At 40.9% G+C, this 57,671-nt stretch carries 50 protein-coding genes, 1 tRNA gene and 2 riboswitches (1 of these 53 running past the window's edge); of the genes, 35 read left to right on the top strand and 16 right to left on the bottom strand.

The features are described from left to right. A riboswitch (adenosylcobalamin-variant (AdoCbl-variant) riboswitch) is annotated at positions 1-65 on the bottom strand; it reaches 26 nt to the left of the window's first position. 367 nt (positions 66-432) lie between these two features. Further along, positions 433-1,521, bottom strand: a complete 1,089-nt coding sequence (locus tag FNW02_RS26560) for an SGNH/GDSL hydrolase family protein (protein ID WP_191760477.1) — start codon at positions 1,519-1,521, stop codon at positions 433-435. Between the two features lie 145 nt (positions 1,522-1,666). Between FNW02_RS26560 and cbiE the strand changes: the two genes are divergently transcribed. Then, positions 1,667-2,875: a precorrin-6y C5,15-methyltransferase (decarboxylating) subunit CbiE gene (gene cbiE / locus FNW02_RS26555; protein WP_191760476.1), complete on the top strand. Its 1,209-nt coding sequence runs from the start codon at positions 1,667-1,669 to the stop codon at positions 2,873-2,875. Between the two features lie 349 nt (positions 2,876-3,224). Here cbiE and FNW02_RS26545 read toward each other — a convergent pair whose 3' ends face one another. Continuing rightward, positions 3,225-3,968, bottom strand: a complete 744-nt coding sequence (locus tag FNW02_RS26545) for a cobalt-precorrin-6A reductase (RefSeq protein ID WP_191760493.1) — start codon at positions 3,966-3,968, stop codon at positions 3,225-3,227. Between the two features lie 203 nt (positions 3,969-4,171). Beyond that, positions 4,172-4,615, bottom strand: a complete 444-nt coding sequence (locus FNW02_RS26540; RefSeq protein ID WP_191760474.1) for a DUF1636 domain-containing protein — start codon at positions 4,613-4,615, stop codon at positions 4,172-4,174. A gap of 22 nt (positions 4,616-4,637) precedes the next feature. Continuing rightward, positions 4,638-4,803, bottom strand: a riboswitch (cobalamin riboswitch). Between the two features lie 356 nt (positions 4,804-5,159). Between FNW02_RS26540 and FNW02_RS26535 the strand changes: the two genes are divergently transcribed. Then, a complete protein-coding gene (locus FNW02_RS26535) occupies positions 5,160-5,360 on the top strand; it encodes a hypothetical protein (RefSeq protein WP_191760492.1) in 201 nt (66 codons plus the stop codon). Between the two features lie 28 nt (positions 5,361-5,388). Here the strand turns inward: FNW02_RS26535 and FNW02_RS26530 are convergent, their stop codons facing one another. Continuing rightward, positions 5,389-6,144 carry an amino acid ABC transporter ATP-binding protein gene (locus tag FNW02_RS26530; protein WP_191760473.1) on the bottom strand — a complete coding sequence of 252 codons (756 nt, stop codon included), beginning with the start codon at positions 6,142-6,144 and terminating at the stop codon, positions 5,389-5,391. 86 nt (positions 6,145-6,230) lie between these two features. On the opposite strand from FNW02_RS26530, the gene FNW02_RS26525 reads away from it, so the two are divergent. Further along, the gene (locus tag FNW02_RS26525) at positions 6,231-7,736 is read left to right on the top strand and encodes an ABC transporter permease subunit (protein WP_191760472.1); all 1,506 of its coding nucleotides are present in this window, start codon (positions 6,231-6,233) and stop codon (positions 7,734-7,736) included. Here FNW02_RS26525 and FNW02_RS26520 read toward each other — a convergent pair whose 3' ends face one another. Both FNW02_RS26520 and FNW02_RS26515 read right to left on the bottom strand, forming a co-directional pair. Then, positions 7,737-7,937: a type II toxin-antitoxin system ParD family antitoxin gene (locus tag FNW02_RS26520; protein ID WP_191760491.1), complete on the bottom strand. Its 201-nt coding sequence runs from the start codon at positions 7,935-7,937 to the stop codon at positions 7,737-7,739. A gap of 314 nt (positions 7,938-8,251) precedes the next feature. After that, positions 8,252-8,638, bottom strand: coding sequence for a hypothetical protein (locus tag FNW02_RS26515; RefSeq protein ID WP_225225908.1), 387 nt, complete (start codon positions 8,636-8,638; stop codon positions 8,252-8,254). A gap of 123 nt (positions 8,639-8,761) precedes the next feature. On the opposite strand from FNW02_RS26515, the gene FNW02_RS26510 reads away from it, so the two are divergent. The 3 genes from FNW02_RS26510 to FNW02_RS26500 are packed head-to-tail and all read left to right on the top strand — an operon-like array spanning position 8,762 to position 12,937. After that, positions 8,762-10,912 (top strand): tetratricopeptide repeat protein, encoded by a 2,151-nt coding sequence (locus tag FNW02_RS26510; protein ID WP_191760470.1) that lies wholly within the window; start codon positions 8,762-8,764, stop codon positions 10,910-10,912. 42 nt (positions 10,913-10,954) lie between these two features. Next, a complete protein-coding gene (locus tag FNW02_RS26505; RefSeq protein WP_191760469.1) occupies positions 10,955-11,683 on the top strand; it encodes a hypothetical protein in 729 nt (242 codons plus the stop codon). A 3-nt stretch (positions 11,684-11,686) separates the two neighbouring features. After that, a complete protein-coding gene (locus tag FNW02_RS26500; RefSeq protein ID WP_191760468.1) occupies positions 11,687-12,937 on the top strand; it encodes a hypothetical protein in 1,251 nt (416 codons plus the stop codon). A gap of 87 nt (positions 12,938-13,024) precedes the next feature. Here FNW02_RS26500 and FNW02_RS26495 read toward each other — a convergent pair whose 3' ends face one another. Next, on the bottom strand, positions 13,025-13,597 hold the full coding sequence (locus tag FNW02_RS26495) for a thermonuclease family protein (RefSeq protein ID WP_191760467.1): 573 nt from the start codon (positions 13,595-13,597) through the stop codon (positions 13,025-13,027). 250 nt (positions 13,598-13,847) lie between these two features. Here FNW02_RS26495 and FNW02_RS26490 point away from each other — a divergent pair, with 250 nt between their 5' ends. Next, the gene (locus FNW02_RS26490) at positions 13,848-14,600 is read left to right on the top strand and encodes a ferritin-like domain-containing protein (RefSeq protein WP_191760466.1); all 753 of its coding nucleotides are present in this window, start codon (positions 13,848-13,850) and stop codon (positions 14,598-14,600) included. A 206-nt stretch (positions 14,601-14,806) separates the two neighbouring features. Here the strand turns inward: FNW02_RS26490 and FNW02_RS26485 are convergent, their stop codons facing one another. Next, complete coding sequence (locus tag FNW02_RS26485; protein ID WP_191760465.1) at positions 14,807-15,118, bottom strand: S-layer protein; 312 nt, start codon at positions 15,116-15,118, stop codon at positions 14,807-14,809. Between the two features lie 759 nt (positions 15,119-15,877). Here FNW02_RS26485 and FNW02_RS26475 point away from each other — a divergent pair. The 3 genes from FNW02_RS26475 to FNW02_RS26465 all read left to right on the top strand — a co-directional run bounded on the left by FNW02_RS26475 (position 15,878) and on the right by FNW02_RS26465 (position 16,975). After that, a complete protein-coding gene (locus tag FNW02_RS26475; protein ID WP_225225907.1) occupies positions 15,878-16,294 on the top strand; it encodes an acyl-CoA thioesterase in 417 nt (138 codons plus the stop codon). A 38-nt stretch (positions 16,295-16,332) separates the two neighbouring features. Then, positions 16,333-16,518, top strand: coding sequence for a hypothetical protein (locus FNW02_RS26470; protein WP_191760463.1), 186 nt, complete (start codon positions 16,333-16,335; stop codon positions 16,516-16,518). Positions 16,519-16,732: 214 nt separating this feature from the next. After that, positions 16,733-16,975 (top strand): hypothetical protein, encoded by a 243-nt coding sequence (locus FNW02_RS26465; protein WP_191760462.1) that lies wholly within the window; start codon positions 16,733-16,735, stop codon positions 16,973-16,975. 17 nt (positions 16,976-16,992) lie between these two features. Here the strand turns inward: FNW02_RS26465 and FNW02_RS26460 are convergent, their stop codons facing one another. Together FNW02_RS26460 and FNW02_RS26455 are read right to left on the bottom strand one after the other, a co-directional pair. Continuing rightward, positions 16,993-17,778 (bottom strand): TrmH family RNA methyltransferase, encoded by a 786-nt coding sequence (locus tag FNW02_RS26460; RefSeq protein WP_191760461.1) that lies wholly within the window; start codon positions 17,776-17,778, stop codon positions 16,993-16,995. 68 nt (positions 17,779-17,846) lie between these two features. Continuing rightward, positions 17,847-17,928, bottom strand: a tRNA-Leu gene (locus tag FNW02_RS26455). 285 nt (positions 17,929-18,213) lie between these two features. On the opposite strand from FNW02_RS26455, the gene FNW02_RS26450 reads away from it, so the two are divergent. Both FNW02_RS26450 and FNW02_RS26445 read left to right on the top strand, forming a co-directional pair. Next, positions 18,214-18,405, top strand: a complete 192-nt coding sequence (locus FNW02_RS26450; RefSeq protein WP_191760460.1) for a hypothetical protein — start codon at positions 18,214-18,216, stop codon at positions 18,403-18,405. A gap of 106 nt (positions 18,406-18,511) precedes the next feature. Continuing rightward, positions 18,512-18,802: a hypothetical protein gene (locus tag FNW02_RS26445; RefSeq protein ID WP_191760459.1), complete on the top strand. Its 291-nt coding sequence runs from the start codon at positions 18,512-18,514 to the stop codon at positions 18,800-18,802. Between the two features lie 39 nt (positions 18,803-18,841). Here FNW02_RS26445 and FNW02_RS26440 read toward each other — a convergent pair whose 3' ends face one another. The 5 genes from FNW02_RS26440 to FNW02_RS26420 form a co-directional block, all read right to left on the bottom strand. Then, the gene (locus FNW02_RS26440) at positions 18,842-19,234 is read right to left on the bottom strand and encodes a hypothetical protein (RefSeq protein WP_162397685.1); all 393 of its coding nucleotides are present in this window, start codon (positions 19,232-19,234) and stop codon (positions 18,842-18,844) included. 222 nt (positions 19,235-19,456) lie between these two features. Further along, entirely contained in the window at positions 19,457-19,726 is a 270-nt protein-coding gene (locus tag FNW02_RS26435) for a YciI family protein (protein ID WP_191760458.1), read from the bottom strand. A 171-nt stretch (positions 19,727-19,897) separates the two neighbouring features. Continuing rightward, on the bottom strand, positions 19,898-22,327 hold the full coding sequence (gene pheT, locus FNW02_RS26430; protein WP_191760457.1) for a phenylalanine--tRNA ligase subunit beta: 2,430 nt from the start codon (positions 22,325-22,327) through the stop codon (positions 19,898-19,900). Positions 22,328-22,718: 391 nt separating this feature from the next. Continuing rightward, positions 22,719-22,817 carry a type II toxin-antitoxin system VapB family antitoxin gene (locus FNW02_RS39965; protein ID WP_348535450.1) on the bottom strand — a complete coding sequence of 33 codons (99 nt, stop codon included), beginning with the start codon at positions 22,815-22,817 and terminating at the stop codon, positions 22,719-22,721. A gap of 43 nt (positions 22,818-22,860) precedes the next feature. Further along, on the bottom strand, positions 22,861-24,258 hold the full coding sequence (locus tag FNW02_RS26420; RefSeq protein WP_191760456.1) for a response regulator: 1,398 nt from the start codon (positions 24,256-24,258) through the stop codon (positions 22,861-22,863). A gap of 745 nt (positions 24,259-25,003) precedes the next feature. Between FNW02_RS26420 and FNW02_RS26415 the strand changes: the two genes are divergently transcribed. From FNW02_RS26415 to FNW02_RS26300, 23 genes are all read left to right on the top strand, one after another. Beyond that, a complete protein-coding gene (locus tag FNW02_RS26415) occupies positions 25,004-25,678 on the top strand; it encodes a vWA domain-containing protein (protein ID WP_162397688.1) in 675 nt (224 codons plus the stop codon). Positions 25,679-25,729: 51 nt separating this feature from the next. Further along, on the top strand, positions 25,730-26,512 hold the full coding sequence (locus tag FNW02_RS26410) for a PP2C family serine/threonine-protein phosphatase (RefSeq protein ID WP_191760455.1): 783 nt from the start codon (positions 25,730-25,732) through the stop codon (positions 26,510-26,512). A gap of 53 nt (positions 26,513-26,565) precedes the next feature. Beyond that, positions 26,566-28,746 carry a tetratricopeptide repeat protein gene (locus tag FNW02_RS26405; protein ID WP_191760454.1) on the top strand — a complete coding sequence of 727 codons (2,181 nt, stop codon included), beginning with the start codon at positions 26,566-26,568 and terminating at the stop codon, positions 28,744-28,746. 317 nt (positions 28,747-29,063) lie between these two features. After that, positions 29,064-29,837 carry a glucose-1-phosphate cytidylyltransferase gene (gene rfbF / locus FNW02_RS26400; protein WP_191760453.1) on the top strand — a complete coding sequence of 258 codons (774 nt, stop codon included), beginning with the start codon at positions 29,064-29,066 and terminating at the stop codon, positions 29,835-29,837. 63 nt (positions 29,838-29,900) lie between these two features. Further along, positions 29,901-31,112, top strand: a complete 1,212-nt coding sequence (lhgO, locus tag FNW02_RS26395) for an L-2-hydroxyglutarate oxidase (protein WP_191760452.1) — start codon at positions 29,901-29,903, stop codon at positions 31,110-31,112. 584 nt (positions 31,113-31,696) lie between these two features. Beyond that, positions 31,697-32,737 (top strand): NAD-dependent epimerase/dehydratase family protein, encoded by a 1,041-nt coding sequence (locus FNW02_RS26390; protein WP_191760451.1) that lies wholly within the window; start codon positions 31,697-31,699, stop codon positions 32,735-32,737. A gap of 97 nt (positions 32,738-32,834) precedes the next feature. After that, complete coding sequence (locus tag FNW02_RS26385) at positions 32,835-34,103, top strand: class I SAM-dependent methyltransferase (RefSeq protein WP_191760450.1); 1,269 nt, start codon at positions 32,835-32,837, stop codon at positions 34,101-34,103. A 259-nt stretch (positions 34,104-34,362) separates the two neighbouring features. Next, positions 34,363-35,403, top strand: a complete 1,041-nt coding sequence (locus tag FNW02_RS26380; protein ID WP_191760449.1) for a glycosyltransferase family 2 protein — start codon at positions 34,363-34,365, stop codon at positions 35,401-35,403. 7 nt (positions 35,404-35,410) lie between these two features. Further along, a complete protein-coding gene (locus FNW02_RS26375; RefSeq protein WP_191760448.1) occupies positions 35,411-36,253 on the top strand; it encodes a phytanoyl-CoA dioxygenase family protein in 843 nt (280 codons plus the stop codon). A 44-nt stretch (positions 36,254-36,297) separates the two neighbouring features. Beyond that, complete coding sequence (gene rfbC, locus FNW02_RS26370; RefSeq protein ID WP_191760447.1) at positions 36,298-36,852, top strand: dTDP-4-dehydrorhamnose 3,5-epimerase; 555 nt, start codon at positions 36,298-36,300, stop codon at positions 36,850-36,852. Between the two features lie 164 nt (positions 36,853-37,016). Next, on the top strand, positions 37,017-38,210 hold the full coding sequence (locus FNW02_RS26365; protein WP_191760446.1) for a glycosyltransferase: 1,194 nt from the start codon (positions 37,017-37,019) through the stop codon (positions 38,208-38,210). A 92-nt stretch (positions 38,211-38,302) separates the two neighbouring features. Continuing rightward, positions 38,303-39,616: an NAD(P)H-dependent oxidoreductase gene (locus FNW02_RS26360; protein WP_191760445.1), complete on the top strand. Its 1,314-nt coding sequence runs from the start codon at positions 38,303-38,305 to the stop codon at positions 39,614-39,616. 607 nt (positions 39,617-40,223) lie between these two features. Then, positions 40,224-41,324 carry a glycosyltransferase gene (locus tag FNW02_RS26355; protein ID WP_191760444.1) on the top strand — a complete coding sequence of 367 codons (1,101 nt, stop codon included), beginning with the start codon at positions 40,224-40,226 and terminating at the stop codon, positions 41,322-41,324. 129 nt (positions 41,325-41,453) lie between these two features. Beyond that, positions 41,454-43,682 carry a polysaccharide biosynthesis tyrosine autokinase gene (locus FNW02_RS26350; RefSeq protein WP_191760443.1) on the top strand — a complete coding sequence of 743 codons (2,229 nt, stop codon included), beginning with the start codon at positions 41,454-41,456 and terminating at the stop codon, positions 43,680-43,682. A 787-nt stretch (positions 43,683-44,469) separates the two neighbouring features. Beyond that, a complete protein-coding gene (hepC, locus tag FNW02_RS26345; protein ID WP_191760442.1) occupies positions 44,470-45,231 on the top strand; it encodes a heterocyst development glycosyltransferase HepC in 762 nt (253 codons plus the stop codon). 199 nt (positions 45,232-45,430) lie between these two features. Beyond that, a complete protein-coding gene (hepA, locus tag FNW02_RS26340; RefSeq protein ID WP_191760441.1) occupies positions 45,431-47,275 on the top strand; it encodes a heterocyst formation ABC transporter subunit HepA in 1,845 nt (614 codons plus the stop codon). A 347-nt stretch (positions 47,276-47,622) separates the two neighbouring features. Further along, the gene (locus FNW02_RS26330; RefSeq protein ID WP_191760439.1) at positions 47,623-48,792 is read left to right on the top strand and encodes a glycosyltransferase family 4 protein; all 1,170 of its coding nucleotides are present in this window, start codon (positions 47,623-47,625) and stop codon (positions 48,790-48,792) included. A 135-nt stretch (positions 48,793-48,927) separates the two neighbouring features. Continuing rightward, positions 48,928-50,094, top strand: a complete 1,167-nt coding sequence (locus tag FNW02_RS26325) for a glycosyltransferase family 4 protein (RefSeq protein WP_191760438.1) — start codon at positions 48,928-48,930, stop codon at positions 50,092-50,094. A gap of 83 nt (positions 50,095-50,177) precedes the next feature. Further along, positions 50,178-51,167 carry a glycosyltransferase family 2 protein gene (locus tag FNW02_RS26320; RefSeq protein ID WP_191760437.1) on the top strand — a complete coding sequence of 330 codons (990 nt, stop codon included), beginning with the start codon at positions 50,178-50,180 and terminating at the stop codon, positions 51,165-51,167. A 39-nt stretch (positions 51,168-51,206) separates the two neighbouring features. After that, positions 51,207-52,403 carry a glycosyltransferase gene (locus tag FNW02_RS26315; protein WP_191760436.1) on the top strand — a complete coding sequence of 399 codons (1,197 nt, stop codon included), beginning with the start codon at positions 51,207-51,209 and terminating at the stop codon, positions 52,401-52,403. Then, complete coding sequence (locus tag FNW02_RS26310; RefSeq protein ID WP_191760435.1) at positions 52,321-53,244, top strand: glycosyltransferase family 2 protein; 924 nt, start codon at positions 52,321-52,323, stop codon at positions 53,242-53,244. The genes FNW02_RS26315 and FNW02_RS26310 overlap by 83 nt, the downstream gene beginning before the upstream one ends. Before the next feature lie 94 nt (positions 53,245-53,338). Continuing rightward, the gene (locus FNW02_RS26305; protein WP_191760434.1) at positions 53,339-54,775 is read left to right on the top strand and encodes an O-antigen ligase domain-containing protein; all 1,437 of its coding nucleotides are present in this window, start codon (positions 53,339-53,341) and stop codon (positions 54,773-54,775) included. Between the two features lie 56 nt (positions 54,776-54,831). Then, entirely contained in the window at positions 54,832-55,953 is a 1,122-nt protein-coding gene (locus FNW02_RS26300; protein ID WP_191760433.1) for a glycosyltransferase family 4 protein, read from the top strand. A gap of 64 nt (positions 55,954-56,017) precedes the next feature. Here the strand turns inward: FNW02_RS26300 and FNW02_RS26295 are convergent. After that, a partial coding sequence (locus FNW02_RS26295; RefSeq protein ID WP_191760432.1) for a thioesterase domain-containing protein occupies positions 56,018-57,671 on the bottom strand: 1,654 nt, incomplete at its 5' end.

The following is a 57,671-nucleotide window of genomic DNA, read 5'->3' as shown; positions in this document are numbered from 1 at the left end:
AATCCCATCACAGCTGCGGCACAGTCCCGGAATTTCACCGGAGTTTCCCAACACCAGGCTTTAGTAATCTAGCACGAGAAGGTAGTCAGAATGTTTGTAATTGCCAATAAAGTAGCAATGGCAGATTAATAGCTAAAGTCCTTTAAAACTGAGATTTGGCACTCCTCCCAATAACCACCTAGGAATGAATTCCAAGGCTAATAGCTAAAGTCGTCTAAAGACGACTAATAAAGGATCTTAGTCTACTTAGCCTAGACAGAAGCACCGAGCCGCTATTATTGATTAGACGCCGGGTGAAGATACTAATTAAGAATGGTGCAAGTTATCAGAAGATAACTTGCACTAGTTAAAACAACAGCCTGAGCATGAATTCTCTTTATTAATCAAGCTAAATTTTTATAGGTTTGTATTACAGGGACATTCACCCGTTTGCTATGACCGAACCATTACTTTTTTTTGTTTCCACTTCCGAACGACCTTAGACCCTAGGAAGACGCCAGATGCTAGCTGAGCCAAGACAAGTGAAGGTTCAGGAACAGGTTCAGACTGATTCGTTAGGGTTTCAAAAGCTAGGTTTCCAAGAGCTTTATGTGCAGCACTTGTCGGGTGAAGATCATCCCAAAACAAATATTGATCTGGATTATCACAGACTGAGATCGGGTTGTCTGCTGAGATGGGATTAAACAAAGGAGAGTTAGCTAAGCAAGGGGAAGTTACATTTGTAAAACCAAAACTTGCTGGCTTTTTGATAGCTGTATTAAACAGGGAACCTACATCCAGGGTTTTTAAGTTAATTCCAGGTAGGCTACTCAGTTGTCCAAAAGCCTGAGAAAAAACTAAATTGTGCCCCGCACTCAATTGATTAAGTTGATTAGAAATTTGTTCGCCCCGACGCAGACCAATTGGCGTAGCACCCAGAGATGGCAGATTTGCGACTAAGAAATTGCGAGCGCCTGCGTCAAAAAGTGTTGTGACTGCATTAGACAAATTTGTAACTGGCTCAGTCGGATCTGTGACACCACCACCCAAATAATCGTTTGCACCAGCCCACAAAACATAAAGTGCTTCGGGATCTACAGTAGTGTTGTCTTTTTGAAATTGAGCAACCTGCTCTTGTAATCCAGTGAAACCATCTAAGGGAAGTGGGAAAGTAGCATTATCTCCTGTTGTGGCGCTATTGGTAGCAAAGTTAACACCTGTAGGACTAGCTCCTCCTACAGTTCGAGATATTGGCGGAAGCGGAATTTCTAGTTTCTTTGCTAGAGTATCCAACCATATAGGGCCATTAGAAAACCGCCCATTAAAATATCCCAGTTCGTTGGGAGGAATATTAATTGGTAGATTGGCCTTCTCGGTGATATCAAAGGAATTACCTGTGTCAGAAAGACTATCACCGAAGGCATATATCCGGCTAAAGATTGCTGCTTGTGCTGCTGATGGGATAAAAGCTACAAGTGTCAGAGGCAGCGAAGTTAAGAACAAAGTGCGGCACACTTGAGTAAAAACTTGTCGAAGGTGCATTCTCAATTTTCTCCACAAATTTGACAGGGACGGGTTTGATGTCAAATACTACATTATTTTTTGGTTAAGCTAAATCCTGATAAGTTTTTCCGATGATATGCGTTAAATTTGCCTATTTTCAGATTTAGGGAAAGTGTGCTGAATTATGACACGAAAATGGCTCTCTATTGTAGGGATTGGCGAAGACGGGTTACAGGGTTTGAGCGCGATCGCTCACTCTCTAATTGCTCAAGCTGAAATCTTCGTGGGAGGCGATCGCCATTTAGCAATGTTGCCCACAAATGACCAACGTCAGAAAATAGTTTGGACTTCACCAATTAGCGCCTCGGTAGATGAAATCATCCGCCGTCGGGGTCAGTCAATCTGCGTACTAGCCAGCGGCGATCCTATGTGCTACGGCATCGGTGTCACCTTAACGCGGCGAATTCCTGTGTCTGAAATGACGATTATTCCTGCACCTTCAACCTTTAGCCTCGCCTGCGCCAGATTAGGATGGTCTTTAACTGAGGTGGAAACCTTAAGTTTGAATGGTCGTCCACCCTCTTTGCTCCAGTCATACATTTATCCCGGAGCACGGTTATTGATTTTGAGTGAAGGCAAGGATACACCCGCAATTGTTGCCCAACTCTTGACAAATCGTGGCTATGGTAGTAGCAAAATTATTGTCTTGGAACGCATGGGTGGTAGTCAGGAAAGGATTGTCGAAGGTACGGCTGTATCTTGGAGTGAAACAGAAATCGCTGCCTTGAATGCGATCGCAGTTAATTGTATTGCCGATGCTGGGGTTGTGCTACCCAGACTGCCAGGACTGCCAGACAGTGCTTATCACCACGATGGACAGCTAACAAAGCACGAAGTTAGGGCAATCACCTTAGCAACTCTAGCTCCTACACCCGGAGAACTACTGTGGGATGTCGGTGCGGGTTGTGGTTCTATTTCTATCGAATGGATGCGGAGTCATGCCCGATGTCGAGCGATCGCGATCGAACAAAACTCGTCCAGACTACGCTACATTGCTGACAACGCCGCAGCTTTAGGTACTCCAAATCTGCAAATCATTGAAGATAAAGCGCCCAATGCTCTCAAAGACTTGGCTGCACCCGATGCCATCTTCATTGGTGGTGGGGTGACAGCAGCGGGACTTTTCGATGTCTGCTGGCAAGCACTGCGGCCGGGTGGACGTTTAGTAGCAAATGTTGTGACAGTAGAGGGCGAGCAAACATTATTTAAATGGCATGAACAAGTTGGAGGCAATTTAACCCGTATTGCCATTCAAAGAGCGGAACCTATTGGTAAATTTCTGGGCTGGCGAGCAATGGCACCTGTTACGCAATGGATAGCTGTAAAACAGTGACCAACCCCTTTGCGGCAGGTGTAAGGGTATAGAACATGTAAAGATGTTGCATTGCAACGTCTCTACCAAAGGATTTGTTGCAATCATTAATTGAATTGGTAGAATTTGTTTGTAAATTTTAAAAGTTCTGAGTTCTGAGCACGAAGTTCCGAGTTCTGAGCACGAAGTTCCGAGTTCTGAGCACAAAGTTCCAAGTTCTGAGCACGAAGTTCCGAGTTTTGAGCACGAAGTTCCGAGTTCTGAGCACGAAGTTCCGAGTTCTGAGCACGAAGTTCCGAGTTCTGAGCACGAAGTTTCAAGTTCTGAGCACGAAGTTCCGAGTTCTGAGCACGAAGTTCCGAGTTCTGAGCTAGCCGTGCAACTTGTCAAGCAGCCATGCCAAGACATCATCAATATTTTTCACCTGCTCACCTGGCGGCGTAGCTGGACGATTCACCATAATAACTTGCAGTCCCAGTTCCCGCGCTGCGGTAATCTTGGCATAGGTTGCATTGCCACCGCTATTTTTACTGACAATGGTATCAATATTATTGTGAATCAGGATTTCTTTCTCTTTATTGAGGGCAAAGGGGCCGCGATCGCACAATACTACTCCTGGTGGTATCAAGGCATCGGGGGTAGGTGGTTCAATCATTCGCATCAGAAACCAAATTGCCTTCAGGTGAGCGAAGACAGCTAGTTCTTGCCTACCAACTGTCAAAAAAACCCGCTGTGCCTGGGGTTGCAGGGCTGTAGCGGCAGCTTCAATATTATCAACTTCGATCCAGCGATCGCCATTCACCTTCTCCCAAGGGGGGCGAATCAACATTAGACGAGGTACTCCAACTTCAGTTGCCGCCGCCGCCGCATTAAAGGAAATCTGAGTTGCAAAGGGATGGGTGGCATCAATCAGTAAGTCAATTCCCATCTGACGAAGATAGCTAGCCAGTCCAACCACACCACCAAAACCCCCAATCCGCAGATCACCTAACGGGATTGACGGTTCACTAGTGCGCCCTGCTAAAGATGTGATTGCCTCTAACCCTTGGATAGTCGCCACTCTTGCAGCTAGTTCTGCTGCATCTCCCGTTCCGCCGAGAATCAAAACACGCATCATAATGTTTTCTCTGCGTTTTACTGAGGCAATACCCAAGCCGCTGTAATGACTTCAATGTACCTCTCATCATTTTGATTGATGAAAGTTTTCTTTGCGGTTTATTAGGCATTGGAAATTAAGGGAGAGGTAACAAGTTACAGGTGATAGCAAATAATCTGTAATTTGTATCCTCAACCCTACTTCAATCCCCAGTTTCTTGATTAAATTTCTGTTGTGTTAACTTTCTCTACGGTTATAGACGGAATCTTTGCCAAAATCCCCTTTTTCAGAAGTTCGGGTCGCTCTGACCAAGGCAACAACCCATCAGGATTGGCATAGTATTGACTAGCACATTCCAGCACCGCAGATGCACTGCCATCAATTGCCAAATCACCAAACAGATATGTTAATTTGCCTTTAGCAGCAAAAGCGACGACGCATGAACGGTTACAAGCACTCATGCATTCAACTTCTTTAATTAAGAATTTATTTCGCAAGTCCCAATCTTGTGCAAGGTGCTGAAGCTGCTGTAGTAGTTTTTGACCACCACTTTCACCCAAGCGCCTCCCATCTTCCCATACACTGGCGCAAGTTTTACAAACAAATAAACTATGGTAATTATCAACAAAGCAACTGGTTGTAGAAATATTTGTAGCAGCAGTCATCTGTACCTCGCAGATGTGTAGAACTGATCAGTCTATTTCGGTGGGCATCCTGACTCACTCAATTTTGGATTACTTAGTTCGTTAATCTCAAATTGGTTCACAGTTGCGAGACAGCGGCGGATTTGCACCGAACTTTCCCCATTACCTCTGGTGGCTGACCCCCACCAGAACCGAATGACCTTGTTCGATCATACACTAGGGTCATCTCAATACTTATAGGATCAGCACTCTTCAACTTGCTTGTAATTTGGGGAAAGGGTAAAGGGTAAATTCAAATATGCACCCCTTTTCCCTTTAACCGAGAAGTATTGAGGGTCATCTAAGAAAAAGATCAGTTAATTGGCAAACAAGGTTGCATTTGGTTCCTTAATCTAAGCGTATTAGCTGACAAAGGGCGATGGCTTCATACCAATTCCTCTCTAAGCCAGTCGCATACTTACCATTATGACTCTTGCCTCCTGACTACTTCTTAGCCAAGGCTAGAATATGATGATTTACAAACCGTGAGACTAATCTTTTGCGGCAGTCAACTATAATTTCGCGCGTGAATTACCCAAATAATCTACAGGTATATGCCCTATCGTTAACGTCCCTAAAAGATCGTGATTGGAAAGCTTTGACAGATCTGTTTGATAGGGACGACGGTGATGAAATTGAAGCCGACATCAACAGTAATTTGCTCTGGCTAACACCTGAACCATGTTGGGAAGACGATCCCTTTGATTTCTTGCGCGAATATCTTTGAATCAGTTATGAGTGCTTACCCTCACTTCCTACCTAACATTAAGGCGACTGAGGAAAATACGTAGGCGATCGCTTTGCGGATTGCTCAGAACTTCACTAGCTAAACCTTGTTCTGCGACAACGCCTTTATCTAAAAATATCACCCGATTTGCTACTTCCCGCGCAAATTGCATTTCATGGGTGACAATCACCATTGTCATGCCCTCTGCTGCTAATTGTTGCATTACTTGCAAAACTTCGCCGACAAGTTCTGGATCTAGGGCGCTGGTGGGTTCGTCAAATAGCATGATTTGGGGGTTCATACACAAGCTACGGGCTATGGCTACTCGTTGCTTTTGTCCTCCAGAAAGTTGTTCGGGATAACTAGACGCTTTGTCAAATAAACCCACTTTTTCGAGATATAACCCTGCAAGTTGGGCGCTTTCTTTTGGTGTTTTTCCCAGAACTTTACGCGGAGCAAGTGTCATATTTTCCAGGACGCTGAGATGGGGAAACAGGTTGAATTGCTGGAAAACCATGCCTACTTGTGTTCGCAGTTGCCGCAGTTGGCTATAGTCTACAGTAGGTCGGGATACGTTGATACCGTTGATTACTAAACGCCCGTTGTCAATGGTTTCTAGGCGGTTGAAGCAGCGTAGTAGGGTACTTTTACCACAGCCGGAGGAACCGATAACTGCAATGACTTCTCCCCGGTTGATTTCGCCTGTGATTCCTTTGAGGACTTTCAGGGAACCAAAGTTTTTTTCGATAGTTTCAAAAAGAATGGCGGGGGTGGTATTGTTCATTGCATCTGTCAAGCTGCTCTAGAGTTGATTGTAGTGTTTTAACGAACCGCCAAGACGCCAAGGGCGCAGAGGGAAGAGAACACAATATGGCTAAATTTGGTTTTGGGTGTTGGCTGCGCTGGTGCGTGGTTGTTGGTTTTAGCTGTTTGTTAGTGGCTGGCTGTGGTGTAAATTCGAGTACGGGGAAAACTCTGCGGGTTGCTACCGAACCGGCGTTTCCACCTTTTGAGTTTCAAGGTAAAGATGGTGAGTTGCAGGGTTTTTCTTTTGATTTGATGAATGCAGTAGGAACTGCTGCTAACTTTAAAGTGAATTTTCAAAGTCTGCCTTTTGATGGCATTATCCCAGCTTTGCAAGGCAAGACGGTAGATGCGGCGATTAGTTCGATCACGATTACAGAGGAGAGGGCGAAGTCTGTTGCTTTTTCCCGTCCTTATTTTAAGGCTGGGTTGGCGATCGCCATCCGCGCTGATAATCAAAATATTACTGGCTTTGATAGTCTCAATAATCAAAAAATTGCGGTACAAATTGGCACAACTGGTGCTGCAAAAGCTAAGAGTATTCCCGGGGTGCAAATTCGCAGCTTCGATTCAGCACCTCTAGCTCTGCAAGAATTGCTCAACGGTAATGTGGATGCGGTAATTAATGATGCACCAGTTACTTTATATGCAATTAATACAGGTAATCTTCAGGGAATTAAAGTAGTAGAGCAACTACTAACAGAGGAATTTTACGGGATTGCTACAGCTCAAGACTCGCCTTATTTGGTACTGATAAATAATGGTTTAGATAGGGTGCTAGAAAATGGCACTTATTTCCAAATTTACCAAAAATGGTTTAAAGCTGAGCCGCCATCATTACCAGCTAAATCGCCATTTGAGAATCAAGCTGGCGCTGATGTACCTAGAATATTTACCTCAATTGGCGTGATTTGGCAGGCTTTCCCGGCTCTATTGCAGGGAGTGTTGGTAACGCTGCAATTAACAATACTTTCTGTAGTACTGGGTTTGATTGGGGGTTCTTTGATTGGAATTATCCGCCTTTCCCAGGTTGCACCTGTGCGTTGGTTGGCGCGGGCGTATGTAGATTTTTTCCGGGGAACGCCTTTGCTGGTGCAGATTTTTATGATTTACTTTGGTTTGCCAGCAATTTTGCAAGAACTTGGTTTAACTTTTACCTTTGATCGCTTAGCTGCTGGGGTAATTGCCTTAAGTTTGAATAGCGCTGCATATATTGCTGAAGTTGTCCGCGCAGGGATTCAATCAATTGAAGTAGGACAAGCAGAAGCTTCAGAGTCACTAGGTTTGAGTTCTGTGCAAACTATGCGCTACGTGATTTTTCCTCAAGCTTTTCGGCGGATGATTCCACCGTTGGGTAATGAGTTTATTAGTTTGTTAAAAGATACGAGCTTAGTTTCTGTAATTGGATTTGAAGAATTGGTACGCAAAGGACAGCTAATTGTCGCAGACAACTATCGCGCCTTTGAAATTTACGCGGCTGTAGCGGTGGTTTATTTATGTTTGACGGTGCTTTCTTCACAGGCATTTAGTAAGTTGGAAACGTGGATGAATCCCGTTAAACGTAAAGCGTAATTAAGAAAATCCTGCACCTCGATCCAACTCTTCAATACCGATTTGAATTTTCTGTTTTAGTTCTTTTAAACGTGCTTCCGCAAGGCGATCGCGTTCATCCAGTAATCTTAATCCTTCTCGAATTACTTCGCTAGCTGTGGGGTAGCGACCACTATTGACTTTATCATAAATCAACTGTTCAAGTTCTGGAGTTAAGGGGATGTTTGAAAAGTTCTCTTGTCGGTATCAAAAGTTCTAGATCCCTCTAAATCCCCCTTTTTAAGGGGGACTTTGATTCCGGTTCCCCCCTTTTTAAGGGGGGTTAGGGGGGATCAACAAGTGCCTAAAATCACAGGTAACTACTTTTCAAATAACCTCTTAGAGTATCGATTCAGTAATTGCAAAAATCCGATTTATTTTCGGTAAAACGACCAATTCTCGTTGACTGTAGAGACGTTGCATTGCAACGTTTCTACAAAAGAATCGGTTTTTTCACCCCTATATTGAATACTGAATCGGTGTTCTAGCCTTGGCAATTAGAAATCGCGGCTATACAAACAAAGTCCGCAGACTAAGAGAAAATCAAATTTTTCAACCCGCGCAGGCGGGTTTTGCCTGTGTAGCCGCGACTTCCAGTCGCTTGGTGCAAGCAAGTTACGATTCTCATTCACGAATATCAAAGACTCGTTCACGAATATCAAAGACTCGTTCACGAATATCAAAGACTCGTCCGCGAATATCAAAGACTCGTTCACGAATATCAGAGACTCATTCACGAAGCTCTGAGGTTCATTCACAATGCTCTGAGGTTCATCGACAATGCTCTGACGTTCATTTACGAGTATCAAGGACTCATTCATGAAGCTCTGAGGTTCATAGACGAAGCTTTGAGGTTCATTCACAATGCTCTGAGGCTCATTCACGAAGCTCTGAGGTTCATCGACGAAGCTTTGAGGTTCATTCACGAGTATGTATCAAAAATTCATCCGGTTTTTGACGATTTTCGGGTGAGTCCTGGTAAAATCTGAGAACTTGTTAGCATTATTATGCACAACCGTATATTTACTACTTTATTTTTAACTCTATCTCTAGCTACCACACCCCAATTTGTAGTCGCTCAAAATAATACTGAACAGCTATTTAAACAAGGCGAAGCTGCCGAAGTAGTCGGTAACAACTCCCAAGCTGAAACAACTTGGCGTAAAATTTTGCAGCTTGAACCCAATAATGGCAAAGCTTATAACAATTTGGGGAATGCTTTGCGGCGACAGGGGAAATTAGAAGAAGCATTAGCATCTCACAATAAGGCGTTACAACTCAACCCTAATGATGCCGAAGCTTACGTTGGTATAGGAAATGTGCTAAATGCTCAAGGGAAATTAGAGGAGGCATTGGCATCTCACAAGAAAGCCTTGCAACTTAATCCAGGCTTGGCTATTGCTTACAACGGTCTGGGCAATGCCTTGAATGCTCAGAAGAAATTAGATGCTGCTATTACTGCCTATCAAACAGCGATTCAACTCGACCCCAACTATGCTTTTGCTTACATTAATCTCGGCATTGCCCTGAGTGACCAGAAGAAATTAGATGCCGCAGTTGTCACATTCCAAAAAGCAATTCGACTCAATCCTAACTTTGCTACTGCTTACTACAAGCTGTGTGATGTGTTGGATGACCAGAACAAACTTGATGAAGCAATAGCAGCTTGTCAAAAATCTGTTCAACTCAACTCGCAAGATGCAGAAACTCACAATCTTCTGGGCTACATTTTTAAGAAACAGAAGAAATTAGATGCAGCAGTTGCCGCCTTCCAAAAAGCAATCCAACTCAACCCCAACTTGGCTGATGCTTACTACAATCTCGGCATTGTCCTGTATGAGCAGAAGAAATTAGATGCAGTAGTTGCCGCCTACGAAAAAGCAATTCAACTCAACCCCAACTATGCTTTTGCTTACATTAATCTCGGCATTGCCCTGTATGACCAGAAGAAATTAGATGCAGCAGTTGCCGCCTACCAAAAAGCAATCCAACTCAATCCCAACTTGGCTGAGGCTTACAACAATCTCGGCTTTGCGCTCAAAGAGCAGAAGAAATTAGATGCAGCAGTTGCCGCCTACCAAAAAGCAATTCAACTCAACCCTAACTTTGCTATTGCTTACAGCAATCTCGGCGTTGCGCTCAAAGAGCAGAAGAAATTAGATGCAGCAGTTGCCGCCTACCAAAAAGCAATTCAACTCAACCCTAACTTGGCTATTGCTTACAACAATCTCGGTGTTGCCCTGAGTGACCAGAAGAAATTAGATGCCGCCATTGCCGCCTTGCAAAAAGCCCTAACATTGCCAGAAGATAATTCTGCAACCCCAACCAGCGCTCATACTAGTGCTCATAATAACTTGGGTTTTGTATTCCAACAGCAAGGAAAACTAAAAGAAGCCATTGCGGAGTTTGACGAGTCAGAAGAGATTGACCCTAATTATATTTATGCCAGTAACAACAATATAGAAGCAAGGCGGTTATGGACAGAGCAACAGAATAAACTAGCTAGCGTAGAAGACGATCGCCAATGGTTGCCTAAGAATGATCCAACCTTACCCATGAAGCGTTCTGTAGTACGCATTACTGCCGAATTTTTTAACAGTGAACGTCAAGGAACTGAGATTGGTACTGGTGTAGTAATTCAGCGAAAAGGCAACCAGACATTAATTCTCACTAATCGTCATGTCATTTTTGATGACTATGAACAAGGTCAAAATATCCAAGTTGAATTTTTCAGTTCACCACCATCAAACCGAGTGCGAATGCGGCGAGATGCCAAGCTGTTCAAAATGACTTCTATTGACGAACAACTTGATTTAGCCGTTTTAGAAGTTACCGATAATCTGCCAGAAGATATCCAACCCTTACCCATCTCCTCAACTGCCATTACCCCGAAAATGCCCATTCGGATTATCGGTCATTCTGCTCAAAGGGGAGAAGATAAATCTTGGTCTATGGAATCAGGACAAATCAGCTATCAAAACCAGCAATTAGAAATATCTCAAGCTGCACTCAAACCTGGTTTTTCTGGCAGTCCTGTAATTGATTCGCAAAATCGGCTTATAGGCATTGTGTTTGCCCGAAAAAAAGGTGAAGAACAAAATTTTGCTTATCCCATGTCTGAAATTCAAAAACAACTGTCCACTTGGAACATTAAATAACCTCTTGTACAGACGCGATTAATCGCATCTCTTCAACAAACCATGAATTATAAAATTATCCTTGCCAGCCTATTAATCCTTAGCGTCAGCCATTTTCCGGTTACTGCTGCTTGCCCAGAAGGAAACCCCCAATCTACAGATTATATCCGCCGCAAGCCACCCAACCGTTGCGAAGGTATCAAACTCGAACCCTTAAGCGGTAACAGCTTGAGCCTAATTTCCATTGCTACCCGCAACCTTGCCAGTTTCGGCAAAACTCTCACAGTACAAGTTCCGCAAATAAATGGTGGAAAAAACCCTCAAGTAATAGTGAAATCATTGGGCGATAATTATCACTATCAAATGGATGACTTGTTACTGTCTAACAGTGGTTCGCGTTTCAGTTTTAGCTGGGATACTTACGTTCTCAGGCAAGCAAAAGTACCAGCAAACAAACTCCGCGCTGTGGCATCCTATAGCCTTGATTCCCAGCCTGTATATGTTCCAGTCATTCTAGGACAAACTTCTGGCAAGTATGAATTCGTTTTTTATTCCGATGATCGAGTGAGATTTACCACCTTTGAAATTCTCCCCCAAGGTGAAAAATCAATCTATAGCACTACCCGCCCTAACCCGAAAAAAGGTGAAACTATTTTTACCTGGGATGGACGCAACGCCCCAGCAGGGCGATATGAACTGCGCTACGTTGCTAATATTGAACGCAGAAATGAACCTAGCGATCGCATCGAAAGGCGAATTGTATTTGAACATAACCCAAATTGGTTGAAATAAATCATGGCATCTCGGCAAAAAGCCAAACAAAGTTTTTCCAAATTTATCAATATTCGCCAATGTTTTAATTATTTGAAAAGATATCTTATTACTTTGTTTGTAGTCGGCACTTCAGCGCTAAAGCGCTTACTACGAACTATTTCAAAGCAGCAAAGTTTATTTTTTGTTTTGCTGTTACTTTTATTTTTAACTATCGTTACCTTTGCCGCAATTTTACCTGGGACTCATACATTTGAAGGTAATATCATTTCTCAAAAAATGAGCTTTATCTATAATGGACAGCAACCCAAACGCTTTATTGAAAATATTCGTAGCATTAAAGAACTAGAAAATGAAGGTATCCAAACCTTAACTTTTACAGGCAATTTTCAAAGTGAATCATTACCCCAGCTTAATCAGTTAAACTCTTTAAAAATCAAGCTTAAAGAGCGCGAAAGTAAATGGATTATCGCTCCAGCTAATCCCGATGGAACAAGTGAAATTGATTTGAATGAATTGCGGTTGCAACCGAATACCAAAGTAGCTGGAATCAATTATGACTTTTATCGTAATCAACTGGCTTTTTCTCTACAGCCAAACCCCAAACTAAACCTAAAAACCAACCCGAATATATTAAAACTATATTTAGGTGAACAACCAATCAAAGTTATAGTAGAAGGTTACGAATTACCAGATTTAAATTTACAAAATCACTCAGATGATCAAACACCGTTAGAATTTATTTTAAACCCAAATAATAAAGAATTAAATTTAGAACTTCCACAAAACACCAATATTTATATTACCTTAGCTAAACTTTTCAAATATGAATCTGAACAATGGTTTAGAGGCAAGATAGAAACCAAAAATGTTCAATTTATAGATGTAGATAGAAATGGCAGTGACCTCAGAGATGACTTAGATGTTTCTACTATTGTAGAAGGCAAAATCCGCATGATAGGACAGGAACAAGAAATTAAACAAAATCAATTTCTTATGGGAGGAAATCCTGATGCTCCTCTAGATATTAAACTTATCCGCCATCTGCAAATTGTTCCTAAAAAGGGAATAGAAGCCCGTTTTTCTGGTATAACGAAACAGATTCAAATCGGTCTAGATCAAGATTTTCCAGTTTCCAGAATCCAGGGTAGCTGGTTAGATAGCGTTTTACCTCGTGATGCAATTATTGCGCTATTCTCTTTTGGAGCTGCTACAGTTGCTAATCTTCTATCTTGGTTATTTAGTAATGCTTCTAAATCAGCATCAAAACCATAGCTAAAAATCATCAGAAAATGTGACGCACAGAATAAGTATAATCTGAATAATGCCCACCACAAACAATACTGGTAAGCATTACCCGTCTTACTTTGCTATCTTATTAAAACTGCGGTACTCCCAAGGATTAACAAACCTAGAATCACCCCAAACGCCAAGCCGTTGTTGTCTCGCCTCAGCCTCCGCTTGTTGCACTAAGTTTCTACTGGGACATTTATTTAAATAAGGACGATACACCTTTGCTAAACCTTCTTGCACCAATACTTCTTGCACAAGAGTCCCATCTCTAAGGCGGACTTCTGCCACTCTTCTCCCATAACGATCGCTATCTGTAATATTCAAGTTAACGCGATCGCCTCCTTGTCTCACCAGTTCCCTCACCCGTTCTTGCGCTCTCACACCCCAAGTAAACTGATTGCGATCGCTGCTACGTCTACTTTGTTTTTCTCTATTAGAATGGGCTACTTCCGGCGCGTCAACACAAGCAAAGCGCACGGTGACATTTTGCCCATTGGTGTCTCTCACTACTAAAGTGTCGCCATCACTAACTCGCTCAACCACGTTTCCAGAGTTACCAATAAGGCGATCGCAGCCTATCAAACTTAAAAGGATGATACTTGCACAAAGCCAAAATTGTACCTGTTTAGTTAATTTCTCCATCCAAACTCACCAAACTACCTCTGAGGGATGATAGTAGCAAAATGAAAATATCTTTTTGTTAGGTGTTGACATACTGCCATAGACAATTAGCAAAGAGTTAGCTAGAGTTCCCTACCTGTATAAGTAGAAAGTTTTACTTAAGATCTAAATCTTCAAATACAACCTCGTTACTAATAACTGAATTTAACCGAATAGAAAAGGCAGAATAGTATAAGAAATGTAAACTTCCAACAGTCAGCGGGAATCTCTCATGAATTTCTTGACTTATGTCATGCATTTAGCAGGTTCGGGTGCTGTGGCTTATTACTCAGCTGCTCAGATCCGCGACTCTAAAACTCGCCCCAATGTTCTAGCGGGGTTTCAGTTGGCGGAATCTGGTTCTGTGCCGTTTTTATCTGCACTTAGCGATCGGGCTGCCGCAGAGGGCGATACATGGCTAGCAGAGAAACTAGCAAAACATGCATCCGATGAAACTAGGCATGGTCAAATTTTTGCCCACGCTCTAAAACAGCTAAATAAACAAGTTATTGATTTCAAGCGTCAACCTCAAACCACAACCGCAAGTAAATCACAACAGCAGCGTAGTCCATTCTTTGCAGCATTCTTTCAAGGTTACACCCCAGAACAGCTAAAACCGACTGTCATTGACTGGGATGTTTTTATGGCTAGCACTTACATTTTAGAGTTAGATGCCAGCAAAGACTTTACTCGCATGGCGAATGTGTTACCTGATGATGAGCCAACCGCTCGCAACCTCAAGTTAGGAATGTTAAGTGTTGCTCAAGATGAGACTGGTCATGCAGCTTATCTTTACGAAGCAATGATGCGGCGAATGTCTGCTACCCAAGTGCAAAAATTGGTGGATGAGTGGCGTACCCGCAAGGTAAATGCCTTATTGTCAATGGTTGGCGGTCTTCTCCAGCGCAACGGCGAAACCCGTTCTCTAGTTCAGGATGGTGTGCCTTCAGAAAACGAAAACGATTCTGAGTTGATAGTTGCTTAACTGGTGTACTGGTTACAAAACATACGAAAATTGGTAGAGACGTTGCAATGCAATGTCTCTACAATGGTGTAACTGGTTTGAATAAGGGTGGCGGGAATTACTGTTATAATTTAGCGATCGCCAATTGGATTGATTTCTCCAACAAATTTCAACAAATCCGCGATCGTAAATTTACTCAATTAAAAATCGCTATATTATTGTGTTTTCTACTTTTGAAACCGCTGTTCTCTCTGTGGTTGCTGGTTTTCGGTAGGTCGAAGTTTCTCAAATAAAGCAGGTGGTGTGGCTTGGCGAAAGGCTCCACAGTAATGCATGGTCATAACCGCTTTGAAAGCCCAATGGTCTGATGGCACATCGCTAAAGGGATTTGGTAAAGTCTGGGCTTGGTTTTGAACGCAAGCATTCACAACTTGATCTAATTTTACTGGAGTGTTGTTAGTGGATTCTTGAGCTCTAACAGGAGAAACTAAGCCACTAGTAGCTAAAATTATGACTGTAGCCAGAATTTTGCAGTTCATAAGTTGATATGTCTCAAGTTTGATTTTCTAGAGACGACAGTTTATCCTAATTTAGTTCCTAGGCTAGCTGCCCAGGAACTAGAATAATCTTGCTGAGATTAAGCGTTAGAAAACATTGCTAGCATTACTAAAAGTACAATTAATGAACTAATCCAAAGAGCTAACGATCCCCAACTTACAGAATCTTGTTGCACTCTCTGCCATAAATTGCTAACTAAGTTATTTCGTACTGCCATTTTATAACCTCCAATTTTTAGTAAGTTTGTCCAAGACTTGATTAATCAAGCCTGCACTAAGTAAAGTAAAGTTAATTTTTGAAGCTATAGGCTATTTGAGTCTAAAAACTCTCGTAGTAAGCTACACGCAGCGCGATCGCAAGCTTATTTCTTGTAGCCGCAACTTGATTTATTTCGACTCACACCCCAAAACCAAGCAACAAATGTTTAAATCAATGTCACAATGGAAAACGCGTTTCCATACACGCATTTTCTTGTTGAATACAAAACAGAAATTTACAAAAACATATTTGTTGATGTTTAACTTTATTTTCCCATGAGTAACTGTTTACACTCCTAAAGTTACCTGATTTTGAAAAGATTCTTAACGCTTAAATCAGTAAACAGTAAACAGTAAACAGTTATCAAGGCGGATGGTGGGGGATTTAAACCCGCCAGATAGCGCCTGCCAATAATCGGCTTTGGGTTATTAGTTTTCAGCTGTAAGTGAGCGCCCCCTTAGTGGTTCCCTTTAAACCCAATTATGTTTACTGTTTACCGTTTACTGTTTACTGTTATGGACGCTCTCGGTCATGTTAATAACGCTGTATACCAAAACTATTTAGAACAAGCAGCCGTTGAGCACTCAGAATATTTGGGCTTAACTTTGAATGTATACCAAGAATTAGGCGGCGTATTTGTCATGCGGCGGGTAGAAATTGATTATCTGCGCCCAGCCGTGGCGGGTGATACTCTAGAAGTCACTACCTGGTTGAAAGACATGCGTGGTACGCGTGCCCTCCGACGTTACGAAATTCGTAAACACAATCAACAGAATTTGTTAGTCACTGCTGAGGCATTGTGGGTTTGGGTAGATGCCAAAATAATGCGCCCGCGACCAATTCCCAATGTGATGTTAGACAAATTTTTGCAAATTCAACACTCAGATATTGGCAGATGAATGGAGGAGCAGGGGAATTTTAGATTTTAGATTTTGGATTGAACAATCTAAAATCCAAAATTGCAAATCCTTGCATTGAGGAGGTAGGGGGAACAGCACTTCTCTACGGGAGGCTGCGTGCCGCAGGCTTTACGGCTCCTTTCGGCTTTGCTACTTCGACTTCTCTGCAAGACGCTACGCGAACGCTCAGTGGACAAGGAGCAGGGAGACCAGGGGAAGAATAAATAACTCCTGTCTCCTGAATCCTGTACAGACGCGATTAATCGCGTCTCTCCTGATTGATTTTGCTGTCAAGCCTTTTAGTGTGTAAAGTTGATAAAGTAGTACCTAGTTCTTTGCATATAACTACAAATATGATGTTATGTATGCAAAATTTAAAGCACTAGGAACTGCAAATTAAGATTACGCGATAAAATTCAAGATTCTCAAGCCAAGATTATGGAGCAAAGTCAGCAAACACATCGCCACGCCGCCGCGAAAGATTTTTTTCAGTCACTCGATCAATTGGAGGATATTTTGCAAGAGAATCCGACTGAGGATGAAGAAACACCAGAATTGAATACTGATAGTGCCAATGATCCCGAACTATTGGAAAATTTGACAGAAATTGATCTAGCGGCTTTTGAGGACGCGGTTGCTGATATTGAACAATATCTAGAAGAAAAAACGAAATTAAAATAGAAGTAAAAAGTTACAATTTATTGCTTAGCAGTCATTTGCCGCTGGGCTTCATACAGCATTAAAGCGGCTGCGATCGCTACATTCAAAGACTCTACTCCTGGACTTAGGGGAATTTTTACTTGATTGTCTGCGATCGCTGCTAAATCTGCTGACAAACCAGCGCCTTCATTCCCCAGTAAAATCAAACTGGGTTTTTGCCAGTCTACTTCCCAATAAGTCAAAGTTGCACTGGGCATAGTTGCCACTACCTGCATTCCGGCTTGCTGACTCTGTTCGACTATAGATTTTAAATCTTCAGTTACCGCCGTTGCTAAACGAAACCACTGTCCAGCAGAAGCACGTAAAACTTTCGGGTTGTCTAAATCTACACTATCCTCACTCACCCATAACCCCGATGCTCCAGCCGCGGCTGCTGTGCGAATCATCGTACCCAAGTTACCTGGGTCTTGCACAGTTTCTAAAGCTAGCACTATACCATTAAATGGCACTTGAGTTTGGCGAGCATCCCGTTTTGCCGTTGCAACTACACCATCTGGTTGTATTGTTGTAGCGATCGCATCCAAAACTTCTTCACTAACAATTTCTGCGCGATCGCATCGGCTCAAAGCCTCTTCCCACAATGAGGGATGAGCTGCTTGCCAATCTGGGGTACAACATACAGCCACCAGGGGGTAATTCACCGCGCAAGCTTCTTCTAATAGGTGCGTCCCTTCTAGTAAAAATAACTGCTGTTTCTGCCGCTCTTTTGTAGAGTGCAGTTTGCGGATTTGTTTTACTAGGGAATTCTGTAAACTGGTTAACACTATTTTGAATTTTAGATCTGGGATTTTAGATTAATCCAAAATCGGCAATCTAAAATCTAAAATTGATATGCGGAACCCGGGACTTGAACCCGGAAGCCTTGCGGCACTAGAACCTGAATCTAGCGCGTCTGCCAATTCCGCCAGTTCCGCTGGCATTTGTTTTGATCGACAATTTCCTATTATTACTTAATTATTGACATTTGTCAAGAGCTATCTGGCGGGTTTAAATCGCCCATTATACGCCTTGATGACTGTTGACTGTTTACTGTTGACTGTTTACTGTTGACTGTTTCCAGGCTACTTTACACTGGAGTTAGGAGAATGTATCTTCAACTAACTCGGATGTCAAGGACTGAAGGGTTTAGCCATGCCTTCTCAGTATGGTGTAGAAAAACTTAGTTTAAATTCTGTCAGTTACTAACGGAGTTGATGGGAATGGGTAACTTTATTATTTTTGGTTTGATAGTCGTTTACCTCGGTGGCATTTGGAAGTTTTGGCGTGGGTTTGAGCGGACTAATTTTAGCTCAAGTTTGCCCAATCGCATTGGTTTATCTTTGTTATGGCCAGCTTTGTTTATTACTAATCAATCCTACCGTCGAAATTTTAGAAAGGCTTTGAAAGGCTAGAGATACTGTTGATTTAATAGGTTCGTAGTTAACGCTTTGGTGTTAACTACGAACAATATTTGTTTTTCTCGCAAATTTTTAGTTTTACAGAAGTTTTGCAAGAGCGATGCCTACGGCGGTAAACTACGCACTTTATCAATTACAAATTTTCCACGTCCGTGAGCAACACTCAGCTTTGGTAGATGCGATCGTATTTATTTATACGGTTTATCGAGACATTAGATTATATTCTTGCAAAAATGCGAATAAAGTAAAAAATGAACCACAGATGAACACTGATAAACACCGAATTAATTATCTGTGTTCATCTGTGTTTTTTTGCAAGGCTCCGCCTCTGGAATTCGCGGCAGAGCCTTATGGGGAGCATTTCCACTCTATGACTGGAAACGAGGTTTGAGAGATTTTAAATTCCCGATGAGGAATTACGAATTATTTTCTATTTGGTGAGGATATTGATGACTGCACCGGCTGCTGCACCATCAAGTAAATCACCGGCGGTATCTTCACGACCGCCTAGAACAGCACGAGTTGCGGCGCTAGCGCCTGCACCGACTGCGGCATCTTGACCTAAGCTACGTTTTTTGGGATTGCGTCTTAGCCCATTGGCTCCATTGACAGCAGCGCCAGCAGCACCACATTTGGCAGCATTGCGTAATACTGTGCCACGTCCTCTAATAGCTCCAGTTACCACACATGTACCAGCTCCAATGGCTGCATCTCTTAGTACTTGGTCATCGGCGGCAGCTGGTTTAACAGGAACTAATGTAACACCAGCTAAACTTGCAGCCATGATACCAGGTAAAAGCGCACGTTTTAGAATTCGATTCATGGTAGAACCCTCTTAAAAATTCAAACACTTGGAGAAAAATCGGAGTTGTTGCGATCGCAGATGATCTTATCTTATTTTTTATCTAGACAACAGCAACGATTTTTGTTTGATAGCACTCTTATAATGACACTAACAAAACTCCAATTGTATCTACTAAAGGCGTGAATTTGAGAATCTCTAGACTGATAAGTTTTGCTGATTAACGGGCTATTGATTTTTGACTTAAATAGCTTGAATCCACTCTTTGACAGAATATTCTGTCCAGATGCCATTTTTCCAATAAGGGTCATTTTCAATCAAATTACGGATGGTGGCTTCGTCTTCAGCTTCGTAAATTCCAAACACTTTGGTGACATCTTTGGTAGGGCCAATAGTAATTAGTACACCAGATTCTTTCTGTTTTGCTAATCCATCTAAATGAGCTTGACGGTAAGGGGTGCGCTTTTCCAAAACGTCTTCGCAATAAGTTCCCCAGAGGATATATTTAGTCATAATTTTTGTTGCTACTACTGGTTGAAAATATGTTGCGCTAAGAGTTTGAGCCGATCGCCTTTTAAAATTAGATTGTCAATTGCTGCCTTTATTTAAAGGTACGATAGATCAGGCTGAGCCTCAAGTAGAGTATTCCCAGGGGCCGCCTGGGAACTAGAAATTTCCTGAGTTCTAACTTCTCAAGTTAACGCCGAATTTTTCTACTAAAGCTTCGCGGACTTGATTGTGGACTGGTTCAACTTCAGCTTCGGTGAGGGTGCGATCGCTGGCTCGATAGATTAAGCGAAATGCCAAACTTCGTTGTCCTTGTGGTACATTTTCGCCGCGATATTCATCAAACAATTCCACTGACTCTAACAGGCCTTTCCCAGCGTTGCTAATTACTTTTTCAATTTCGGCAACCGAGACTTTGACTGTTGCAAAGAAGGCAATGTCGCGATCGCTAGCTGGATAGGTAGAATAAGGATGGAATGTCGGGATAAGGATTTCATCTTGCTCCATAGATTCCAAGAGCACGTCTACATCTAGCTGGAAAACGTAGACTGAATCTGGTAAGCCTTTTTCGCGCCGCACTTGGGGATGGAGTTGTCCAAAAATACCTAATCTGTTACCTCTTACCCAGAGTGAGGCGGTACATCCTGGATGCAAGCGTTCATCACGGCAATCGGGTTGATATTCTACTTGCAAACCAAGTTGCTGAAATACGCTTTCTAAAATGCCTTTGGCTTCAAACCAATTCAGCGGTTGCTCTCGACCACTTGTTGACCATTTACCAACGGTGCGATCGCCTCCGATGATAGCAGCGATCGCTTCTCCTTCTTGTAAGCCGTCTTCTTGCCAGAAAATTCGCCCAATTTCAAAGCCATTGAGAGAACCGTTACCCTGCTCTAAATTGTATTGAAAGGCATCAATCAACCCAGATATTAAATCGGTTCGTAGCGCTGAATATTCTACAAATAAAGGGTTACTCAATACTATCTGTCCGGTTTCCCCTGGCTTGACTAAAGAGTAGTGGATTAATTCTGTCAATCCTTCTGCCCGCAGGTGTGCGCGTAACTTGCGAATCAGTTCTTGATCTAAAGGCAGATAACCAGCTTCCGATTTGTCTGGTAGGGTGTCGCAAAACTTGTTATAGCCATAAAGACGGGCAATTTCTTCAATCAGGTCGATTTCGCGTTCTAAGTCACGGTAACGATAAGGCGGTACGGAAACTGACCAAGTACCTTCTCCTGAAGGAGTTAACTGACACCCCAGTGCAGTCAGGATGCGTTCAACGTCTTTTGTTTCGAGTTCTCCTGTGTCTTCTGCCAACTCGATTGGGCCGAGAATTTGATTAACTCTGTCTAAACGCAGTACAATAGAACGACTCCAGGTAGATGGATCGGGGCGGGTGTCGGCAATTTGTTGCTGAACAATCACGCCTTGAGCTAACTCGCTAATCAGCGTCAAGGCGCGGCGATTGGCTACTTCCAACTCAGCCCGGTTAACTCCTCGTTCGTATCTGCCAGAAGCCTCACTTCTTAACCCCACGCTCCGAGAAGAACGGCGAATTGCCACAGAATCAAACAACGCTGCTTCTAAAACTAGGCTTTGAGTACCTTCATGCACTTCCGTTTCTTCTCCGCCCATAACTCCCGCCAGTGCAACGGGTTTATCATTAGCGGTAATTAACAAATTTTGGGTTGTAAGGGTGCGGGTTTGTCCATCCAGAGTTTTGAGCGTATCCCCAGCTGTGGCGAACCGAACACCGATGGTTAGATTTTCACTACTAGCTACAGATTTTAGGCGATCGCGATCAAAGGCGTGTAGTGGTTGTCCCCATTCCAACAAAACATAATTAGTAATGTCCACTACATTATTAATTGGTCTTACTCCAGCCGCTCGCAAGCGTTGTTGCAACCAATCGGGAGATGGCGCAATTTTGATCTGTTCAATTACTGTACCAATATAGGCAGGGCAAGCTTGCGAATCGGCGATTTTTAAAGCTAAATTTCCAACACCTTCGGTAATCGATACCTCACCCGGTTCAAGAATGCTCAACTTTGCATCTGTCAAAGCTGCTACTTCTCGCGCTACACCTACCATACTCAGAGCATCAGCGCGATTAGCTGTGGCAGTTAGGTCTAAAATCACATCATCTAGACCCAACAATGGACGCACGTCGCTACCCAATGGCATTTCTTGAGGAAAAATATGAATTCCGTCTACATCAGTAGGTAAACCGAGTTCTTTTAAAGAACAAATCATACCCTGAGACTGGACGCCACGCAGTTTTGCAGGTTTAATTTTTAAGTCGATGTTCGGGAGGTAAGTCCCTGTAGTTGCTACTGCCACATAAATATCTGCCCGGACATTGGAAGCACCACAGACAATATTTAAAGTTTCATTTGCACCGATATCTACTTGGCAAACACTCAATTTATCAGCGTTGGGGTGGGGTTGACGCTCAAGCACTCTCCCCACAACAACGCCATTTGCCCAAGTGCGGCGGTCTTCAATATCTTCTACTTCAAACCCAGCCATTGTTAGGGTTTCAGCTAATTCTTCGTGGCTCAGTTTTATCTCTACTAGTTCTCGCAGCCAATTTAGAGAAATACGCATGGAGTGTGCTGGTTTTTGAAATCGTCTTTTGCTCTAATTTTAGGGTGTCAATTAGCGATCGATGGCTACTCATCCCGCAAGACATACCCTTCCACTTGAACAATCCTACTACGTTGAACTGACAGAATAATCTCTCTTCGCTATCTTTCTGTTGTGTTTTTGGCGTCTTGGCTGTAGGCTGCGGCTCCGTGTCTACATTAAAAAAACGACTTGTACCAATCATCTAATCAACGTAAACCTAGTATTCAACTAAATTTATGGGAATATGCTGACTGAAATTCTTAAAATCTTTGTCCGTTCTGGCGCTGTTGCTTGTAATCATAATCATCGTCGTATTCAATCGTGCCAAATAGTTCTAGAATTTTCAGTTGCTTTCGACGCTGACATACTCTCATAATGCTTCTTCAACAACGGCACGCTTAGTACTATCACCATCCAGTTCGAGGGATTCCTGAATTAAATTTCCGTCGATTTCTAGATTAATAACCATGTGGATATTATGACACAAACTAAATGTTCGCAAATAGCTAATTTTAAGTCAGATGCATGAACACTATTTTCAATAACTCTGCGCGAGTAAAAGGTTTAGTAAGATATCCAGATGCCCCAACCAATCTTGCTTTTACTTTATCTACGATTCCCTTGTTTCCTGTTACAAAAATAATGGGTATTTCTTTAAACAGCGAGTTATTCCGTATAATCTGGCACAACTCATATCCATCAATTCCTACCATGTTGAGATCCAACAAAATTAAGTCTGGTTTGTGCCGAATAATCGACATCACAGCTTTTAGTGGCTCATTAATCGTCACAACAGAAAAGTTTTCATTTTCTAAGAAACGGCTAATTTCTTTGAGAATTGTGGGGCTATCATCTACAGAAACAATTTTGTAGGTTTTTTTACTAGTTACAGTAGCAGCCGCTACTCTTTCAATAACAGGATTTATATTATTGGTTATTGTTAATTTCTGAAGGTTTTCTTTTAAAGATTCAGAAAATTGTGGTAATTGCTCAGTAGTTTTATTATCCTCAAAAATATTTGGGTAAGATTTACTATTAGTTGTACTTAGTTCTTCTGCAACATCAACTAATTTTTGATTAACTAATGTGATTAATTTAGAAGATTGTGTTAAATCTTCCAATGTATTTGGTAACTGATCAAATGGTGGATCTGGCTCATGTAAGATAATTCCTCCTTGAATGATGTAAGGGTATAAATTTTGAGCCAGTTCGATTTCATCTTGATTCATAATCACAGCAAGATGACGTAAGCTGAAACCCTTCATCCAGTTAGTTAAATTTGGCTGGAGGTCTGGTAAGTTTTGTTTAGAAGGTTTGCCAGTAATTAACAGATATGGACGTTGATAAGGAGAAGAAATTTGAGGCTCGAAAGACTTCCAACTCTTTAATCGTGCTTGACAGCGTTCTAAAATATTTTCTACATTCAATCTGCAAATGATTGGCATTCTATTAAGTGGTTCTGTTAATTCATAAGTGCCTTCTTTGATCAGTAAAAATGATTCAAGCACTTCTTTAACCAATTCTGGAATCAGTACTGCTGCTTGTGTAGAATGTAAATATTGTTGACTAATAAGCCATTGTATAGCTTGATATTCAGGAGGCTGATTTATAGAATTACTCTCATGCTCTACTACTTGACTATGTGTATCTGATTCAAACATCAGACGTAATTGAACACGAACTTCACTAGTAAGTGATGGAATTTGATGGCTGAGGCGACGCAAATGACGTTCTAGTCGATCAAAGGGTTCAACTGAATGGGTGGCATAGATTATTTTGCCTTCCTCTAAATAAACCCACCAAAAAACTGAGTTGCTAAATACTTGTAAACAAATACTCTCAGAACAATTAAATAACTGTTTTAACAAACTCTGAGGACGTAATTTAGTAAATGTACCTGAGTTATTCATATTTTTCGATTTTTTTGCGGATCAGCGACTAAATATTCGTAAATGGGAAATATCGGCTATGAAGTATTCTCTTCTTTTTAATATTTCTCTAGACACAAATTATTTTTTTAAATATGTATATATATTACAAATTATAATTTTCATAACTTTTTTGTTACATTTGGCACGTTTGACAACAAGTATGAAAATTTAAAAGTGGGCACAAACAAATGTAAATATTTGTCATGACTATTTTAGCGGGCGTCAGTTTAGTTGTAAGTTGCCCTCTCTACCGACAACTATTGGTTCAAGACCTTAACAATTATGTTTATTTACGCCCCAGTTACTTACTAAGCTATTTTGATGTAGAGTTCACACAGTTACGTGAGTATACTTTGAAGTCTAATGGTCTTAATTAGGATTAATTACTTTTATATAAAATGGAGGTTTTACTACATGAAATCTTTAAAAACTTATCTAGGAAAATTTACGTATTTATTGTATCCTAGTTATGAAGAGATAGAATTTTTGGTAGATCCACTACAACAGGTAATGTTAGCTCCTGATAAATTCTTTATTTATTAAACGTAGTCTAGTTGTGATTAAGAGTTCCTTTATGTAGAGATTCTTGTGAAAATATTCTGTTTAATAAAGATTAAAGTATCTACTGCCAAACATCATATCTGTAGTCGTGTCGGCATCAGAAACTATATACTTTGAGAACGAGGTCAATAAAGCTTTGGACTATAACATAACACAAAAAGTTATGCATGATACATTAAGACTTGATGAAGTTGTGGAGTTTGCGGAAAACCCAGAACCGCGTTGTCCGTGCGTGCTACTACTAGACACATCTGGCTCAATGCAAGGAGAGCCGATTGAGGCTTTAAATCAGGGCTTGCTGAGTCTGAAAGATGAATTAGTGAAAAATTCTTTGGCAGCAAGACGGGTAGAGGTAGCAATAGTTACCTTTGATAGCAATGTCAACGTAGTGCAAGATTTTGTGACTGCTGATCAATTCAATCCCCCCATTCTGACAGCACAAGGGTTGACTACGATGGGTTCGGGAATTCATAAAGCCTTGGACATAATTCAAGAGCGCAAATCTCAGTATCGTTCTAACGGGATTGCTTACTATCGTCCTTGGGTATTTATGATTACTGATGGTGAGCCACAAGGTGAGCAAGACAATGTGGTAGAGCAAGCGGCGCAGCGCCTACAAGGAGATGAAGCAAACAAACGTGTAGCTTTCTTCACTGTCGGTGTCGAAAACGCGAATATGACGCGCTTAAATCAAATTACTGTGCGTACTCCCCTAAAACTTAAAGGTTTAAACTTTATCGAGATGTTTGTCTGGCTGTCAGCTAGTATGTCAGCTGTTTCTCATTCACAGGTAGACGAACAGGTGGCACTACCACCAATTGGCTGGGGGGCTGTTTAATTAAAGGTGGCAGCTTGATGTTAACGACAGCGGGCTGTTGGAATAAAATTTATGAACACATCAAAACAGATTGCTCAATGGCGGGTAGTAGCTGCGTCTGTATGTGGTACAAGCCACTTAAAGAACAAGCAGTTGTGTCAAGATGCTCACCACTGGCAGATATTATCAGATAATGTTTTAGTAGTAGCGGCAGCAGATGGTGCAGGTTCAGCAAGCCAGGGGAAAGTGGGGGCGATGGTTGCTGTGGAAACAGCAATAGAAAACATTTCTATCAAACAAGTCAACCGGAAGTTCTTGACTGATGATACCAATGTGCGATCGCTCTTAACAGAGGCGATGGTAGCTGCCAAAAAAGCTGTGGAAGATGAGGCGGCTGCTTGTAATAAACAGCCTCAAGATTTAGCGACTACCTTAATTATTCTGGTTGCCACGCCAGAAGTTGTAGCTGTGGCACAGATAGGTGATGGTTTAGCCGTAGCCAAAGATAGCATGGGCAACCTCCTCGCACTTACCATGCCTGACAGCGGCGAATACATCAACGAAACCACTTTTTTGACTTCGGCCAGTGCTTTAGATACAGCGCAGATGAGATTATGGCGTGAAGACATAATCAATGTTGGTGTCCTTACCGACGGACTACAAATGCTGGCTTTGAATATGGTTGTTAGTGAACCTCATAAACCGTTCTTTTTTCCTCTGTTTGAGTTTGTAGCGAATTCTGAGGATAAGACAGTGGCAAAAGAACAGTTGGTAAGCTTTTTACGCTCAGAGCGGATTACGCAACGCACTGATGACGATTTAACACTCATTATTGCTGCATTGAGCAACTCATAAGCAATAGTTTAGTGTTTGGCATTTTAAACAACTCCCGTTAGCGGTAATTCACCATGCAGGTACTACGTTGTCTTCCTAAGCAAGAAATTCTCAACCTCAGTGTCAGTCTGGGGCGTGGCGGTGAAGCTTGTGTTTATGCACTGCCATCCGATAGCAATATGGTGGCAAAGATTTATCACAAGCCAACTGTTGCCCATGCTGACAAACTCCAAGCGATGCTTGCCAACCCGCCGGAAAACCCTACGGCTAGTTTAGGGCATATCTCCATCGCTTGGCCAGAAGTTTTATTGCGATCGGCAGATGGCAGCGGTGGCGTCATCGGCTTCTTAATGCCACGCATTCAGGGGATGCGTCCAATCATCGACTTTTACAACCCCAGAACCCGTCGCCAACACTGCCCTTTATTCAATTATCAGTACCTGCTCCGCACGGCTCGGAACCTAGCGGCAGCTTTCGCTGCTCTACACGCTAGTGGATATTGCGTTGGCGATGTGAATGAGTCAAATATCCTCGTCAGCGATACAGCACTCGTCACCTTGGTAGACACAGACTCTTTCCAAGTACGTGACCCAAACAACAATATTGTTTACCGTTGCTCAGTCGGCAAACCAGAGTTTACCCCACCAGAACTACAGAATAAAACTTTTGCTCAACATGATCGCGAAATTTCCCACGACTTATTTGGGTTAGCAGTGCTGGTATTCCAATTATTAATGGAAGGCACGCACCCATTTTCTGGCATCTTTCAAGGCGCTGTTGAGCCACCGCCCTATGAAGCACGTATTGCTGCTGGACATTTCACCTACAGTAAACAACGACGAGTACCCTACCTGCCTACCCCAATTGCACCCGCTTGGGAAATTCTCCATCCCAGCTTACAAGAATTATTTGTGCGTTGTTTTGAAGAAAGTCACAACAGCCCACACCTGCGCCCCAGCGCTCAAACCTGGCTATCGGCACTAGCTGAAGCCGAAGATAGCCTGATTAGCTGTACTGTAAATCCCCAGCATCGCTACAACAATCATCTGCAAAGCTGTCCTTGGTGTGAACGGACATCAAGATTAGGCGGACGTGACCCCTTTCCATCCCATCGAGCTATAGAAAGTAGAGAACATCTACAACCGCGAATAAAATCGAAAAGACGCTACAATCAAACTCCACGTTCACCACAGCCAGGCATACCAACGCACGCAGTTAATTATTGGCAGCCAATTACCCAAAGTGTTGCGCCTTATCAACCTTCCAGAAGACCAAAATTATACCCGATTATTTGTTGCTTGCTGGGTTTTGGTGTTTTGGGATATTTGGACGTAATGATTAAATTTACTCGTCCGTTTGTTTTCCAAAATGCTTATACTCAACAAACATTAAAGCCTCGTCCGACAATTAAAAAGAACAGTCTCAGCTTCGCAGATTATTATAAACAGGGTCATGCTGCTTACAAAGTGCGAGACTATGATCTAGCAATTGAAAACTTTAGTCAAGCAATAGAAAAAGATCCCAAAAATGCGAAAGCTCGCGTCAATCGTGGCAACGCCCGCTACAATTTGAAAGACTATGAAGGCGCGCGTACAGACTATAGCCAAGCACTGAAAATCAATCCTCAAGAAATTAAAGCTTTTGTGAATCGGGGTAATGCTCTCTATATGCTCGCTGAATATAGTAATGACCCTGACAAAGAGTATAACCTGGCGATCGCAGACTTTAATAATGCTCTACGCCTCGATAGTAATGAAGTAGAAGCTTTAATCAGGCGAGGTATTGTCCGCGCTCAAATTGCCAAATATAGCGGTGATTCTCAAAAAGGTTACAGAAAAGCCATAGCAGATTTTACCGAAGCAATAGACCTCAATTCCTCCAAAACAGAAGCTTACTTTCAGCGCGGTGTTGCTTATTATCAAATCGCCCAATATAGCAGCGATTACGCTCAAGAATACAAAGAAGCAATCGCCAACTTTAACCAAGCACTAAATCTCAATCCCAAGCTAGCAAAAGTGTATCTCAAACGAGGTATGGTTCGTTATGAACTTTCACAATATAGTGGCACTAAATCTAACCAAAATCGTACGCAAGCTATTGAGGATTTACAAACAGCTGCTAAAATCTCTCTTGAGCAGGACGATATGGATAATTACCAGCAAGCACTCAGCCATATGTGCGTAGTTGTAGAAAACAAATGTGATAGTTTATTCCAAAGCTCAAGTATGTTAGAAAAAGCTAACAACAAAAAGTAAATTTTGTTACTAGCAAATATTGGTTTTGATTGTTAAAAATCAGTCCTCATCAGGGTTAGCTCCAACTAACCCTGATTGTTTTTTAGGTAGATTTTGTATTTCAATTAATCTGAAATTTTCCGGTTTATAGATATTTATAAAGCTTTCACAGACAAAAGTTTTTAATTTATCATTCCTTCATAATTTTGAATAAAATATTCGTTAGATTATTTACGGAGAAAAATAAATTAGAAATCAATTTTTCTCTATCCAAGTGCATCCTCTTCATATCGTAAAAGTCAAATAATAATCTACCTGCAAATCTCCGAGGTAATTGCATGAAAGCGGTGATTTTGGCTGGAGGGCTTGGTACACGCCTCAGTGAAGAAACTAGTATCAAACCCAAGCCGATGGTTGAAATTGGTGGCAAACCAATTCTATGGCATATAATGAAAACTTACTCTGCCCACGGCATTAATGATTTCATTATTTGTTGCGGTTACAAAGGTTACATAATTAAGGAGTATTTTGCCAACTACTTCTTACACATGTCAGATGTTACCTTTGATTTGCGATTTAACCAGATGAATGTACATTTTGGTTATGCTGAACCCTGGCGAATCACCTTAGTGAATACGGGTGATAATACAATGACAGGTGGACGTTTAAAACGCATCAGCGAACATGTTGGTAATGACACTTTTTGCTTCACTTATGGTGATGGTGTGAGTGATGTAAATATCACAGAACTAATTAAATTTCATAAAGAACAAAATACCTTAGCAACACTCACCGCAGTTCAGCCAGCGGGACGTTTTGGTGCTATTTCTTTAGGAAATGAGCAAACTAAAATCACTAACTTTCGGGAAAAACCTGAAGGTGATGGTGCTTGGATTAATGGCGGTTATTTTGTCCTAGAACCAGAAGTAATTAACTTAATTGCTGATGATTCTACTATTTGGGAACAAGAGCCATTAGAGAAGCTAGCTGATATGGAACAGCTATCTGCTTTCAAGCATCACGGTTTTTGGCAACCGATGGATACTTTACGCGATAAAAACCATCTAGAGGAGCTATGGAAGAACAGTCAGGCTCCTTGGAAAGTATGGTAGATAATAATAAGTTTTATCTGCATAAAACACTTCAATACTCTGGCTTCAGGTGCGATAGTACTAATGTATGATTTTGCGATTATAGGCGGGGGAATAGTCGGACTTTCCACGGGATTAGCTTTAGGCAAGCGCTATGCCAATGCACGTATTTTAGTATTAGAAAAAGAAAGCCAATGGGCCTTTCACCAAACCGGTAATAATAGTGGAGTGATTCATTCTGGTATTTACTATAAGCCGGGGAGTTTTAAAGCTAAATTTTGTCGTGATGGTAGTCGCTCAATGGTAGAATTCTGCCAAGAGCATGGAATTGAGCATGAAGTTTGCGGGAAAGTAATTGTTGCCACAGAAGAACAAGAGCTACCACGCCTGGAAAAGCTTTACACGCGTGGCTTAGAAAATGGCATAGCAGTCCAGAGAATCAGCCCAGAGGAAGTCAAAGAAATTGAACCCCATGTAAAATGTGTGGGTGCAGTTCGGGTCTTCTCAACTGGGATTGTTAATTACAAGCAAGTTTGTTGGAAATACGCTGAGTTGATTCAACAGCAAGGGGGAGATTTACATCTCAATACAAAAGTTCTGAAAATCTCCCCAAGTGGTAAAAATCAGGTACTAGAAACAAACAACGGTAGCTTTGAAACGCGTTTTGTAATTAATTGTGCAGGATTGCATAGCGATCGCATTGCCAAATTAGGTCAAGTTGACCCTCAAGCGAAAATTGTACCATTCCGGGGAGAATATTACGAACTTATTCCAGAAAAACGCCATCTAGTCAAGACTCTAATTTACCCGGTTCCTAATCCAGATTTTCCCTTTTTGGGTGTTCATTTTACCCGGATGATTGATAGCAGCGTTCATGCAGGGCCAAATGCAGTGCTCAGCCTCAAGCGCGAAGGTTATCAAAAAACCGACTTTAACTTAGGGGATTTTCTGGAAGTCATAACCTATCCCGGTTTCTGGAAATTGGCAGCCAAACACGCCGATGAAGGCATTCAGGAAATCATTCGTTCCTTTAATAAAGCAGCCTTCGTCAGAAGCTTGCAAAAACTAATTCCAGAAGTTCAAGCAGAGGATTTAGTTCCCACCCATGCGGGAGTCCGTGCTCAGGCTTTGATGAACAATGGTTCTTTGGTGGATGACTTTTTGATTGTTCAAGGTCAAAACTCCATCCATGTTTGCAATGCTCCTTCTCCTGCTGCTACATCTTCCTTGGAAATTGGTCAAGCCATTGTGGCACAAATTCCTCAACCGTTGCATTTAGAGACTGTAGTAGCTTAAAAGATAGTTGCTTGTGCTTCTTGGGTGGATGCAAGTAGAATTAGGAATAAGCGATCGCAACTTCAAAATAACTCAGCTTTGAATCTCAACATCTACACTATCAGGAAATGCGTGAGCGATCGCTATTAATTTCTACTTGCAAAAGTAAGTGTATCCTCCAATTTTTTATCAGTTCTACAAAACCGTTTGCATTGACATATATATGTGAAACTTTCCGGTATTACTGATATATAAATGGAAAGTAGAAGTATTGGTATTATTAGCCTACAAAATTTCCACAAGAAGTTATACCAATTAAAGAAAGAATGTGACACATATACCATTGTAGAGACATTGCGTTGCAATGTCTCTATCGAGGAATTTGTTGTAATCATTAATTAAATTGGTATTACTAGAAAAAGCATCTTAATTGCAGATAACTGTTAGCGGAGTTGTGGGGTAACAAGCCATACATGATGCCACAATTTATCGCAGCAGTCATCAATAGAAACATTCCTCCTGACTCAATTGTGGTTGGTATACCCGCTAGAGTAATTGCTTAACGAAATGGAATTGAACTCATCAATACAGAGAATTTAACAACAATGAAAATATTAGTAACCGGAACAGAAGGCTATCTTGGCTCATTATTACCTGCTCTGTTAATCGAACGCGGACACGAAGTTCTCGGCATCGATACTGGTTTCTATAAAGTTGGTTGGCTATACAACGGTACTCAAGTGACAGCCAAAACCCTCAACAAAGATATCCGTGACATCACCCCGGAAGATTTGCAAGGCGTAGAAGCAATAGTTCATATGGCGGAACTCTCCAACGACCCCACCGGACAATTAGCACCCAACATCACTTACGAAATTAATCATCTAGGTTCAGTTCGCCTAGCTAACCTGGCTAAAGCCATAGGTGTGCGCCGCTTCATATATATGTCTTCGTGCAGTGTCTACGGTGTTGCTACCGAAGGTGATGTCACAGAAGCATCACCTATTAATCCTCAAACAGCCTACGCAGAATGCAAAACTCTAGTAGAGCGAGATGTCACACTACTAGCTGACGATGACTTCTCTCCTACTTTTATGCGGAATGCCACAGCCTTTGGTGCTTCTCCTCGGATGCGTTTTGATATTGTTTTAAACAACTTGGCAGGCTTGGCATGGACTACAAAACAAATCAAGATGACTAGTGATGGTACACCTTGGCGTCCATTAGTCCACGCATTGGATATTTGCAAAGCCATAGTTTGCGCCTTAGAAGCACCACGGGATATTGTACATAATCAAATCTTCAACGTGGGAGATACAGCCAACAATTATCGCGTCAAAGAAATCGCTGAGATTATCGCTGCTATTTTCCCAAATTGTAAATTGTCCTTTGGTGACAACGGTGCAGATAACCGCAGCTATCGAGTTTCCTTCGAGAAAATCAACACAATACTACCCGGATTTAAGTGCGATTGGAATGCTCAATCTGGGGCCGAGCAGTTATTTGATTTGTTCAATCAAATAGATATGGCTGAAGATACTTTCTTATTTAGAGGATTTACACGCTTAAAGCAGCTAGAGTATCTGATTCGGACTGAGCAAATTGACCAAGATTTTTTTTGGAAGAAAGCAGTTAAAGTAGCCTAGCGGCAGTAAACAAACAGATACAAATTTCCGAATCAACAAGATTTGATTCGGATTTCTCTCATCTACCAAGTTGTTTACCATCAATGAGATTTAGTTTATGAGAATTGCCCAATGTCGTTTTAGCTATCAACCTTTACACCATACCTTTGTTGATTTAGGAATGTCACCTTTAGCCAACGCTTATCTAGCAGCGGAACAGCTAAATAATGCCGAGAAATTTTATCCACTTCATGCTTATATCTCAGAAGATAATCTATTAGTTCAACTAGAACAGTTTGAAACTCCAGATCAAATTTTTAGCGACTATGCCTACTTCTCTTCCTACTCAGCAACTTGGTTAAAACATGCCAAGACTTACACCGATATGATAGTAGATAAGTTTGGCTTAAATCCTCAAACTCAAGTTATTGAAATTGCCAGCAACGACGGCTACCTACTGCAATATTTTGTAGAGAAGGGAATCCCAGTTTTAGGAATAGAACCAGCGGCAAATATAGCCAAGGTAGCTCAAGAAAAAGGTATTCCTAGTATAAACAAGTTTTTTGGAGTTGAAACCGCTAAAGAACTAGTTATACAAGGAAAACAAGCTGACCTTTTAGTAGGCAACAATGTCTTAGCTCATGTTCCAGATTTAAATGATTTTATCGCCGGGATGAAACTCCTTCTCAAGCCGAACGGTATCTTGACAATGGAGTTTCCTCACATTTTACAACTCATTCAACAAAATCAGTTTGACACTATTTATCACGAGCATTTTTCTTACTTTTCGTTTCTGACTGTAGAAAAAATTTTTGCAGCGCACAACTTAAAAATTTTTGATGTGGAGGAATTACCAACTCATGGCGGTTCTTTGAGAATTTACGTCAAACATGACTATGCTGATAATCCCATTATTAGCGAACGAGTTAGCCAAATCAAAGCAAAAGAAATTGCTGCTGGATTGCACCGGATAGAAACTTACATTACATTCGGAGAAAAAGTCAAACAGACAAAGCACAAGCTATTAAGTTTCATACTAACGGCTAAAGCCAAGGGTAAATCAATTGTTGGCTATGGTGCGCCTGCTAAAGGCAACACACTGCTTAATTACTGTGGTATTGGTAAAGATTTTATCGATTACACAGTAGACCGCAATCCCTACAAACAGGGATTATTTTTACCTGGAACTCATATTCCTATTTTTCATCCAGACACAATCCGCGAAACTAAACCAGATTATGTACTAATTTTACCTTGGAATCTCAAGGAGGAAATTATGGAACAAATGGCATTTATCAGTGAGTGGGGTGGACAGTTTGTAGTGCCAATTCCTGAAGTGCAAGTTTATTCATTACCTGTACGAAATCTGCTGTCCATAGTATCGTAATTCTCAAATAGAAGCAGTGTGAATTTTTACTTACACTGCTTCTTCAATTTAAATTCTTTCTAAAAGACTGTTTGGAAAATAACTAAAAAATATCATAATTTAGCACTATTAGTTTTAAATTTTTCCTGGCTGAGTGCATTAACAGATGAAATATTTTATGAACGTTGCTTTTCTATTGAAAATTGAAACATTACATCTGACGGTGCAGTATATCAAACAGTAGTATAGTAGGCTCTACAAAAACTGATTATTTCTTACCATGAATAAACTACTGACCATTGCTATTCCTACTTATAATCGTGCCGAATTACTTGATAAACAGTTAGCATGGCTGGCTCAAGCTATCAAGGGCTTTGAGTCTGAATGTGAAATTTTAGTTTCTGATAATTGTTCTACCGATAATACTCAGGATGTCATAAAAAAGTGGCAGATTCAACTTAGTTCGATCACATTTAAAGTAAACAAAAACTTTAAAAATTTAGGAGTAGTCAAAAATATTATTTATTGCTTAAGCTCTGCAACAACAAAATACGTTTGGACAATTGGTGATGATGACCCAATTCAGGAAAGAGCCGTTGGTTATGTCATCGACAAACTCAAGCAACACGAAGATTTATCATTATTATTTCTCAACTTTTCTGGACGGAATAAAATTACTGGTGAACCAGTACATCCACCAACTATAGTTGATAATCGTTGGTTTGATGTTGATAGCGAAGATGCTTGTGGTGATGGGAAAACAATATTTGAACATTGTTTTTCTAAAAGTGTTGGAGCCGTTATATTTTTGACTGCTACAGTGTACCGTACCGATTTAGTAAAACGCGCTTTACAAATTTGGCAAGATGCTGAGAATAACTGGATATCTTTGGCATATTTAGCTGGTTATTGTGCGGCTCATGGCAGTGTAATTGTGACTAAAGAGACTTATTTAGAATGTATTGTCGGTGTGAGTTATTGGCAGAAAGAACCGAAGTCTGCACTATTAATGCAATACAAACATATACCGGAAGTGATTTTAAAACTGGAGGAGAGTGGATATTCTAAACAATTTTGTAGACGAATGCTTTTGCAAAATGGTAGAGAAGTAAATTTAAAAGTCTTCTTAGGCGCTTTAAGAAGATGGCCTTTATCTGCTATTAAAATAGTTATTCCCTTCTTGGCTTTAGTTAGCTTGTCAGCATTTGATGTTATGGCTTTTAAAGAATTTAAAATATCCGAAGCTAGTGAACCATCTACTCAAGAAATGCGAGCTAATAATAAACGTTCTGGTACTAAATCGGTGTTAAAAACAAAGTGACCATACCATGCTTAACAACATTAAAGACAAAATAGCTTCACTGGAATCTGAGTTATTTCATAGATTAGCTCTTTTGAAACATGCTCCTAATTTGCCTGCATTGGAAGAAGGCGATCGCCAAATTCTTAATACTCTCAAAAAAGACGGTGCTTATGTTACAACACTTGCCGAATTAGGATTGAATTCTACCTCCGAACTGCTCAAAACTACTTACAATCAATTGTCTCAGATGGAAGAGTTAAATAACGAACATCTAGACAAAAAATGGCCGCAAATTTACACAGTTACAGATTTACCAGAAATCTCTGCCTGGGGAAGGGAGAAAAGACTACTCAACATCATCGAAAATTACATTGGTCTTCCTATTACTTTTCACGGTGTACATTTACGCAAAGATTTCAAAAGCCACAATCAGTTTGGTACGCTACTCTGGCATAGCGATGCAGAAGACCGCCGCATTATCAAAATCTTTATTTACTTAAATGATGTCGATAAAAAAACTGGGCCTTTTGAATACATTCCGCGTTCTTTAACCTCCTTATTTAGTTTGAATTATTGGCGAATTTACTACAAACTTTTGAAGTCAAGCTATTTAGGCATCAACGATGAAGAGGTAAAAGAAGTTATTCCCAAATCAGCTTGGAAATCATGTGTCGGCCCAGCAGGAACAGTGATTATTGTAGATACGAAAAATACTTTCCATCATGGAACAGTACGTACAGAAGACCGCTCAGCGTTATTTTTTTGTTATACAGCCAATCCCCCCGAACGCCCAGACCTTTGTACTCAATACTGGGATGATACTTATCCCAGTATTGAGTTAAAGCAACAAGTAGAAAACAGTCGATAGTGGATCAATTGTCAACTTTTTATTAATACTAACCCTTGTAATCTATGATATTCACCGAAACCGCACTCAAAGACGCATTCATCATTGATTTAGAAAAAAAGCCAGATCACCGTGGTTTTTTCGCACGGACTTTCTGCGCTCAAGAATTTGAAGCACACGGGTTAAAGCCAACAGTTGCTCAATGTAACCTATCTTTCAACTACAAAAAAGGCACTCTGCGGGGAATGCACTATCAAATACCAGCAGCAGAAACAAAATTAATTCGCTGTATTAAAGGTGCTATCTATGACGTCATTATTGATATGCGTCCTGAGTCGCCGACTTTTTTATCACATATTGGTGTAGAACTAACAGCAGATAACCACCGCGCCTTATATGTGCCAGAAATGTTCGCTCACGGCTATCAAGCACTTGCGGATGAGACTGAAGTTGTCTATCAAGTGGGTGAATTTTACATGCCTGGGTATGAGAAAGGTCTACGCTATGATGACCCATTTTTTAATATTGATTGGCCCCTAGATGTGACTGAAATTTCTGAGAAAGATTTAAATTGGCCTTTATTGAGAATGATGACTGTTGGGGGTACAAGTTCTAGATAGATATAGCTCTTAAATAGTTTGCGATCGCCCGTTTGTACGAGCTTCATTCTGCTTTAGTGGGGATTACAGCATATCTTAGATTGCTATATTTAATTGCCAATTAACAACTGAAAAACAGCTGCTAAATCCTCTTTGTGTAGTCGAAGAAAATTGGAAAATACCAAATGCCAAACAATACCATAACTCATCTTACTACCTCTATATCTTCTTTGATCAAAAAGGTAAACACTCGCATCAAGTACATCAAAACGTTGCAGGTTGTTTCCCTAAAACCAAACCAACCTTCTAAAGGAAATGTACTTCTTTCTTATCGGATTGAACCATTCTTATTAAAACCAGGTCAACCTGTTCCCAATGACCAAAGTTGGAATTGGGAGTGTCTGCTCATCGCGCAAACTTTTTTAGACCTTGGTTATAGCGTTGATGTTATACAATTTCACAATGATGAATTCGTTCCTCAAAAAGACTACGCATTTTTTATTGATCTACGCCATCGGCTAGAAGCACTTACACCATTACTCAATAAAGATTGCATCAAAATTTTCCACGTTGATATTGCTAATATGGTGTTTCGCAATGCAGCTGAATGTAACAGGCTTTTAGAACTACAACAGCGTAGAGGTATTACTTTACGTCCCCAGCGTTTTGAAACGCCTAACTTGGGAATTGAATATGCCGATTACGCTACTGTGTTAGGCAACGATTTCACAGTTAATACATTCAAATATGCCAACAAACCGATGTTTCGTATCCCTATTTCTTCGTCACACGTTTATCCCTGTCCTGACGGGAAAGACTTTGAGGCGATCAGAAAGCATTTTCTGTGGTTTGGTGGTAGTGCTTTAGTTCTCAAAGGATTAGACTTAGTTTTAGATGCTTTTGCTCAAATGCCAGAATACCATTTAACGGTTTGCGGCCCTGTCAGTAACGATAAAGAATTTGAAAAAGCATTTTATAAAGAGTTGTATGAAACACCAAACATTCACACTCATGGTTGGGTTGATGTTAGCAGTCCTGAGTTTTTAGAAATTACAAATAACTGTTTAGGACTTGTTTATCCATCCGTTTCTGAAGGACAGGCAGGAGCGGTAATCACCAGCTTACAAGCCGGGTTAATTCCGATTTTGACCTACGAATCTGGTGTAGATGTTCACGATTTTGGCGTGATTTTAAAGAATTATTCCCTTGAAGAAATTAAGGCAACAGTTAGAAAAATTGCCAATTTGCCTGGAGAAGACTTAAAACTAATGTCTTGTAAGGCATGGGAATATGCAAGAGAAAATCATACCAAAGAGAAGTTTGCTGAGGCTTACCGAAATGCTGTGGAGCAAATGATAGAACATAGGCAGAAAAACTAACAAGATTCCCGACTTCTTAGAGAAGTCGGGAATCTAAGCCGAATATAGAGAATTGGTATATCAACGAACAGTTCTATAAAGGAGTTTAGTTAATGATTATTATCGATCGCGCCTTACAAACCCGCGCAGCAGCAGGCAATCCCATCAAAGTAGGGATGATTGGTGCTGGCTTTATGGGTAGAGGAATTGCCAATCAGATAGTCAATTCAGTGCCGGGGATGGAGTTAGTTGCTATCTCTAACCGTAGAATTGACGCCGCCAAGCAAGCTTATTCAGAAGCGGGAATTGAAGACATTCAAGTTGTTGCTAGTGTCGGCGAACTAGAAGATGCGATCGCCTCTTCTAAGTATGCCGTCACAGAAGATGCCAACTTACTTTGCCGCGCCGAAGGAATCGAGGCCATAATCGAAGTTACGGGTGCTGTAGAGTTTGGTGCTCATATCGTGTTAGAAGCGATCGCTCATCGCAAACATGTGATTATGATGAATGCCGAACTCGATGGCACTATCGGCCCTATCCTCAAAGTGTATGCCGATAAAGCCGGGGTGATTCTCAGCGCTTGTGATGGCGATCAGCCAGGGGTGCAAATGAATCTTTACCGATTTGTGAAAAGCATTGGTTTAACTCCGCTATTGTGCGGTAACATTAAAGGACTTCAAGACCCCTATCGTAATCCCACCACCCAAGAAGCATTTGCTAAGCGTTGGGGTCAAAAACCCCACATGGTAGCTAGCTTTGCCGACGGAACAAAAATTTCCTTTGAGCAGGCGATCGTTGCCAATGCCACAGGGATGAAAGTCGCCAAACGGGGGATGCTGGGATATGACTTCAGCGGTTATGTTGAAGAAATGACCCATCTTTATGATGTTGAACAACTCAAACAACTAGGCGGTATCGTCGATTATGTAGTTGGAGCAAAACCCGGGCCAGGCGTGTATGTATTTGCCACCCACGATGACCCCAAGCAACGCCACTACCTCAATTTGTACAAACTAGGTGAAGGCCCCCTTTACAGCTTCTATACTCCCTATCACCTCTGTCATTTTGAAGTTCCACTATCTGTCGCGCGTGCTGTCCTGTTCCAAGATGCTGTTATGTCTCCATTGGCTGGCCCCCTTGTGGATGTTGTTACCACTGCCAAAATCGACCTAAAAGCAGGGGAAACCTTAGATGGCATCGGCTACTATATGACCTACGGACAATGTGAAAATTCCCACATCGTCCAAGAACAAAATCTTCTACCAATTGGTTTAGCTGAAGGATGTCGTTTAAAGCGAGATATTCTTCAGGATCAAGTCCTTACTTACGAAGATGTAGAATTGCCCAAAGGTAGACTCTGCGACCAACTACGAACTGAGCAAAACGCTTATTTTGCCCCAGAAAAAATTCTGGCAGCAGTAGGGTAGATTCTAGATTTTATAGATAGTAATAGCAATTTTTCATGTATGGTCATCAGAATAGTTAACTGTCTGCTCTCAAAATCAGAACAATATCAACATTCCTAGATACCAATATCATAAATAAATGGTGTATTACTATCTAATACCGATTCAATTAATGATTGCAACGAATCCTTTGGTAGAGACGTTGCATTGCAACATCTCTACTATCTGTCGCATTAGTTTTTTTCAATTGGTATAAATATTCTGGTATCGGCATAAATCAATTAGGAAGATTTTCTAGATACTGTGTAGATATCTCAAGCAATATTTAGAGGATATTTGAAAAGCTGCTCTTAATACATAAAGTTCTTGTATAACTTCTTAATCCTTATTTTTCAAGGATTTATACGGATATACAAATATTGTGTACTTCTCAAATATCCTCCTAAAGGTTAAGTAGAAAGGCTGAATTAAATGAGAGTTCGTAGTAACTAGCTCTAGCTCTTTAAAACCTTATGCAGAGCGATAAATCACTCACTACGAACGAAAGTTATACTACTGAACACTAAAGTTGTTGATAGTTTGCTGCTTAACTTTCAAAAAAGCTTTATTAGAACTTTAGGTAAGATTAATGAAAATTGCTCTAGTCCATGATTATTTAACCCAGCGCGGTGGGGCAGAGCGCGTGTTTGAATTGCTATGTAAACGCTACCCCGAAGCTGATATTTTTACATCTTTGTACGATCGCCAAAAAACTATTGATGTAGGTGAGCGTATAGTTAACACGACTTTTTTGCAAAAGATTCCAGGTGCAGCAAAGTATTTCAGGTTGATCGCTCCCCTATATTTCCCGGCTTTTCGGGCATTGAATCTGCAAGAGTACGATTTGATTATCAGCAGTAGTACCAGCTTCGCCAAAGCAGTACGAAAACGCTCAAATGCCCGCCACATTTGCTTTTGTCATAATGTTACCCGTTTCTTATGGGACACAGAAACTTATTTACGGGAATACGGAGACTATCGATACTTTGCTCCTTTAATTGAATACATCTTTCAATTGATGCGAAACGTAGACCTGACTTATGCTCAGGAACCTGACTTGTACATTGCTAATTCGAGCGTTGTCGCTCGGCGCATTCAAAGTATTTACGGTAAACCAGCAATTGTAATTAACTATCCAATTGATACTAGTAACTTTATTTTTTCGGATATAAAAGATGAATATTATCTGGCCTCAGCTAGAATGATCAGCTATAAACGTCTTGATATAATCATCGAAGCTTTTAATTGGTTAGGGTGGCGGTTATTAATATCAGGTGACGGGCCAGAACAAGAGCGGTTAAAGTCCAAAGCATTAGATAACATTGAATTCTTAGGACACGTAACTGATGGAACACGCAAAAACTTATTTTCTAAAGCTAAATCTATTATTGTTGCAGCTTTAGAAGACTATGGCTTAGTTCCAGTAGAAGCTAATGCTAGTGGAACACCAGTCATCGCTTATGGCGCAGGTGGAGTATTAGATACTCAAATACCTGGAGAAACAGGGGTCTTCTTTAAAAGACAGACACCCGAATCTTTGCAAGCTGCTTTACTAGAAGCAGGAAAAATCACTTGGAATTACGATCATATCCGTAATCATGCAGTGACAAATTTTTCTGAAAAAGCATTCTTTAGCAAAGTCGAGAAAATTATTGGTCAAACGCGTGGCGTGCATCAGTCATTCATTTGATTTGTTGAGTGTACCTCTACGGCGAAGCAAGCTACGCAAAGAGAAGTTTGAGCTGAAAAAGCCTCCGCTCAGAACTTCGGCAGGGTTACATTCGCATAGCGTCTCGAAGAGAAGAGAAGGATAATAAAAGTGATTCAAAATAGTCTAAATCCACATATAACTACAGTCCCCGAAAATGAACCAGGCTACGGACAATTATTTGCAATACTTGTACGGCGATTTCCCTGGTTTTTAGCAGTATTTATTAGTTCTATTGCTATTGCAGGTATAGTAACTTCTAGGACACATCCTACTTACAAAAGTTCGATGCAACTGCTAATAGAACCTAATTATCAAGGCAAAAAAGAAGGAGTTGGGCCAGAAAATCAGTTTACTGACTCTAATGTTGTCATCGATACGGCAACTCAGCTTAACTTGATGCAGAGTTCTGGACTTATCCAAAAAGCGGTTGATAAGGTTCAGTCTGACTATCCGAATATCACAACAGCTGAAATTAAAAGTTCTTTAGTCTTAAATCAATTAAGGACTAAAGAAGATAATGTAGCTACTAAAATATTTCAAGTTGAATATATTGATACAGATCCAGAGAAGACGCAAAAAGTTCTGAATGCAATTCGGCAAGTTTATTTAGAATACAACAAACAACAGCAGGATTCGCGTTTGCAGAAAGGTCTGCAAATTATCAGGGAACAGTTGAGTAAAGCCAGTGAAGAAGTAAACGCGTCTGAGGCAAACTTACAACGGTTTCGCAGAAACCAAAATTTAATCGATCCAGAGTCACAAGCCAGAGCGATTGAGACAGCTTTAAATACTATTGAGCAAGAGCGACAGGCAACTCGTTCTCAGTATCAAGAGGCTTTTGCACGTCAAAAATCTTTGGAAGAACAACTTAACCGTTCTCCACAAAACGCTCTAGTTTCTTCTCGTCTTAGTCAGTCTACTCGTTATCAAGGCTTACTGAACGAAATCCAAAAAACAGAACTGGCTTTAGCACAAGAACGCTTACGTTTCACTGATGAGACTCCGAGTGTACAAAAATTCAAAGAACAACTTCAAAGCCAGAAAATATTATTGCAACAAGAAGTAGGAAGGACTTTAGGCAAACAGCCTACAGGTGCATTCTCGGCTGGACAATCTCTTCTTGAACAAGGACAGCTCGGTGAAATTGACCTCAGCCTTGCTGGCCAGCTAGTAGAGACGCAGACAAATATAGTTGCTTTAAGTGCTCGCGATCAAACTTTGACACAGAAACAGAACGAACTGCGCTTGGAACTCAAGCGCTTTCCTCCTCTGTTGGCTTATTACAATCGCATGTTACCGCAATTACAATTTAGCCGTGAAAGGTTGGAGCAACTTTTAAGAGCAGAACAGCAATTGCGGCAAGAACTTTCCAAGGGTGGATTTAATTGGGAAGTTGTAGAAGATCCTCAAACAGGTACAAAGTTGGGCCCTAACCTCCAGCAAAATCTTCTGTTGGGTGCAGTGGTTGGGTTAATGTTAGGAGGTGTTGCTGCTTTTATTCGAGAAGCAGCTGATGATGCTGTTCATACCACTGCTGAGTTGGAGAAGCAGGTTGCTTTGCCGTTGTTGGGTACGACTCCCAAATTACCACCTGCTAAAACAAGAGAATCAATAATTAAGCTGCCTTTTGGCAAGCCAGAAGTTCTTGCTCCCTGGACAATTCAGGTGTTGCAATCCCCACCGCGTTGGGAATCGCTGGATCTAATTTACAAAAATATTGAACTTTTAAATTCTGTAACCAGCTTAAAGTCTTTGATGATCACTTCTGCTTTGCCTGATGAGGGTAAGTCAGCTTTAGCATTGGGTTTGGCAATGAGTGCTGCTCGTTTACACAAACGAGTACTGTTAATTGATGCCAATTTAAGAGATCCTAGTCTGCACAAACAGCTCAATCTTCCCAATGAACAGGGACTTTCAACTCTATTGGCGAGTGATGTCACTCTACCCAACCAGATTAGTATTCAGTCCTCAGGCTCAGCCTACATCGATATTTTGACCGCCGGCCCAACGCCTGCTGACTCAGCTAATCTCTTGAGTTCTCCTCGGATGATGCAATTGATGGCAACATTTGAGGAAAATTATGATTTGGTACTCATAGATGCTTCTCCAGTTCTCGGTTTGGTAGATGCCATGCTTACCGCATCATCTTGTCGTAGTGTAGTACTGGTGGCAAGCATTGGTGGCGTAACGCGAACCCAACTAACTCAAGCTACAACCATGCTGAGCAGGTTAAATCTAATTGGGGTTGTAGCAGATGGGGTATCAAACGCTGCTCATACTTATGTACCTTATGCAAAACAACAACGATTAGCCCTCAAACAAGCTGTGGAAAAATAGTAGATTATTTCCACATAACGTATATAGAGAGTTTTTAATTAGAGTGGATGCCTTTGGTGTCACACTCTGGCATATCTTGTAGATTGTGCGATCGCACTTGTTAGGATGCGATCGCACATATCGCAGTTTGCAACCGAATAGAATACAAAAGCAACACGTAGGGACATAATATATTGTGCCCCTACAATACCTTGTTTAAAAATCACTTAAATAAATTATTTGTAATTAATAAGCCTTTTAAATATGATACTTTAGTTGTATTGTTATTAACAAAAACCAATAATATTGATGAATTCTTTATATTTTTTAGAAAAATCAATGGCTAATTAAAGAGTCAATAAAGAATTCATTTGAGCGTTATTTATTCTTATAGATTCTTATATTCTAGAGATTAAAGCCTCTTACAAAAAACTAGGAAGCAAGAGTAAACTAGTTTGATTAGATCAATCTAAATGAGCAGATAAGCGTAATTAAATGTAGGTATGAAGCAATAGAGTAATCAGGTGAATTTCCTCTGTACTCCCCACCATTATTAATCCCAAGAGGAAATCCCTAGTCTCCCGTAAAGCTTTTCAGTTACATTTATTGTTATTTATCTGCTTAGTATCTCTTAAAACCAGAATCATTACGCAACATGTGTACTTGCCTAGAGTACAAGTAAAAATAGCACATTTTGCACACAATTATCTACAATTTTTCGGGGTGAAAAAGATTCAAACTGAGTCTTTAATCTTGATAGTCTTTGATAACACTTCAGCAATTCACTATTGTATAAATCCAAAGACATATGACAACTTCAATAATTCCAACTCTACAGAATTTTTATAATGTTACCAAGCAGCACAAAGTTAATCCCTCCTCACACTGCACGCTTCAGTGGCGGCGGGGTCAGCTGTTGGTGAAACCTGCTGGAGAAGTAAAACAACCATATTTACCCTCATTAGATAATGAGCAATTATTAGTAAATTGTTTAAAACATTCTCCAGTAAATTTGGTAAGTATAGATCCAAAACTCGGTGAGACTTTGCTGAGGTTTTGGGCAGATGCGTGTGAGCAAGCTCATAAGCCAATATTCCTACGCATCCGTCCTGGCAATCAACTGCCGAGAGGTAGCTATCCTTTGAACTCGTTACAGCGAATAATTGATTGGATTACTGCTCTAGTGTTACTGCTATTAGTGAGTCCAATTATGCTGATATTAGTTGTATTGATGCAATTTAATTCGCCAGAGTCACTTTTTTCTCGTGAGTGGCATGTTGGAGAACGAGGTAAACTTTTTCAAGCAATCAAGTTTTGCACAACTGCAAAGCATAAAATAACACCGTTAGGGCATTGGATGCGTAAGTATGATCTGGATAATCTGCCCCAATTATTGAATGTACTGCGCGGTGAAATGAGTTTGATAGGAACTCGTTGTTGGACTTTGGAAGAGGCAGTGCAGCTGAGTTTACAAGGAAAACGCCAGCTGAATAAACTATCAGAAATTACTGGTTCATGGGAAATAGATACACAGCCAAATCTATTGCATTTAGATAGCTCAACACTGTAACTTAATTACTCCAAAAGTTCATAGTTAGCACTAACTATAAGCGGTTCAAGTTTTTCTCACTCTTCTCAATTCTGCAAAAATAACTCTTAAGGCTGAGTGCGGTAATTGATTAGTTCATTTACCGCATTCTATATGCAAATATTTTTTGCATAGCATCTACAAATGTCTATTTGCTTCATGAAACTATTGTTGAAAATCCATGCATTTCCAATCTCGACCACTCCATAATTTATTCAAAGCTACTAGCTTTTGGCAGAACAACTATTTGATTTTGCGAGAGTTTAAGCACTTTCGTAATATTGCTATACTTGCCTTGGTATTTTCATTTTTAACCGCAACTTTTGAAGGTGTAAGCATTGGTTTTTTGCTCTCATTTTTGCAAAGTTTAACTAGTCCTGATGCCCAACCAATCAAGGTAGGAATAGATTGGTTTGATAATTTAATATTAGGAGCTAATACATCAGCAGTTAGCCGTTTATACAGAATATCTTTGCTAATTTTGTTGAGTACCTGGTTACGTGTAGGCTTCAATTATTTTGCACAAGTATATACTGAATTATCTCAACTCCATCTTGGCGATCGCTTGCGTAAGCAAATTTTTGAACAGTTACAATCATTGTCGCTAAGCTACTTTGCAAAAACTCGTTCTGGTGAACTGATTAACACAATTACCACAGAAATTGAACGGGTAAGACAAGGTTTTAGTGGGGCGGCATTTTTATTGAGCAAAGGGATGACAACCCTAGTTTACTTAATATCAATGTTTGTGCTTTCGTGGCAACTAACACTAATTGCAGTCTTGTTATTTACACTTTTAGGTGTTGGATTATCAACTCTAAATGCTAGAGTCAGAGAAACCAGCTTTGGCATGTCGGTAGCTAATGGTAACTTTACATCAACAGCCATAGAATTTATTAATGGTATTCGCACCGTTCATGCTTCTGGTACTCAAGAATTTGAGCGTCGGCGTTACTATAAAGCTAGCGATCGCGTAGTTAGTAGTTCAACTAAAGTTATATTAATCTGGACATTAGTCAGACCAATTGCTGAAGGAATAGCTACTACAGTATTGATTGGGATGATTATTTTAGCGTTCACCAACTTTGTTATCAATGGAACGCTGCAAGTAGCCTCTTTATTAACCTTTTTCTTTGTACTATTGCGCCTCGTTCCCTTCGTTCAAGATATTAATGGCACTAGAGCATTTCTCAGCACTCTTCAAGGGTCAGCAGACAATATTAAAAACCTCCTAAAAACCGACGATAAAATTTACTTTAAAAACGGCACAATTCAGTTTCAAGATTTAAAAAGGTCAATTAACTTAGTATCTGTTGATTTTGGCTATAGTGCCGATAATTTAGTACTTCATAATGTTACACTCACCATTGAACGGGGTAAAATGACAGCCCTAGTTGGAGCATCTGGTGCTGGGAAAACAACACTTGCTGATTTAATTCCTCGATTTTATGATGCCACAGAGGGAAATATTTATATCGATGAAGTTGATGTGCGGCAATTTGAAATCAACTCTCTACGTCATAAGATAGCTGTTGTTAGTCAAGACACATTTATTTTCAACACTTCTGTTCGGAATAATATTGCTTACGGCACACCAGGAGCAAGTGAAAGTGAAATTATAGAAGCTGCTCAACTAGCAAATGCACTGGAATTTGTTCTAGAAATGCCAGAAGGTTTTGACACACAACTAGGAGATAGAGGTGTGCGGTTATCTGGAGGGCAAAGACAGCGAATTGCAATTGCGCGTGCTTTACTGCGGAACCCAGAAATTTTGATTTTGGATGAAGCAACTAGTGCTTTAGATTCTGTATCTGAGCGCTTAATTCAAGACTCATTAGAAAAGCTATCTGTTGGGAGAACAGTAATTGCGATCGCTCACCGTCTTTCTACTATCGCTAAAGCAGACAAAGTTGTAGTGCTAGAACAGGGGCGGATTGTAGAACAAGGTAATTATCAAGAACTACTTGAGCTTCAAGGTAAGCTTTGGAAATATCACCAAATGCAGTATGAAATCAGTAAACAGTAAACAGTAAACAGTAAACAGTAAACAGTAAACAGTGGTCAGAAAAAAACTGATGACTGATAACTGATAACTGTTAAATCAAAACGGTTGTATACTCTGATAATTTATCATCTAAAGGGTTTTGCAAAACCAAAATATTACAGGTGTTACCTCTATCTTCGGTAGTTTGCTTCAATTTCAAGCAATTAAAGTTGCCAGATTGGCAGACTTTTTATTAATGACTTGGCCTAATCGTCCTGATGGAACTCCAGACGGATGTATTTCATGTAAAACCTCATAAACTTAGTCGAACACTATTTGCAAATCTTCGAGCAAGTTTGCTCAAATTCAACTTTTGCTAACTCAAAGTTATGAAAATTACTCTTACTTGCAATACAAGCTTAGGTACAGGAGGACAAGGAGTCTGCTTGGCAAATGCAGCCGCAGGTTTAAGTGAACTCGCAGATTTAACTGTATTTTGTGCCGGTTTGGAAATACCTCACACAGATTTTCCAATTTATCCCGTTGGTTATTCTCGCTGGAGTAGACGATTACTTGCTACTCCCTTACTGCGTCGTCGCAATGATTGGGCTGTACTACTAAGTGATTTATATTTTGATCAACAGGTAAGTAAAAAGTTAAAATCTCAGCCCTGTGATTTAATTATGGGGGTAGCAGGTCAAACTAATTTAGGCTTTAGGGTAGCCAAAGCAAAAGGTGCGATCGCTTGGCTTTATTGCCTTAATAATTACCTTCCATTCATGCAAGAACAAATTCAGCAAGAAATGCAGTTTCTTTCTGATTCTACTGTAGCAATGATGAATCCTATGATGCTGCAACGCTTTTTAGAAGAGTGTACGCAAGCTGATTTAATTATTGTACTTTCACAAATTGCAAAACAAACATTTATTGATACAGGATTTTCCGCAGAAAAAGTTGCTGTTCTTACTCCCTTTATTAATACTGAAAAATTTTATCCTGCTCCCAAAACTGACTCAACATTTCGTCCTCTTTATGTAGGCACAATTGAACCTCGCAAAGGAGTTCAATATTTAATCCCTGCTTTCTTACAAGCTAAAATTACTAATTCTGAACTATTATTAGTTGGTGGTACATCAACACGTATATTACGACTGTTAATAGATAAAATACTAAGTAAATACTCTAATATTAAGCAAGAATTTTGGAACTTCAATCACCAAGATCCTGTACAAGTATTTAGTCGTTGTTCAGTACTAGTTTTACCTTCCGTTGAAGATGGTTTCGGACTGGTTGTACTCGAAGCAATGGCTTGCGGTTTACCTGTAATTGTTACTTCTCATTGTGGTGCTGCTGATTTAGTTGAAGATGGCGTGAACGGATTTATCGTACCACCCAGAGATGAAAAAGCTATTGCTGAAAAGCTAAGTTTTTTAGCTGCTAATGAATCGATTCGCTCAGAAATGGGTAAAGCAGCTAGAACTACTGCTACTGCTTATAACCAAGCACTTTATAACCAACAGTTAAAACAAATATTTAGAACACAGGGATTACTCAACTGAAACATTCAATATAAGTTAATAATAGACTTCGGGCAAAAGTAAATTTTTGCCATTATTTGCATCTATATATGATGTAAATAAAATTTATCTAAGAGGTTTAATCTAGTTAAGCTTGAACATTATAGGTGAGTAAAAATGTCAAAGTTAATGAAAGAAAATAAGGAATATCAAAAAAAAATATCACAGGATATATTTGATGAAAAACTTATTTATCACTGTTCTGGCTTTGAAATAAATGGAAGCGGAGGAGCGGAAACTTATTTAACTTCTTTAATTAATCATCAACTGCCTGGTGTAAGCGATCGCGTTCTCAAATCTCTTCAGAATGTTGACCAAAGCCAGTTTAAATTGGTTCACATTCATAGTCCAGATTTGCTATTAGGGATTACAGGTAAATGTCCCGTAGTCTTCACTGTTCATAATCATTCAACCTACTGTCCTAGCGGCACAAAATATTTAGCAGGTCAGGGTGTAGTTTGCGAGCGAAATTTCTCATATTTAGGATGTACTTGGGGCAAAGTAGTAGATGGCTGTGGTAGCCGCAGACCTCAAAGAGCGGTTAAGGAATTCCTGCATTCTCAACAAGTGTTAAATATATTAAATAATCTAAAAATTACAGTTGTTGCTAATAGCAATTATGTCCGGGAACAGTTAATAAAGAATGGTGTGTCGTCTGAGAAAATTATTACTCTGCGTTGTGGAACTTCAGTACCCCCAATTGGCACAAAACCCCTAAGTTTAGAAATTCATCAAAATCATAGAATTCTTTTTGTTGGGCGGATTGTACCTGATAAAGGACTGGAATGGTTGCTAAAGACTTTAGTACATACAAATCCGCGAATTCATCTTGATATCGCAGGTGAAGGATGGGATAAGCTGCGATTAGAAAAATTAGCTAGTTCACTAGGATTGAATAATCGGATCACTTGGCACGGTTGGTGTGAGGCTGATAAATTAAATACACTTTATCAACAGTGTTTTGCAGTTATATTTCCTAGTGTTTGGCCTGAACCTGCTGGACTTGTAACTCTTGAAGCTTATGCTCGTTATCGACCTGTAATTGCCAGTGCAGTAGGAGGTATTCCAGAACACTTACGAGATAGAGAAACAGGTATTCTTGTGCCAGCTAATGATATTAAAAAGCTGGCTGATGCTATTACTGAATTGGACACAGATTATCAAAAAAGTCGCCAAATTGGCGAACAAGGTCATGCTTTTTTGATGAAAGAACTTACAATGGATGTTCATGTAAAACATCTCCAAGAAATTTATGAAAAAATCATATATGATTTTTCTATTTGAACTAGTTAAGCTACTAAAATAAATCAAGCCAATTTGGCTGCTTTGGGGGACGACTTTTACCGGACAAAATACAGAGTAAAAATATGTTATCGAATCAAGAATATCAACAGCCTTTAGTCAGTGTTATTATTCCAACCTATAATCGACCAGAGTATCTTAAGCTAGCGATCGCTAGTGCTGTTACACAAACTTATCAAAATATTGAAATTATTGTTTCTGATAATTGTAGTCGAGAAAATCCTCAAACTATTATTGAATCGTTTAATGATTCACGCATCAAATTTTGGCAACAGCCACAAAATGTTGGTATGTTCGCTAATCAACAACATGGCTTCAAAATGGCGCAAGGTAAATATGTTGCTAGTCTTCATGATGATGATATGTGGAATGAAGATTTTTTAGCAAAGCTTGTACCAATTCTAGAAAAAAATTCTGAATTAGTTCTTGCTTTTTGCGACCAATACATCATAGATGCACATAGCAAAATTAATGATATTGGAACTGAAGAAAATACACGTGCTTATAAACGAGATAAACTAACACAAGGTATTCATCAATCTTTCTTCAAGATTGGGCTAATAAATAAAAGTATAGCCACCGCTGCTGCTTGTGTGATTCGCAATAATGTTATTGATTGGGATAGTATTCCTCCAGAAGTTGGTGGGATGTGGGATTTATATTTAACTTATCTCTGCTGTATATCTGGGCGTGGAGCTTACTATTATCCAGAAAGACTAACGCAATATCGTGTTCATGAACAAACTGACACCATGCTTAGTGGTGGTCGAGATGTGCAAGCAAAAATTCGCAAAGCTAAAAGCGAAATGTTTTGCTACAAAGTATTTATGGAAGACACTCGTTTACAAGAATTTAAGACATACTTTCAACAACAATGGTTAGCTGCTAATACTACTTTAGGAATTGGTTTACTGCGAATTAATCAGACAACAGCAGCACGCCCTTATTTTTGGCAAGTGTTGAAACAAAAATTTAATTTGCGAACTATAGCAGCACTCACTCTCAGCTTTACTCCGCAACTATTGGTCAGTAAATTACTAGAAATATCAAAATAATCGAGTTAATTAAAATTAAGCTATTGGTAGAGGTGGGACGTGAAACTGTGTATTATTACCCATAAAGTTAAACGAGGTGATGGTCAAGGTCGAGTTAATTATGAAGTTGCCAAAGAAGCAATTAATCGCGGACATCACCTGACATTATTAGCAAGTGAAATTGCACCAGAACTAGAAAATGATAGCCAAGTTAATTGGATGGAAATTCCAGTTAATGGTTATCCAACTGAATTAATTCGTAATTTCATCTTTGCTAAAAAAAGCGCAGATTTGTTAAAAAAATCTCGTGGCATTGATTTAGTCAAAGTTAATGGGGCGATTAGTATGGCTGCCGCTGATGTGAATGCCGTACATTTTGTCCACAGTTCATGGTTGCGATCGCCTGTTCACATTTCCCGCAACCGCCGAGATTTATATGGTCTTTACCAGTGGCTATTTACCGCATTAAATGCCCGTTGGGAAAAACAGGCTTTTCAAACAGCGAAAGTTGTGATAGCCGTATCGGAAAAGGTCGCACAAGAATTAATCAACATTGGCGTTCCCCGTTCTCGCATTCGGGTAATAGTCAATGGAGTTGATTTACAAGAATTTGCTCCTGGCATAGCGTCTCGGCAAAAATTAGGACTCCCAGAGAATGTCACCTTGGCATTATTTGCCGGAGACATCCGCACACCCAGGAAAAACCTAGATACCGTGTTGCACGCCTTGGTAAAAGTTCCCGACTTACATCTAGTGGTGGTGGGTCACACTGAAGGTAGCCCCTTCCCACAGTTAGCAGTATCTCTGGGATTAAATGAACGCGTGCATTTTGTGGGATATCGACGTGATATCGCCGAAATTATGCGAGCAGTAGATTTATTCGTTTTTCCTTCCCGTTACGAAGCTTGCACGCTTGTATTGTTAGAAGCACTCGCCTCTGGATTGCCTGTAATTACTGCCACCGCAACGGGGGGTGCAGAATTAGTGACACCAGAATGTGGAGTCGTCCTGCCCGACTCAGACGATACCGATGCTTTAGCAACAGCACTGCTGTCCTTAGTGAGCGAACGCATTTTAATGCAACAGATGGGTCAAGCAGCTCGCTCTGTAGCAGAACAACATAGCTGGACTATTATGGCGCAAACTTATGTGGATCTATTCGAGGAGTTAAGCAATGCAGAACACCGTTCTCATCCCGACCTATCGCCGTCCTCTAGATCTCTGCCGTTGCCTTTCGGCGCTACAGGAGCAAACTAAACCAGCCGCTCAGGTGATAGTGGTTGTGCGTGATACGGATGCAGAAACATGGCAATTCCTTGATCAATACAAAGCGCACAACCTGCCATTGCATACTGTGAAGGTGACGCAACCGGGGGTAGTAGCAGCCCTCAACGCTGGGCTGGCAGTAGTAGAGGGCGATATTGTTTCGATTACTGATGATGATGCCGCACCCCGCCCAGATTGGTTAGAGCGAATCACCGCTCACTTTATCTGTGATAGTCGCATCGGCGGCGTAGGTGGGCGCGACTGGATACACCACGGTAGCAAACTAGAAGACGATTCTCGCCTAGTAGTCGGTCAGTTGCAGTGGTTTGGGCGCGTGATTGGCAACCATCACCTGGGAGTCGGAGAACCCCGCGAAGTCGATATTCTCAAGGGCGTAAATATGAGTTTTCGGACTCAGGCATACGGGAAATTGCGCTTTGATGAACGGATGCGAGGTACAGGGGCGCAGGTACACTTTGAAATGGCATTCACTCTGACTCTCAAGCGAGCTGGTTGGCAGATAATTTACGACCCCCAGGTAGCTGTAGATCACTATCCAGCCCAACGTTTTGATGAAGATCAGCGAAATAACTTTAATGAAATTGCCTTTATTAATTTAGTTCATAACGAAACTTTAGTTTTATTAGAACATCTGCCATTTATCCGCCGTACCGCCTTCTTGCTCTGGGCGATATTAGTTGGCACACGCGACAGTTTGGGCTTAATACAATGGCTCAGACTTCTACCCAGTCAAGGCCAGCTAGCAGGTAAAAAGTTGTTGGCATCCTGGCGTGGGCGTTGGCAAGCATATCAGCAATTCAAAGTTACGTAAGAACAGCGTGAACTTTGCGCCCCTCCGCGCTTTCCTTTGCGCCCCTCTGCGTTTAAAACTTTTCACTAAATAACCTGCATGGTGGAGATGTATAGTGATTTCCAAGCAGATACTTTTCAATAGTTTTTTAAAAGAAAACTTTTCTCCCAAAGAGCGATCGCCACAAGGTTGGATTGTCATCCTAGGCTTTCTATTCGTGACTGTCGCTTGCTATTTTGCCGGCGCTGCTGCTTTATTGCGCCTAATTTATCCGGTGACAGCTTTGCTTGTAGCCGTATTTTTATACTTGCGCCATCCCATTCTCTACATCGGGTTTACCTGGTGGATATGGTTTCTCACGCCCTTAGCTACCCGCTTAGTTGATTATCGAGTTGGCTGGGATCCCACCCGTCAGATGCTCATTGCACCCTACTTGGTGGTGTTTGTAACCATAGGAAGTTTCTTACGCCATCTTCCTGCTGCTTATCGCCAGGGTGGCTTACCTTTTATTTTGGGTTTTGTCGGCGTTTTCTATGGCTTTTTGGTTGGGCTAATTTACAACTCCCCGATTCCTGTAGCACGCGGACTTTTAGACTGGCTAAGTCCAATTATCTTTGCCTTTCACTTATTCACAAACTGGCGAGATTATCCCAGTTATCGCCAGAATATTCAGCGCACATTTCTTTGGTGCGTGTTGATTACAGGAGCTTATGGCATATATCAATTCGTGGTAGCTCCTGAGTGGGATCGCTACTGGCTGATAGAATCAAAACTATTTACCAGTTCTGGAAATCCTGTTCCTTTTGGGATGCGTGTGTGGAGCACGCTGCACTCAGTTGGGCCGTTTGGCTCTGTTATGCAAGCTGGGTTGTTATTGTTATTTACTAGTTCGGGAAAATTAATTTTTCCTGCCTCAGCTGTTGGCTACTTATCGTTTTTACTAGCGCAAGCACGTACTAACTGGGGCGGTTGGTTATTAGGCGTAATTATGATTATGGGTTCAGTTAAAGCTCATATTCAAATGCGCCTAATTACAATAATTCTAGTGATGGCAATGTGTGTTATCCCTTTAGCAACCATCGAACCACTTTCTACAGTTATTGGTAGTCGGTTAGAAACTTTTTATCATCTTCAAGAAGATGGCAGTTTTAAAGATAGATCAGGGAGTTATGACAGAAACCTTGGTCTAGCTCTTTCTAATGCTCTAGGTAGTGGTTTAGGAAATATCTGGAAGGTTAACGAAAAAACTGGTCAGATAGAAGTTGTGGTGATTGACAGTGGGATTTTAGATATGTTCTTCACCCTAGGCTGGTTTGGAGCCATACCTTATATGGGTGGATTAATTTTGATGCTTTTCAGCGTTAGTCAATATAGTGAAGCCCGTTTTGATAGTTTTGTCAGTGCTGCCCGTGCTATTGGGATTAGTGCTTCTACACAGCTGCTTATTGGTAGTGGCATGTTGAGTGTAGCAGGCATGATTCTTTGGGGCTTTTTAGCTATGACTATGGCGGCACATAAATACTATCAGCATCAAAATTCCCGACTTTTGTAATAAGTCGGGAATCTCAAAAATAAAATCTTACAACTTAAATAGGATTGATATAGATTATGAAAGTTATAGTTGTGATGCCACTAGCCGAGCAAAAAGGCGGCGGTGAAATGATGCTTTGGGACTTGATGCACCAAGGACGTAATGCTGGTGTTGAGTGGTTGGTGATATTTTTGGAAGATGGGCCGATGGTAGAACAGGTAAAGTCCCTCGGCATTGATACGCGAATTGTTAAAAGCGGCCGTCTGCGCCAAGTTCACCGTTTTATTGCCGCTGTTTTTCAGATAGCTGCGATCGCCCGCCGCGAAGGTGCAGATATGATTGTTAATTGGATGTGGATTACCCATATATCTGGGGGTTTAGCGGCGATGCTAGCGGGATTGCCCGCTGTGTGGTATCAACTAGAAGTACCTAGTGATAAAACTTGGCTAGTACGGCTTGCTACTTTAATACCAGCTCGTGCGATCGTCACCCTCTCCAAAGATGGCAAGCAAGCACAAGCGCAGATTTGGCCCCACAGACCAACACCCTTAGTCTATCCTGGTGTCGCCCTAGATAGATTCGAGCCTGCTGCTTTGCCTTCTGTCGAAGAAACACGCCACAAGTTAGGCTTACCATTGCACGGGCCGTTGATTGGAATTGTCGGGCGATTACAACGATGGAAGGGAATGCACGTATTGGTACAAGCAATGCCCCAAGTTTTGCAAAAATATCCCGATGCCCATTGTGTAGTTGTCGGCGGTAAGCACGATTTGGAACCAGATTATGAGGAATTTTTAAAAGCAGAAATAGCAACTTTAGGGTTGAAAGAGCGGGTGATTATGGCTGGGCTACAGCGTAACATCCCGGAATGGGTGCAGGCAATGGATGTATTTGTACATGCATCAGATAAAGAGCCGTTTGGGATTGTAATTATTGAAGCGATGGCGTTGGGCAAACCGATTATAGCTGGTAATGCTGGGGGCCCGACTGAGATTATTACTGACGGCGTTAATGGACTATTAACACCTTACGGTGATGCGGATAAATTAGCGATCGCCATTCTCCGCTATCTTGATGAGCAAGAATTTGCCCGAAATATCGGACTAGCAGCGCGACAACGTGCCTGCGATTTCTCGACGCAGCGTTATGCCGAAAACTTTATTAATACAATTCGCTCTGCAATACCAAGTGTTTCGTAGTGTCACAAACCAATAAAAATAATGTGACAGACAGAACATGTAGAGATGTTGCAATACAACGTCTCTACTTATCTATGGAGAGCTTCAATTTTTCAGCCAATAACTGAACATTCGGCTCTTTCAAAATGCCATGATGATCGCCAGGAATTTCATGGATCTCCAATCCTCCAGCCGCCAACTTAGTCCAACCCAGTCCCGGCTCAACTTCAACAACCTCAACATTAGTAATATCTCTATCAATAGCCTTGAACAGAGTTATACTGTCTGGGTAAACTTGCGGTACGTAGTTTATTGAATATTTTTTTACTCCTTGGTTGTATGCCTCTCGCCTAACTAGATATTCGAGATTTTTAATCCTGAAAAAGTCATTTTTTAAAGCAATTTTGCCATAAGAAATGCTCATCTTCCGCTTGAGTATTTCTAAGAAATAATTAGGGCCAATTTGTAAAAACTGATTAAAGTGATGCGAAAGCCTCTTGTATATTGGCATTGGCAATACTTTTTGTGCACCTGGTAGACAAGAATCAAATAAAGCTAATAAAGCTACCTGCTCACCTTGCGAAATCAATTGCTGAGCAACTTCAAATGCTATAACACCTCCAAAAGATAGACCTCCTAGACGATAAGGGCCTTTGGGTTGGAGAGTTTTTATTTCTTCAATATAGTGAGCGGCTAATTCCTCTATTCGATTTAAATAAACTGGTCTTCCTTGTCCATCCTCTGCTATCAATCCATAAACAGGTTGCTCTAAACCTAAATAAGAAATTAGAGGTTGATATAAGCTAACACCTTGACATAAGAATAAAGGTGGTTTGGAACCATTGGTTTGAATTGGTACTAAATAGGATAAGGATTTTGGCAATCCTGATTGGCACAGAATTCTAGCTAGTTGCTCAATAGTCGGATTTTGGAAAAACGTCGCTAAGGGTAAACTTTTCTTCAAGGCTTTCTCCACTTGTGCAACTAGACGCAACGCTAGCAGAGAGTTCCCTCCCAAATCAAAAAAGTTATCCCTGATGCCAATCGGCTGAATACCGAGAACTTTTTCCCAAATGTTTGCTAGTTGGAGTTCCACCTCATCGCGGGGAGCGACAATTGCTTCTGTTTCTTGTCTGGTTTGAGGGGGTTCTGGTAAAGAACGACGGTCTACTTTGCCGTTAGGATTCATTGGCAAAGCTTCCAACATCACAAAAGCTGAAGGAACCATATAGTCGGGCAATCTCTGTTTGAGAAAGTGCCGTAGTCTATCAATAGTGGCTGCCTGTTCGGAGTTGAGAACAACATAAGCTACTAGGCGCTTATCTCCAGGGACATCCTCTCGTACTGTCACCACGGATTGCTGAACTGCGGGGTGTTGAGAGAGTACTGCCTCCACTTCGCCTAATTCGACGCGGAAGCCTCGGATTTTTATTTGGGAGTCAAGGCGACCAATATACTCAATATTGCCATCACCAAGGTAACGAGCTAAGTCACCAGTCTTATACAGTCGCGCTCCTGGCTCTTGGCTAAAAGGGTTGAGAATAAATTTTTCTTTGGTCAAGTTAGGACGGTTAAGATAGCCGCGGGCAAGTCCAGCACCGCCGATATACAGTTCCCCAGATTCACCAACAGGCACAGGTTGTAAATCTGCATCTAGGATATAAATCTGTGTATTGGTAATGGGGCAACCAATAGGAGCAAGAATATAATTGTTGCCGCGCTGACATCTCCAAAAAGTA

Source organism: Komarekiella delphini-convector SJRDD-AB1 (assembly GCF_014831675.1).
GTDB lineage: Bacteria > Cyanobacteriota > Cyanobacteriia > Cyanobacteriales > Nostocaceae > Komarekiella.
Note: the sequence above shows the minus strand (reverse complement) of the source record. Positions and strands in the feature narration are given on the sequence as shown.

Excerpts from the sequence above, each read along its gene's own strand:
- FNW02_RS26365 (WP_191760446.1), top strand. The coding sequence starts at position 37,017 with ATGCCAAACAATACCATAACTCATCTTACTACCTCTATATCTTCTTTG.
- rfbC (WP_191760447.1), top strand. The coding sequence starts at position 36,298 with ATGATATTCACCGAAACCGCACTCAAAGACGCATTCATCATTGATTTA.
- FNW02_RS26420 (WP_191760456.1), bottom strand. The coding sequence starts at position 24,258 with ATGAATAACTCAGGTACATTTACTAAATTACGTCCTCAGAGTTTGTTA.
- FNW02_RS26560 (WP_191760477.1), bottom strand. The coding sequence starts at position 1,521 with ATGCACCTTCGACAAGTTTTTACTCAAGTGTGCCGCACTTTGTTCTTA.
- FNW02_RS26445 (WP_191760459.1), top strand. The coding sequence starts at position 18,512 with ATGCCTACGGCGGTAAACTACGCACTTTATCAATTACAAATTTTCCAC.
- FNW02_RS26495 (WP_191760467.1), bottom strand. The coding sequence starts at position 13,597 with ATGGAGAAATTAACTAAACAGGTACAATTTTGGCTTTGTGCAAGTATC.
- FNW02_RS26510 (WP_191760470.1), top strand. The coding sequence starts at position 8,762 with ATGCACAACCGTATATTTACTACTTTATTTTTAACTCTATCTCTAGCT.
- FNW02_RS26360 (WP_191760445.1), top strand. The coding sequence starts at position 38,303 with ATGATTATTATCGATCGCGCCTTACAAACCCGCGCAGCAGCAGGCAAT.
- hepC (WP_191760442.1), top strand. The coding sequence starts at position 44,470 with ATGACAACTTCAATAATTCCAACTCTACAGAATTTTTATAATGTTACC.
- FNW02_RS26375 (WP_191760448.1), top strand. The coding sequence starts at position 35,411 with ATGCTTAACAACATTAAAGACAAAATAGCTTCACTGGAATCTGAGTTA.
- FNW02_RS26325 (WP_191760438.1), top strand. The coding sequence starts at position 48,928 with ATGTCAAAGTTAATGAAAGAAAATAAGGAATATCAAAAAAAAATATCA.
- FNW02_RS26440 (WP_162397685.1), bottom strand. The coding sequence starts at position 19,234 with ATGAATCGAATTCTAAAACGTGCGCTTTTACCTGGTATCATGGCTGCA.
- FNW02_RS26465 (WP_191760462.1), top strand. The coding sequence starts at position 16,733 with ATGGAGCAAAGTCAGCAAACACATCGCCACGCCGCCGCGAAAGATTTT.
- FNW02_RS26435 (WP_191760458.1), bottom strand. The coding sequence starts at position 19,726 with ATGACTAAATATATCCTCTGGGGAACTTATTGCGAAGACGTTTTGGAA.
- FNW02_RS26320 (WP_191760437.1), top strand. The coding sequence starts at position 50,178 with ATGTTATCGAATCAAGAATATCAACAGCCTTTAGTCAGTGTTATTATT.
- FNW02_RS26485 (WP_191760465.1), bottom strand. The coding sequence starts at position 15,118 with ATGAACTGCAAAATTCTGGCTACAGTCATAATTTTAGCTACTAGTGGC.
- FNW02_RS26390 (WP_191760451.1), top strand. The coding sequence starts at position 31,697 with ATGAAAATATTAGTAACCGGAACAGAAGGCTATCTTGGCTCATTATTA.
- FNW02_RS26450 (WP_191760460.1), top strand. The coding sequence starts at position 18,214 with ATGGGTAACTTTATTATTTTTGGTTTGATAGTCGTTTACCTCGGTGGC.
- FNW02_RS26505 (WP_191760469.1), top strand. The coding sequence starts at position 10,955 with ATGAATTATAAAATTATCCTTGCCAGCCTATTAATCCTTAGCGTCAGC.
- pheT (WP_191760457.1), bottom strand. The coding sequence starts at position 22,327 with ATGCGTATTTCTCTAAATTGGCTGCGAGAACTAGTAGAGATAAAACTG.
- FNW02_RS26330 (WP_191760439.1), top strand. The coding sequence starts at position 47,623 with ATGAAAATTACTCTTACTTGCAATACAAGCTTAGGTACAGGAGGACAA.
- FNW02_RS26525 (WP_191760472.1), top strand. The coding sequence starts at position 6,231 with ATGGCTAAATTTGGTTTTGGGTGTTGGCTGCGCTGGTGCGTGGTTGTT.
- FNW02_RS39965 (WP_348535450.1), bottom strand. The coding sequence starts at position 22,817 with ATGGTTATTAATCTAGAAATCGACGGAAATTTAATTCAGGAATCCCTC.
- FNW02_RS26545 (WP_191760493.1), bottom strand. The coding sequence starts at position 3,968 with ATGCGTGTTTTGATTCTCGGCGGAACGGGAGATGCAGCAGAACTAGCT.
- FNW02_RS26415 (WP_162397688.1), top strand. The coding sequence starts at position 25,004 with ATGCATGATACATTAAGACTTGATGAAGTTGTGGAGTTTGCGGAAAAC.
- FNW02_RS26410 (WP_191760455.1), top strand. The coding sequence starts at position 25,730 with ATGAACACATCAAAACAGATTGCTCAATGGCGGGTAGTAGCTGCGTCT.
- lhgO (WP_191760452.1), top strand. The coding sequence starts at position 29,901 with ATGTATGATTTTGCGATTATAGGCGGGGGAATAGTCGGACTTTCCACG.
- FNW02_RS26540 (WP_191760474.1), bottom strand. The coding sequence starts at position 4,615 with ATGACTGCTGCTACAAATATTTCTACAACCAGTTGCTTTGTTGATAAT.
- hepA (WP_191760441.1), top strand. The coding sequence starts at position 45,431 with ATGCATTTCCAATCTCGACCACTCCATAATTTATTCAAAGCTACTAGC.
- FNW02_RS26310 (WP_191760435.1), top strand. The coding sequence starts at position 52,321 with ATGCAGAACACCGTTCTCATCCCGACCTATCGCCGTCCTCTAGATCTC.
- FNW02_RS26475 (WP_225225907.1), top strand. The coding sequence starts at position 15,878 with ATGTTTACTGTTTACCGTTTACTGTTTACTGTTATGGACGCTCTCGGT.
- FNW02_RS26500 (WP_191760468.1), top strand. The coding sequence starts at position 11,687 with ATGGCATCTCGGCAAAAAGCCAAACAAAGTTTTTCCAAATTTATCAAT.
- FNW02_RS26385 (WP_191760450.1), top strand. The coding sequence starts at position 32,835 with ATGAGAATTGCCCAATGTCGTTTTAGCTATCAACCTTTACACCATACC.
- FNW02_RS26300 (WP_191760433.1), top strand. The coding sequence starts at position 54,832 with ATGAAAGTTATAGTTGTGATGCCACTAGCCGAGCAAAAAGGCGGCGGT.
- FNW02_RS26380 (WP_191760449.1), top strand. The coding sequence starts at position 34,363 with ATGAATAAACTACTGACCATTGCTATTCCTACTTATAATCGTGCCGAA.
- cbiE (WP_191760476.1), top strand. The coding sequence starts at position 1,667 with ATGACACGAAAATGGCTCTCTATTGTAGGGATTGGCGAAGACGGGTTA.
- FNW02_RS26490 (WP_191760466.1), top strand. The coding sequence starts at position 13,848 with ATGAATTTCTTGACTTATGTCATGCATTTAGCAGGTTCGGGTGCTGTG.
- FNW02_RS26405 (WP_191760454.1), top strand. The coding sequence starts at position 26,566 with ATGCAGGTACTACGTTGTCTTCCTAAGCAAGAAATTCTCAACCTCAGT.
- FNW02_RS26355 (WP_191760444.1), top strand. The coding sequence starts at position 40,224 with ATGAAAATTGCTCTAGTCCATGATTATTTAACCCAGCGCGGTGGGGCA.
- FNW02_RS26530 (WP_191760473.1), bottom strand. The coding sequence starts at position 6,144 with ATGAACAATACCACCCCCGCCATTCTTTTTGAAACTATCGAAAAAAAC.
- rfbF (WP_191760453.1), top strand. The coding sequence starts at position 29,064 with ATGAAAGCGGTGATTTTGGCTGGAGGGCTTGGTACACGCCTCAGTGAA.